The 57,671-nt window shown below is 35.2% G+C and carries 37 protein-coding genes; 6 read left to right on the plus strand and 31 right to left on the minus strand.

The window, feature by feature from the left end:
- Positions 1 to 376 precede the first annotated feature (376 nt).
- The 12 genes from FND99_RS15735 to FND99_RS15790 form a co-directional block, all read right to left on the minus strand.
- A complete protein-coding gene (locus FND99_RS15735; protein ID WP_144338895.1) occupies positions 377 to 1,705 on the minus strand; it encodes a rhamnogalacturonidase in 1,329 nt (442 codons plus the stop codon).
- Positions 1,706 to 1,881: 176 nt separating this feature from the next.
- Complete coding sequence (locus FND99_RS15740) at positions 1,882 to 3,294, minus strand: family 43 glycosylhydrolase (RefSeq protein WP_144338896.1); 1,413 nt, start codon at positions 3,292 to 3,294, stop codon at positions 1,882 to 1,884.
- 39 nt (positions 3,295 to 3,333) lie between these two features.
- Positions 3,334 to 4,668 carry a hypothetical protein gene (locus FND99_RS15745; RefSeq protein ID WP_144338897.1) on the minus strand — a complete coding sequence of 445 codons (1,335 nt, stop codon included), beginning with the start codon at positions 4,666 to 4,668 and terminating at the stop codon, positions 3,334 to 3,336.
- Positions 4,669 to 4,915: 247 nt separating this feature from the next.
- Entirely contained in the window at positions 4,916 to 6,265 is a 1,350-nt protein-coding gene (locus FND99_RS15750; protein WP_144338898.1) for a glycoside hydrolase family 88/105 protein, read from the minus strand.
- A gap of 31 nt (positions 6,266 to 6,296) precedes the next feature.
- Entirely contained in the window at positions 6,297 to 7,565 is a 1,269-nt protein-coding gene (locus FND99_RS15755) for a DUF4861 domain-containing protein (protein ID WP_144338899.1), read from the minus strand.
- A 233-nt stretch (positions 7,566 to 7,798) separates the two neighbouring features.
- On the minus strand, positions 7,799 to 8,128 hold the full coding sequence (rhaM, locus tag FND99_RS15760; protein WP_144338900.1) for an L-rhamnose mutarotase: 330 nt from the start codon (positions 8,126 to 8,128) through the stop codon (positions 7,799 to 7,801).
- A gap of 2 nt (positions 8,129 to 8,130) precedes the next feature.
- The gene (locus tag FND99_RS15765) at positions 8,131 to 9,150 is read right to left on the minus strand and encodes a family 43 glycosylhydrolase (protein ID WP_144338901.1); all 1,020 of its coding nucleotides are present in this window, start codon (positions 9,148 to 9,150) and stop codon (positions 8,131 to 8,133) included.
- Positions 9,151 to 9,353: 203 nt separating this feature from the next.
- Positions 9,354 to 10,883, minus strand: a complete 1,530-nt coding sequence (locus FND99_RS15770) for a sialate O-acetylesterase (protein WP_246074229.1) — start codon at positions 10,881 to 10,883, stop codon at positions 9,354 to 9,356.
- A gap of 323 nt (positions 10,884 to 11,206) precedes the next feature.
- The gene (locus tag FND99_RS15775) at positions 11,207 to 13,150 is read right to left on the minus strand and encodes a RagB/SusD family nutrient uptake outer membrane protein (RefSeq protein WP_144338903.1); all 1,944 of its coding nucleotides are present in this window, start codon (positions 13,148 to 13,150) and stop codon (positions 11,207 to 11,209) included.
- A gap of 19 nt (positions 13,151 to 13,169) precedes the next feature.
- Positions 13,170 to 16,307 carry a SusC/RagA family TonB-linked outer membrane protein gene (locus FND99_RS15780; protein WP_144338904.1) on the minus strand — a complete coding sequence of 1,046 codons (3,138 nt, stop codon included), beginning with the start codon at positions 16,305 to 16,307 and terminating at the stop codon, positions 13,170 to 13,172.
- A gap of 452 nt (positions 16,308 to 16,759) precedes the next feature.
- On the minus strand, positions 16,760 to 18,856 hold the full coding sequence (locus tag FND99_RS15785) for a RagB/SusD family nutrient uptake outer membrane protein (RefSeq protein ID WP_144338905.1): 2,097 nt from the start codon (positions 18,854 to 18,856) through the stop codon (positions 16,760 to 16,762).
- A gap of 41 nt (positions 18,857 to 18,897) precedes the next feature.
- On the minus strand, positions 18,898 to 22,053 hold the full coding sequence (locus FND99_RS15790) for a SusC/RagA family TonB-linked outer membrane protein (protein ID WP_144338906.1): 3,156 nt from the start codon (positions 22,051 to 22,053) through the stop codon (positions 18,898 to 18,900).
- 448 nt (positions 22,054 to 22,501) lie between these two features.
- On the opposite strand from FND99_RS15790, the gene FND99_RS15795 reads away from it, so the two are divergent.
- From FND99_RS15795 to FND99_RS15810, 4 genes are read left to right on the plus strand one after another with little or no spacing between them, the layout of a single operon-like run.
- Positions 22,502 to 25,300 carry a glycosyl hydrolase gene (locus FND99_RS15795; RefSeq protein ID WP_144338907.1) on the plus strand — a complete coding sequence of 933 codons (2,799 nt, stop codon included), beginning with the start codon at positions 22,502 to 22,504 and terminating at the stop codon, positions 25,298 to 25,300.
- Positions 25,301 to 25,322: 22 nt separating this feature from the next.
- Positions 25,323 to 26,447: a glycoside hydrolase family 88/105 protein gene (locus FND99_RS15800; protein WP_144338908.1), complete on the plus strand. Its 1,125-nt coding sequence runs from the start codon at positions 25,323 to 25,325 to the stop codon at positions 26,445 to 26,447.
- Complete coding sequence (locus FND99_RS15805; RefSeq protein ID WP_144338909.1) at positions 26,447 to 29,413, plus strand: glycoside hydrolase family 2 protein; 2,967 nt, start codon at positions 26,447 to 26,449, stop codon at positions 29,411 to 29,413. Before FND99_RS15800 ends, FND99_RS15805 begins: the two co-directional genes overlap by 1 nt.
- Entirely contained in the window at positions 29,397 to 31,202 is a 1,806-nt protein-coding gene (locus tag FND99_RS15810) for a prolyl oligopeptidase family serine peptidase (RefSeq protein ID WP_144338910.1), read from the plus strand. The genes FND99_RS15805 and FND99_RS15810 overlap by 17 nt, the downstream gene beginning before the upstream one ends.
- A 99-nt stretch (positions 31,203 to 31,301) precedes the next feature.
- Here FND99_RS15810 and FND99_RS15815 read toward each other — a convergent pair whose 3' ends face one another.
- From FND99_RS15815 to FND99_RS15860, 10 genes are all read right to left on the minus strand, one after another.
- The gene (locus FND99_RS15815; RefSeq protein WP_144338911.1) at positions 31,302 to 31,748 is read right to left on the minus strand and encodes a hypothetical protein; all 447 of its coding nucleotides are present in this window, start codon (positions 31,746 to 31,748) and stop codon (positions 31,302 to 31,304) included.
- Positions 31,749 to 31,958: 210 nt separating this feature from the next.
- Positions 31,959 to 32,537 (minus strand): hypothetical protein, encoded by a 579-nt coding sequence (locus FND99_RS15820; protein ID WP_144338912.1) that lies wholly within the window; start codon positions 32,535 to 32,537, stop codon positions 31,959 to 31,961.
- 119 nt (positions 32,538 to 32,656) lie between these two features.
- On the minus strand, positions 32,657 to 33,202 hold the full coding sequence (locus FND99_RS15825) for a YcxB family protein (protein WP_162615565.1): 546 nt from the start codon (positions 33,200 to 33,202) through the stop codon (positions 32,657 to 32,659).
- Positions 33,203 to 33,412: 210 nt separating this feature from the next.
- The gene (locus FND99_RS15830; protein WP_144338914.1) at positions 33,413 to 34,156 is read right to left on the minus strand and encodes a rhamnogalacturonan acetylesterase; all 744 of its coding nucleotides are present in this window, start codon (positions 34,154 to 34,156) and stop codon (positions 33,413 to 33,415) included.
- A 72-nt stretch (positions 34,157 to 34,228) separates the two neighbouring features.
- Entirely contained in the window at positions 34,229 to 35,581 is a 1,353-nt protein-coding gene (locus FND99_RS15835; protein WP_246074230.1) for a glycoside hydrolase family 28 protein, read from the minus strand.
- Positions 35,582 to 35,603: 22 nt separating this feature from the next.
- On the minus strand, positions 35,604 to 37,604 hold the full coding sequence (gene pelA / locus FND99_RS15840; protein WP_144338915.1) for a pectate lyase: 2,001 nt from the start codon (positions 37,602 to 37,604) through the stop codon (positions 35,604 to 35,606).
- Positions 37,605 to 37,611: 7 nt separating this feature from the next.
- Positions 37,612 to 39,213, minus strand: a complete 1,602-nt coding sequence (locus FND99_RS15845) for a glycoside hydrolase family 43 protein (RefSeq protein WP_144338916.1) — start codon at positions 39,211 to 39,213, stop codon at positions 37,612 to 37,614.
- 178 nt (positions 39,214 to 39,391) lie between these two features.
- The gene (locus FND99_RS15850) at positions 39,392 to 40,612 is read right to left on the minus strand and encodes a glycoside hydrolase family 88/105 protein (RefSeq protein ID WP_144338917.1); all 1,221 of its coding nucleotides are present in this window, start codon (positions 40,610 to 40,612) and stop codon (positions 39,392 to 39,394) included.
- 41 nt (positions 40,613 to 40,653) lie between these two features.
- Positions 40,654 to 41,589, minus strand: a complete 936-nt coding sequence (locus FND99_RS15855; RefSeq protein WP_144338918.1) for an alpha/beta hydrolase — start codon at positions 41,587 to 41,589, stop codon at positions 40,654 to 40,656.
- 211 nt (positions 41,590 to 41,800) lie between these two features.
- Positions 41,801 to 43,240, minus strand: coding sequence for a glycoside hydrolase family 28 protein (locus tag FND99_RS15860; protein ID WP_144338919.1), 1,440 nt, complete (start codon positions 43,238 to 43,240; stop codon positions 41,801 to 41,803).
- A gap of 288 nt (positions 43,241 to 43,528) precedes the next feature.
- Between FND99_RS15860 and FND99_RS15865 the strand changes: the two genes are divergently transcribed.
- Positions 43,529 to 44,557 (plus strand): LacI family DNA-binding transcriptional regulator, encoded by a 1,029-nt coding sequence (locus FND99_RS15865; RefSeq protein ID WP_144338920.1) that lies wholly within the window; start codon positions 43,529 to 43,531, stop codon positions 44,555 to 44,557.
- 224 nt (positions 44,558 to 44,781) lie between these two features.
- Here FND99_RS15865 and FND99_RS15870 read toward each other — a convergent pair whose 3' ends face one another.
- From FND99_RS15870 to FND99_RS15910, 9 genes are all read right to left on the minus strand, one after another.
- Positions 44,782 to 46,401 (minus strand): UxaA family hydrolase, encoded by a 1,620-nt coding sequence (locus FND99_RS15870; protein WP_144338921.1) that lies wholly within the window; start codon positions 46,399 to 46,401, stop codon positions 44,782 to 44,784.
- An 18-nt stretch (positions 46,402 to 46,419) separates the two neighbouring features.
- The gene (locus FND99_RS15875) at positions 46,420 to 47,868 is read right to left on the minus strand and encodes a tagaturonate reductase (protein ID WP_144338922.1); all 1,449 of its coding nucleotides are present in this window, start codon (positions 47,866 to 47,868) and stop codon (positions 46,420 to 46,422) included.
- Between the two features lie 215 nt (positions 47,869 to 48,083).
- Positions 48,084 to 48,755 carry a bifunctional 4-hydroxy-2-oxoglutarate aldolase/2-dehydro-3-deoxy-phosphogluconate aldolase gene (locus FND99_RS15880; RefSeq protein ID WP_144338923.1) on the minus strand — a complete coding sequence of 224 codons (672 nt, stop codon included), beginning with the start codon at positions 48,753 to 48,755 and terminating at the stop codon, positions 48,084 to 48,086.
- Between the two features lie 9 nt (positions 48,756 to 48,764).
- Complete coding sequence (locus FND99_RS15885; protein ID WP_144338924.1) at positions 48,765 to 49,787, minus strand: sugar kinase; 1,023 nt, start codon at positions 49,785 to 49,787, stop codon at positions 48,765 to 48,767.
- Positions 49,788 to 49,969: 182 nt separating this feature from the next.
- Entirely contained in the window at positions 49,970 to 51,373 is a 1,404-nt protein-coding gene (gene uxaC, locus FND99_RS15890) for a glucuronate isomerase (RefSeq protein WP_144338925.1), read from the minus strand.
- Between the two features lie 25 nt (positions 51,374 to 51,398).
- Positions 51,399 to 52,190 (minus strand): gluconate 5-dehydrogenase, encoded by a 792-nt coding sequence (locus FND99_RS15895; RefSeq protein ID WP_144338926.1) that lies wholly within the window; start codon positions 52,188 to 52,190, stop codon positions 51,399 to 51,401.
- A gap of 1 nt (position 52,191) precedes the next feature.
- Positions 52,192 to 53,031 carry a 5-dehydro-4-deoxy-D-glucuronate isomerase gene (kduI, locus tag FND99_RS15900; protein WP_144338927.1) on the minus strand — a complete coding sequence of 280 codons (840 nt, stop codon included), beginning with the start codon at positions 53,029 to 53,031 and terminating at the stop codon, positions 52,192 to 52,194.
- 98 nt (positions 53,032 to 53,129) lie between these two features.
- On the minus strand, positions 53,130 to 54,446 hold the full coding sequence (locus FND99_RS15905; protein ID WP_144338928.1) for an MFS transporter: 1,317 nt from the start codon (positions 54,444 to 54,446) through the stop codon (positions 53,130 to 53,132).
- Positions 54,447 to 54,491: 45 nt separating this feature from the next.
- The gene (locus tag FND99_RS15910) at positions 54,492 to 55,961 is read right to left on the minus strand and encodes an MFS transporter (RefSeq protein WP_144338929.1); all 1,470 of its coding nucleotides are present in this window, start codon (positions 55,959 to 55,961) and stop codon (positions 54,492 to 54,494) included.
- A 369-nt stretch (positions 55,962 to 56,330) separates the two neighbouring features.
- Here FND99_RS15910 and FND99_RS15915 point away from each other — a divergent pair, with 369 nt between their 5' ends.
- A complete protein-coding gene (locus FND99_RS15915) occupies positions 56,331 to 57,263 on the plus strand; it encodes an alpha/beta hydrolase (protein WP_144338930.1) in 933 nt (310 codons plus the stop codon).
- Positions 57,264 to 57,671: the final 408 nt, after the last annotated feature.

Here is a 57,671-nt window from a genome sequence, read left to right on the forward strand (position 1 = left end):
TTTACTTTTGCTTCCTTTCTCAATCATAAATCTACTCAAAATTTCAAAAAACAAATCTAAAGGAGGAACGAGGAATCGCACTCGGGAATCGGCAAAGATTGGCGATATTCTTCGCGGAGTTTCTTGCGGAGATTCCTCGTTCCTCGGAATGACAAACTTTATGGTTACTTAACGTTAGACGCACTGCTGTGCGCCTCTACAGAAAACCTTTGCACCTTTGCAACTCTGATCCTTTGAACCTCTTCTAAAACCTTCGGAGTAACAAACTTTATGGTTACTTTGTGTTAGACGCACTGCTGTGCGCCTCTACAAAAACCTGTGAACCTTTGCGCCTCTACAAAAACCTTTGAACCTTTGCCCCTATGAACCTCAGAACCTATTCCAAAACCTTCTTATTCACAAAAACATTTTTAAAAGTCACATTCTTAATCAAACTTTTATCAATGTCCGCTTTAGCAGATTCAATATTCAAGTTTTCGAAAGTGAAGTTTGACAAACGTACATTTGGGTCGTTTTCTACTTTATAAAACATTTCACATTTAAGATCAATATTTTTTAAAGTAACATTGTCACCATACGATAAAGGAACATCAGGGCGGCCTTTTAAATCAAAAAACTGTTTCCAAGCCAAAATAGCCAAACCATTTTTAGTTTGTCCTTTAATATCTTCAAGTCTGATATACTCGTAAAGTTGCGGTGTATCAGGTCTCATTTTAAGATGCAATAATATCGACGGACCATCAACTTCGCAATTGCGCATAATGATGTTTCGGTTATGAATCGCCTCGCTTCCGTTAGTTAAAGCCGAATGACAATATCCAAATTTACAGTCTTCGATAATAATATTGGAGTTTGGACCATTGTTTTTATCTTGGTCTGCATAAGGACCTTTACCTCCTTTTAGCGCTATGGCATCATCATTTACAGACATAGTAGATCCTTTTATGAGTACGTTGTTGCAAATATCAAGATCAATCGCATCGGTACTTGGAGCATCGCCTTTTTGGTGCGGAGAATAAATATAAGTGTCAATAATTTTTATGTTGTTGCATTTGTAAAAATGATTCGTCCAGAAGCCAGAATTAATCAATTTTACGTCCTGAAATTGAACATTATTTGAATTCCAAACAAAAACCAATCTTGGTCTTGAAACTTCAAGATTCGTGCATTTTGGGTTTTCTTTTCTACGCGCCCAGAAAGCATCCCAATATTTTCTTCCATTTCCGTTTATGGTTCCTTTTCCTGAAATCGAAAAATTATCAACACCATAAGCATTTACCAAAGCTGGAAAATAATCCAAATTCTGACCTTCCATTCTTGATGGCATAATTGGATAATTGGCAATATCATCAGAACCTTTTAAAACGCCACCTTCACTTACGTACAAAGCGGTTTTTGGCTTAAAGAATAAAGCACCGCTCAAGTAAACTCCTTTTGGAATCACGATTACCCCACCACCATTTGCCGCTGCTTTATCAATCACTTTTTGAATCGCAACTGTCTGCAATTTTGTACTGTCTTTGCTTACGCCAAAATCAGTTATCGTGTATTTTTTTCCTAAATCTTTTAACTGAAGTTTTTTAGAATCTTTAAACCAAGAAGTAATTTCAGTTCCGTCTGGAAATTTATCGTTGCTGTATTTTTGCGAAAATGAGCTTTGAGAAATTCCCAAAACGCATAAAGCTAAAGTGAAAAACTTTTTCATTGTAAGCTGTTTTAATTTTATTTTTTATAAGTGTCTGTTTAGCGAACTATTTTTTTTAAGCCACAGATTAAAAGAATTTTAAGGATTTTTTGAATCTAATTCCGTTTATTTCAATCTGTTTAATCCTTTTAATCTGTGGCAAAAATTTGATTAACTATGAACCACCAAGAAACATTTTATTTATTTATTTCAATATGTGCTACAGAAATAAAATATCCTGTACTTCCGTAATTTGATTTTCTTTTATCCGACCAATTTGGTCTTTCTCCAGTTCCGGAAACGGTTAAAACATAATTGCCTTTTTTCAAAATTGGAGATTTGTAAACTGCAGTTTCTGTCTCATTTTTGCTGTACAAATCGACAATTACTGAAGTTATAATTTTTCCTTTTTCATTGGTTAAAACAACTTTTGCATAACCATTTTCACTTCCCACAAAACTTGAAAAACCAATTTGCTGACCATTGAATTTTATTGAAAAAGAAGCATTTTTATCATCTGATTTGCTTTCTTTATCCGAATGACTCCAATTGCCCGAATATTTAATTTCTTTATTGCTGCTTTTCAGAATTTTATTGGTGTTTTTTGGAACAGATGCAATTCCAGTTTCCAAATCAATTTGCCAAGTTTCCTGATAAACTGGAATTGAAAGCGACTTTCCTGAAATTGTCAACGGTTGCCAAATATAAGTTGCCGATGAAGCCTGTTTTGGAAACGACCAGCGATCGCCCATAAACATATAGGCTGTTTCTTTTGAACCTTGAATTGGCAAAACAAATGTCGATTGCGAATTCCATGTCAGGGTTTCTTTTGGCGCAATTAAACCTTGAAATTCCCACGGGCCTTTAAGCGAATTTGAAGTATAATAATAATTGTCGTTTTTCTCCCAACTTGTCAAATGCGAACCGATAAAATAATACATATTATCTTTTTTAAGCATCGTTGGCGATTCAAAACCGGTTGTAATATTCTCATTTACTCTTTCGGTAACCGATTTATAATCATCGCTTAATTTATAAATTTCGCCGCCATGAACCAAAATATATCCAGAACCTTCAGAATCTTGAAAAGTTCCCATATCCCATTTTCTTATTGGTTTTCCGTCTAACAAAATCGGACCTTTAAATGCATAGGGACCTTCAATATTTTTTGAAACCGCGTAACCCACAAATTGATCTTTGTACGTTAAAGTATCAGCGTGCATGTACATTATAAACTCATCGGTTTTAGGGCATTTCATCACTTTCACTCTTTCACCAACACGATTTGGTCCCAATTTTCCCGATTCTTGAACCGGAAGCGCCATTTTTTCAAATTTCCAATTATAAAGATCTTTTGAAGAATAACAATTAAAACCTGCAAATGCGTTGCTGGTGTCACTATGTGCTTCTCCAAACAAATAAAAAGTATCTTTTTCTTTTATAATATTGGCTCCATGCGCGCTTACAATATTTCCGTTTTGGTCAAGCCAAGGAACACCAGAATAAATGGCATCCATTTTTCCCATTTCCTGCGCAAAAGAAGCCGTCACATTGCACAAAAAAACAATGCAGATCAGACTACAAAAGGCAAAATAATTCTTTTTAAACATTTTAAAATTCACAATTCACAATTAATAATTCACAATTAATCATTTGCGTTTCAACCACTCTTTCGGAACATTCACAATACAAATATTTAACGTTCTATTATCCTCAGAAAGCATCGCAGATTGAATTTCAATTTTCGTTCCGTCTCTATTGAAAGTTGGGTGAACGTGATCTGCTGCCGTTTCTTTATGTCCGGTTGTCAACATCATCATTTCATTCGTTTTTCGATCAATTAAATACAAGCTTCTTGAAAAGTCATCACCAACAGCCCATCTTCCATCTGAAGAACCGTGCACATGCCATAAACCGCTTCCGCTTTTTGTTTGGCCAGCAATAATCATTTCTCTGGTTCTTAGATTTACAATTGCTAAACCAGTTGGTTTTTCTCTCGTTCCAGAATTTCCCCAATTGCTTTCCTGACCTGGATTTTGAGGATTTCTAACTTCTGTACTTGTAGTAACTTCAACTGGAGCATCTTTTTGAATATCAATTTTTCGATGTCCCATAATCGCCATTGCTACTTCATCTTTAGAAATTACAACTTCATGCGTAACCCATTCATAATCCGATTCGGGATACAAAGGTCTCAAACCAGATCCGTCTGCCATAACCGTCCAAGTTCGCTGTGGTGATTTTCCGCCGGTTTCCCAACAAAAAACCAATTCACCCGGATTCCAAATATTGGATTGAATATGCCCCACTTGAAACGGCACCGAAACTACATGTTTTATTTCGCCAGTTTTGATATTCATACTGCTGATGCCGCCCGGTCCTGCTCCCATATTTCTCGGTCCAAAACTCTTTTCAATTTTGACATTTGGATCTAAATGTCTTGCTGCTTCTTCTTTTCCAATTCTGAAATAAACTCGATCTTCATTAGCATCCAAAGCCATATCTCCCGACGCTCCCATTTCCGGATTTGTTGTACCACAAATACGTTCATAAGCTGAAATTGGTTTCATTTTCCCTTTTTCACTATCTGCAAAAACAGCTTCCAGATTCACTTCCATAATCTGCATTTTCTCGCCTTCTCCTTTTCGCATAAAATACAATTTCATCGATTTTTGCGCCATGCATAACGTTCCGGTATAACCGCCTTCGGTAACTTGAACCATCACACCTGATTTTTCGTTGACCGCCATTGCTTCTCCGTTGGCTCTCTTAGTTCTAAAAATGAGCCATTCGCCATCTGCTGTCCATTGAGGATGTGTTGGATACGTTTTTGAATCTCCAGCAGATTTTGTGGTTAAAAAAATTAAATCGACACCTGTAACAGGATCTTTGATTATCTTTTTTTCTGATGGAAATCGGGTTCCTATCTGGGCAAAAGCAATTGTGCCGAGTAATAAGAAAAATATATTTATTGTTGATTTCATGTGTATTGGGGTGTTTTGTCGCTAAGGCGCTAAGACGCGAAGGTTAATTAAAAATTAATGATTAATCGGCTTGTTTGTCATTTCGAGGAACGAGAAATCTCCACAAGTAGCTCGACAAAGATTGACGACTTTTAGAAACGGAGTTTCTTGCGGAGATTTCTCGTTCCTCGAAATGACAAACAGAACGTTATAAGTCATTCATAACTAATAACTAATAACTCAAAACTCATAATTCCTAACTCCTAACTTACTTATGCAGATTATTTTTCCCTTCGATTTTCAATTGAATAGAACTGTCATTAATTTGAAACTGACTGTCTTTTAAAAGCATAATCACTTCGGCTCCAGCCAATAAAACTGGACCATAACCGTGAGCAGCAAAAACATTTACAGGACGATAATAATAAAATGCAGGATCAAAACCCATTCCGGTTCCTACGCAAGTTCCTTCAACTTGACCTTTATCATTTACTTTTGTTGCTACCGCATTCCACGCCAATAAAACTGCAGGAGCATAGGTCATTTTATCAACATAACCACGATTGATGGCTCTGGCGATAGAATACGCATAAATTGCTGTTGCCGAAGTCTCTAAATACGAATCGTTTCTATCTAGTAATTGGTGCCAAAAACCAGTTCCGTCTTGATATTGAACTAATCCGGCGATGTGTTTTTGCAGTTGAGTTAAAACTTGATTATACCCCGGATGATTTTTTGGAAGAACTTCTAATAATTCAACCATCGTCATCACCGCCCAACCGTTTGCTCTCGCCCAATGAAATTGAGGATGAACCGCCATCGACTCAACCCAGCCGTGCATGTAAATTCCTTTTTGGCTGTTGAACATTCTTTCAGAAAACTGATTTACTTGTTTTACAGCATCATCAAAATATTTTGTGTTTCCTGTATAACTTCCCATTTGCGCAAGCGCTGGCACGCTCATAAACATATCATCTAACCAAAGTGTGTTGTCCTGTGGTCTGTTTCTTGCCAGAGTTCCGTCTTTTAATCGGAATTGTTTGTTGCTGATAAAGTCGATGTAATTGTTTACCAACGGATCAACATTTGCTTTTAAACCCTCTTTTTTGGCTTTAATAAAAGCTGCACAAAGCGCACCAGCAAAATCTAGTGCTTCAGGATGAAGCGTTTTCAGCATGTCTTTGTCCTTGATGTTTTTTTCGTTGTAATTTTCGGCAATATCCGCAATTAACTGTATTCTTTTATTTGAATAATCGGCAAAATATTTTTCACCTGTTGCTTTCGATGCCAAAAGCATTCCAGCATAGGTAACGCCCCATTCATAACTGGTTAATCTGAAAGCGCCCGGTTCAAAAACAATATCCTGATTGCCTTTTTTATAATCGGTAACAACGGCTTTCGTATTTGCATCAATAATTTTTGAAGCCGAATTTTTGTCTAAAAAATTATAAACCCTGTCCAAAACCACTTTTATATCTTCCTTCTGCGGAATCACATATGGCGTTGGATAATCAGGTTGCATTAAATGCAATGGTGCTGTTGCGTCTGTTTTTTGTGCGTTCGCATTTGTAATTGATGCAAACACGAACATTGCTAAAATGGTTGATTTATAGTTCATAATGGTTAGTGTGTTAGTTTAATGTTTTGTTTTATTTGCTGATTTCAACCGTTATTTTGGCCGAAAGCTGTTTTGCCAAAGTGGTTACATAATTGCTGAAATAAGCTGAATCTTTAAAATTTTTATCGGCACTCAATTCCCAGCCTGCAATGGCGTAGTAACTGATTTTTTTATTGTTCTCGATTGTCAATTTCGCCAAATATGAATCTGTTAACTGACCTGTTTTTGGTGCTTCCATATATCCTTGATAAATTTTCTTGGGAACCAAAATCGCAGTTCCTAAAATCCATTCGCGGTTGTATGTCAAGTTATCATGTTGAATGAAGCAAACCCAATCGCCGGCCTCAACAACCTGCAGCGGATTTTTATTATTTATATTTGAAATTGCAGCCAAAAAAGTTTCTCCACCTTTCAGTCCGCTGATTGAAACCGTGTTTTCATAACCGTACATTCCTGGCCAGATTGAAGTCGTTTCCTGAACCTGATAATTATTTCCAGAAGCTTTCCAGTTTTGGTATTTATAACTTAAAACCGAATTAACTGGACCTTCGCTTACAATTTTGAAAGTTGTTTTTTCGACATTATTCAGCGTATCGTTTGTCAAAATTCCGAGACGGTTGATTTTGTCATTTATCAATAAAGCGTAACCGCCCAAACCAGCAGAATTTCCAACAGGGAAAATATCTCTTCCCCAATCGTACATTACATGATAATTGTCCTCAACGGCGCCTTTGCTGTTAATTCCAACATTTTCTGGCGTTATAGCTGGAATTCTTTTTCCGAAAACATCTTTAGAATTTCTTCCATCTAAATAATGTCTGAAACCAACTTTGTCATTTTCCCAAGATGGTCCGTCTGTCTGGTATTTTTGAAAACCTAGTTTTTTATGCACTTGATTTGCCATTAAAACTTCTTCAGTTGCTGGCTGAACCGGCAAATCTTTAGCTTCTCTTTTTCCGAATCTTGCGCTAGTTTTTATTGGAAATTTAGGATCTTTCAACGACCAAGTTAGTGTTGCAATTTTCTTTTCGCTTGGAGCAAAATCAGTTACTAAGAAAAGCTCGTCCCATTTTCCGTCACCATCCAAATCATTAAGCTGTGCCGGAATTGTATCATTTTTAGCAATCAAAATTGGGAAACTATTGGCAACATATTTTGACGCAATTTGGTTTCTTTTTATGCTGATTGCTTTTTGTGGCACTGCTATATCAGATGCATTTTTTAAAGTAACTTTTTGTGCATTGCAATTCACTAAAATTGCTGTTGCAAAAGCTATTGATAAATAATATTTTGTTTTCATTTTTTTTGTTTTGTTTCAGGTTTTCTTTGTTTAAAGTTTCAGGTTTTGCACTAGTGTGTATCTCCCAACACATAGAAACATAGATTAAAAAAACTTATAAAAGGCGTTTCACTTTACATTAACAAACATAGTCTATGTGTGAGAAACATGTTTCTTTTTGCGCTCTTTTTATATTCCATTTTACACATAAATCTATGTTTCTATGTGTTTAATGTTTTTTCAAGAATTATAATTTAATCCAAATGAAAAACTTCTTTTAAGGAAATCGAAACTGGCGAATTATCAGGATTTGTATCCATAATATCGCCCATATATGCCCACCATTTTTTTACGATAGGATGATTTGGCAAATAGTCGAAATTAAAATCAGCGCTGATTTTCTGCACTGCAAAAAGTATCAATGTTTCTTCATCTAAAAAAATGCTGTAATCCTGTATTCCCGTTTCTGAAAGCAAAGCCGATAATTCTGGCCAGATTTCATCATGTCTTTTTTTGTATTCTGCTTCAAAACCAGGTTTTAATTTCATTTTGAAAGCGTTTCGGATTGTGTTTTTATTTGCCATTTTTAATGCTTTAAATTTATTTGAACAGGCTGATCTCTATTACAGATAATTTCGCCATTTATATATTCCAATTCTGCTACTTGAATAGAACTTCTTTTTGTTTCATAACTTTCGACTCCTTTGTTTTCTGGTGTTCTGCCGGGATGTGTGAAATAAAAAATATACGCTTTTCCATTATTCACAACTACATCAGGATGTCCACCAATCACTTTATCATCTTCGCCGGTTCCAGGCGTTTGCAGAATATTTTTTTCTTGGCGTTTCCAATTTAAAAAATCTTCTGAAGAATAAATATTCAAACCTCTCCAAGAATCTGTCACCATCCAGTTTTTACCTTTCCAATTAAAGACTTTTGGTCCTTCTCCTCTATCTTTTATGATTTTCGTTCCGCTGTCCGTCCAAGTGTACAAATCCTTGCTGTCGGCATAATAAATTGATTTTCCATCATTTTCATTATTATAAAACATTCTCCAAGTTCCGTTTGGCAATTGAAAAACCGAAGCATCGATACAACGTTCTGCAGCCAGTTTTAATTCTGATTCAAAATTCCAATCCATTAAATTCGTGCTCGTCAAATGAATAATCGAACGCGGATGATACCAGTCATTGAAAATTCCAGGAACAATGGTCAAATACATATGATATTTATTCTTGTATTTAATGACATCTGGCGCCCAATACGTTACATCTTTTAATTTATAATTGATATTACATGTATCCTTATACGTCCATTTTGCTCCGTCTTCAGAAGTGGCTACACCAATTTTTGTTCCATGCACCCAAGTTATACCTTTTGCTGTAGAATCTTTAGCACGGCGATTAGTGTAAAACATAAACCATTTTTTCTCTTTTTCATTCCAAACAATAGTTGGATCAGCGGCTCCATCATAGATTGGATCGCGGAATAATGGTTTTGATGCAATATGTTTTTTATCTTTTTGAATGTCTTTTTGTGCTGTCATTGTTAGGCTGAACAATGAAGTTATTAGAATTGTAAAAAGATATTTTGGTTTAATTTTCATTTTGGTTTTGTTGTTTTTTTTGTCATTTCGACGAAGGAGAAATCGCACTCGGGATTCGACAAAGATTGGCGACATTCTATGCGGAGTTTCTAGTGTGATTTCTCCTCCGTCGAAATGACAAACTGTACTTATTACTTTGTGTTAGTTACTCGTGAAGATTCCTCTCCCGAAGCCTCGGGATCGAAATGACAAACTATATGTATTTAATTATTTTTCTTCTCATTTTCTATCCCCCAATCATCTGTCCTAAAAGGTGATGCAGGCAAATTTTCAGCATTGAATAAATTTGGTTCTGGAACTGCTTTCCATGCAAAACGAACGGCAATAGGTTCTTTTACATTTGGCGAAGAAACTACAATTGTTTTTTTATCGATTTTTGCCGTTGCCGGATAAAATACTTTGTCGTATCCTGCGATTTCAAATTCTTTTAAATCTTCATTGCTCTTTTTGAATCCGTTTGGAACATCGTCAAAAAATAATTGAATACGCTGCTTTTTGATTTCCATATGATTATACGTTGGTCCGGAATAAACTAATTTGCTTTCTCCATACGTTTTAGCTTTTGCAATTAAAGCCAAACGATAACCAACAGTCTGCTTGTCGATTGGATGAATATTTTCAGCATTTCCAATATCAGTTGTAACAACGATTCCGCTATTCGGAATTACTTTTGAAGAAATTAACTGCGCTTCTCTTATGTAAGCATTTTGCCCTTTGTGAGGCGCAATTTGAACAAAATAAAACGGAAAATCGCCTTGCTTCCATTCCTCTCTCCAACTTTTCACCATTGCAGGAAAAAGACTTCTGTACAAAAAGGCTTTTTCGGCATTGCTTTCTCCTTGGTACCAAATCACACCTTTCATGGTATAATTAGTTACAGGATGGAGCATTGCATTGTACAAAACATAAGACGTTTTATTTTCTTCTTTTTTAGGTTTTTTAAGCTGCGTTTTCGAAATATCGTTATTATTTGCAAGCCTTTCTTTTGCTAAATCAGCGTAATAATTTTCTAATTTTTCCTGAAATAATTTTTCGTTTTTAGCATCTTGTTCCAAAATCGGCAGAAAATCTGGATTGCTTTCAAGAACCGTTTGTGAAGTCCAAGCTTCGGCTTTCGTTCCGCCCCAAGAAGTTGAAATTAATCCGATTGGCACTTTCAGATTTTGGTACAAATCTCTTCCGAAAAAATAAGCAACCGCAGAAAATGTTTTTATAGATGAAGAAGAGCATTCCGCCCATTTTCCTGTTACATCATCTAAAGGTTTTTGAGAAGCTTTCGTTTGAACAGTAAATAATCTTATTAATGGAAAATTGGCATTCTGGATTTCTTCTTCATAATTTTTTACTCCCGTTTTCCAAGTTCCATCTTCTTTTCCAACAGGAAAATACATATTCGATTGACCAGAACAAATCCATACTTCGCCAATCAAAACATTTTTAAGAATGATTTTATTTGACGCTTCAATCGCAATATCATATTGTTTTTCGCTTCCGACTGGTGTATTCACGGCTGTTCTCCAAGTACCATCAGGATTTGCAGTAATTTCAACAGGATTATCTTGCCAACCTAATTGGATTTTTATTTTTTCGTTTGGAGAGGCCCATCCCCATAAATTCACTTTCGAATTTTGCTGTAAAACCATATTATCACCAACCAAAGCTGGCAATTTTACTTGAGCACTGGCCGTCAGTCCAAATCCTAAAACAATGAATAGTAACAACAATTTCTTCATATAAATCACTCAGAATATAATTTTAATACTAAAACTTTAAAGATAAAGCACTAAAACGATATCGGTATCCTGTGCTTCCCTGTTTTGCTGAAGATTTGCAAAAAACTAAAAAGGCAACAACGAGAAGTTGCTGCCTTTGTAAAATCAAAACCACTTAATTTTACCATTACCATGTTAACGAAAACCAATATCCTTAAAATGATAATCAAATTTAGCTATTAAACAACTGAAAACTATCCTGTTGTACCCTGCTATTTGATAAAAAAAACCGTCTCAAAAAATGAGACGGTTCCTAACATAAAAAAACCAAAAATAAGTGTTTTTTAGTACCCTGGATTCTGCATTGCTGCTTTTTGTTCTGCAGTCAAAGGTTTTCCGCTTGCGTAAACTCCATCAAGGAATGTTTGTGGAATTGGGCGCAAATTGTGATATTCTTGAATATTTGGTGCTGCTTCAATATTATAAGCTTTTGCTCTAGCAACCAATGTTTTAGTCCTACTTAAATCTTCCCAACGGTGAAACTCTCCGCATAATTCTCTGGTACGCTCATTAAGCACTAAACATAACATTCTATCGTAATCACTGCCATAGCCTAATTTTGAAATCACAGCCATATCTTCTGCAGGTAATGCATTTATATTACTGATTGTCAAGTTTGTTGCCGTTGTTGCAACTGCAATATTATTTGACTCATAATAAGAGTTTTCAGGAATATAAGAAATTGGAATTCCTGCTTGCCCTGTAGTTGTATAAGCCGCTGAACCATCTGCGTAAGCAGCACGATTTTCACCCGCTTTGTAAGCAGCACGAGCACGAACCGCATTAATATATGGCAATGCATCTGCATAAGTAGCACCACCCGCTTTTGCCAAACGAATTTTAGCTTCAGCTGCCATTAAGTACGTTTCTCCAGAACGTGCCAAAGTAACGTCACGAGATCCTTTAATGTTACTCAAATCGATTCTGTTTCCGTCCATATATTTGCTTAAAGATGGGAATCTAACATCGGCCATTAAACCTACTTTGTCCGCAGCATACGCTACATAAACACTCGGAATTGTTTTTCCTGTTTTTGGATAAATGATGACATCTGTGTTTTTAGTTTTTGCAAAACGTGTGTCTGCTGCCGTATTTACAACATACATAATTCCTAAATCGCCATTTTTGTAAACAGCTCCTGATGCATTGTTGACAATACTTTTTGTTTGGAAACTTTTCCAGAAACGTGAATCATTTACATGATCAAAAGCATCATAAACAAAATAAGTTGGTGCTAAACGGCTAAAAGGTCTTCCACCGGCAAGGTTACGCTTCATTTGGGGCAATTGGTCGTAAGTTGAAAGGAAATATAAATGCTGCTGATTTCCTCCCGTTGTCAATGTACTAGCATTGAACTGCGCAGATAAAATCAACTCTGGAAGTTTTTCATTAGCTCCGTCAGCAGTTGTGTATGACCATAAATTGTCATAATTCGCTGCTAATGGGTGGTGCGAAATTACTTCATCAGACAAAGTAACAACCTGTTGTAAATCGGCAGTTTTTGTCGTTCCGTTCCAGCTGTCGTTGATTTCGCTGGCACGAGTCAAATAAGCTTTTGCCAAATAATGCGCTGCAGCATCTTTAGTGATTTTTGCAGGAGCTCCAGCATTTCCTAATAAATTATAAGCCTGAGTAAAATCTGCAATTACTTGATTTAAAACTTCTTGAGGCGAAGCTCTTGTAAATTCTAATTCAACTGTAGAACTTGTTTTTAATTTCAATGGAACAGCGCCATACTGGCTTACCAATTGTAGGTAACTGAAAGCTCTTAAAAAGTAACCTTCACCTAAAGCCGTTTTTTTGATGGCGTCATTTGATGAAACAATATTTGTAGCCGATTCAATTAACTGATTGGCATTTCCAATTCCGATATACAAGTTATCCCAGTGTGTATTTGCTGCAACCGTATTCGCATTCGAAACGGTTACGAAAGCCTTAAAACCAGAAGAATACGAGTTCCAAATCCAGTTTGAAGGGTCACCTCCTGCGTGAAATTCATCCGTTCCAGATTCTGCTGAACAAAGCGGCACCTCTCCTTGAAATTCTGCCGCAAATACTTGATAATATGTTCCAACTGCCAAAGCCTGAATTCCGGCTTCTGTTTTATAATAATCTGAACTGTATGCTGTTGTCAACTCTTCGTCAAGAAAATCTTTGTTGCAAGAACTTCCTAGAGTCAATGCTGCAACAAGCATTAAGTTGATATATAGTTTTTTATAATTTTTCATAATGATATTTTTTAATTTTTTAGAATCCTACATTTAACCCTAAAGTTATTCCTCTATTTGAAGCCGTTGTCTGCGTATCCAAATCAGTCCATTTTACTTTTGTGAAAACCATACCTGGGTTGTTTACCTGACAGTACAATCTCAATTTAGAAAGTCCAAGGCTCTGTACTAATTCTTTATCGAAATGATATCCAAGAGAAATATTTCGCATTTTCAAAAATGAACCATTACGGTATCCTAAAATTGGATAATATGGATCTCCTGTTCCTGCAGAATAAATTGGTTTTTGATATTCGGCATTTATGTTATTGTCATTATAGTAGTTAATTGATCTTTGGCTTCCTTTTGCTCCTTCATTTTCACCTAAAGTATCATATAAATAACCCATTTTTCCGTAAACAAAGAATGTAAATTCGAAATTTTTATAATTGAAAGTATTCGTCATACCTACAATGTATTTTGGGTCTTTTGAACCAATAATCACACGGTCATTATTAGCATCAATTTTATAATCTCCGTTTTGGTCAACAGGTCTTGCATTACCAAAAGAGAAAATGTTTGAACCTGCAGCCGCATTGAATTTTGCCATTTCGGCAGCATCTTCAGGTTTCCAAATTCCGTTTGATTGGAAACCGTAAATTACGTTTTGAGAATTTCCAATGAATAAATTGTTGTTGATATCATCAAATTTACCATTTTGAAGCGAAACAATTTTATTTTGCTGATAAGAAGCACTAATATTCGTTGTCCACTCAAAATCTTTTGATGTAACGTTTACTGTATTCAAAGTCAACTCGACACCATGACCTTCTGTTTCACCAACGTTTTGATACGTATCTTTTACCCCAATAACTGTTGGTACACTGCTTTTTAACAATAAATCTGTAGTGTGGCTTGTGAAGTAATCCAACGCTCCAGAAACTCTATTGCTGAACAATGCGAAATCAAGACCATAGTTGAATTGCGCTGTTTTTTCCCATCCTAAATCAACATTTCCTAAAGACGTATTATTTACAACACCAGATCCGTTAGGATAAACGATACCAACTAATGGCGGTTGTGTTGCGTATGCAGGAACGGCAGCGTTTCCGGTAACACCATAACCAACTCTCATTTTTAATTGGTTGATCCAAGTAACATTTTCTAAGAATTTTTCTTTGTTTATTGCCCACGCCGCAGAAGCACTCGGGAAAAATGCCCATCTGTTCTCAGCAGCTAATTGTGAAGCTCCGTCATAACGTCCAGAAGCTGTAAGCAAATATTTGTCATTATATGAATAGTTCACACGTCCCATGTAAGATAACAAACCTGTATCTGTCAAACCAGAAGAATATCCAGCAAGCGTAACATTTGCAGGCGTTAAAGCATTCCATTTGTTTTCAGGATTTTTGATGTCATTTGCCGACATTGAACTGTTTTCATTATGGTATTCTGTTTGGCTCATTAACAATGTTCCTCCAACAGTGTGCTTTCCGAATGTTTTATTATACAAAAGCAAGTTATCTAATGTGTAAGAAATTGTTTTTTCGTTTGCAAGAGAAGCAAAGCTAGTTCCTGAACGAATAGCCGATTTTCCATCTAAATAAACGCCATCACGGAATGAAGTAAGATCTGGACCAAAGTTGATGCGGTATTTCAATCCATCAAGTTTTGAAGAAAGTGCACCTAAATCAAACTGCGCATATAAACTACCAAAAGCACGCAAAGTCACACGCTGATCTTGAGATAATTTGTATTCATCAACAGGAGTTCTAATCGTTGAATCTCCACCCGGGCTGTCAATTCTGTTTCCGTTGCTGTCATAAGGAACTGCGTAAGGAAGGTTTGTACGAGCCGTTGCATAAATTCCTGTTGAACTTGTAACCGCAGTTCTTCCCACGTTTGATTGTCCGTATTCATTAATACCATAACTCGTATTAAGACTTACGCCCATTGCAAACCATTTAGTTGGTGTAATATCAATATTAGCAGTACCGCTGTAACGCACGTAACTTTGTCCGAATAAAGTTCCTGTATTGTCTAAATATCCAAAAGACCCGTAACCTTTCATTTTTTCAGTTCCACCGCTAACGCCAATTGTATGCTGTTGCGTGATTCCTGTACGTGTTACAAATTTAGTCCAGTCTGTAGTTGCTACTTTAGAACCGTCCCAAGTTGTAGTCAGATTTCCGTTAGCATCTCTCCATCCTTTTTCGATATTTGCCCAAGCAGAAGGATCTGCAGAAGCCAAGAAAATCAACTTGTCATTGTCAATATTTGGCGCGTCTCCTTTAGGGAAAGCTGATGGGTTAGAGTAATATCTTCCCCAACGACGAAACTCGATATATTCTCCAGCTGTCATCATTGGTGCATTTTCATGAATGGTTTCCGTCATTAACGAAGTATCATAGTTCAGCGTAAATTTTCCATTTTTACCTTTTTTAGTTGTTACAATGATAACCCCGTTTGCTCCACGCGAACCATAAATTGCAGTTGCAGAAGCATCCTTTAAAACGTCGATTGTTTCAATATCAGTTGGATTCAAGAAATCAAGACCACCAGAATTAGGATCAACACTAATTTTTCCTGTAGTAGCATCTGTAACCAATCTTGAATTTAAAGGAATACCATCAACTACATAAAGCGGTGCATTTGAAGCCGAAATAGAACGAGCTCCACGAATTGTAATGCTTCCTACAGTTCCCGGACGTTCACTTGATCCAACATCAACACCGGCAGCCTTACCTTGCATCGCTTGTACAGCGTTTACAACTGGTCTAGATGCAATCTCATCAGCATTTACACTCACAATCGAACCGGTAAGATCCTTTTTCTTTTTTGTACCGTAACCTACTACGACTACCTCCTCAAGAGAATTGTCTTCTTCTTTCAACACCACATTGTAAACATTTCCAGCGCCAACAGTAATTTCTTGTTTTTTAAAACCGATAAAACTGTAGACAAGAATGTTTCCAGGAGCCGCATTGATAGAGTAACTACCGTCAAGGTCTGTACTAACTCCATTTTGGCTTCCTTTGATCAGTACGTTGACACCCGGAACTGGCAATCCTGTAGCGTCTTTGATAGTACCTTTGACTACTTTGCTCTGCGCGTAACCAGATGCATGCAATAATGCTAGCATGGCTATCAACAGCAGCACACTCAATTTGTTTTTCATAAAAGTTAAATTTGGTTAATTAATTAGTTACTCAAATTTATTTAGAAGTTAATTTCGTACTGTCCTGTAGTGTCCTGTAAAGCAATTTAGTACCATTCTAATTTACAGAGTTTTACAGCATTTATTTAAGTTTTTTTTAACCATAAAAATGCTTCAAACCCTTGATTTTCAAAGGAAAACTAAGGAAAAAACCTCTAAATGAGAATATCCAAATCAAACAATATTTTTTTTTTGGATACCATAATTTTATTCAAAAATTTTTATCGAATAAAAATTAATATCCGAAAATTATGATAATTTTCTCTAAAAAATGTAATCGATTGTATTTTTTTTTGAACAATATTTTTCCCTTAGTTTTTAAGTAACGATCTTTTACTATCAACTTAGGTCTAAAAGACAAAAAAAGCCGCCTCAAAAATGAGACGGCTTTCAAAAACAAAAATAAAAAGGTATTAGTAACCTGGATTCTGCCAAGCTGCTTTTTGTGCTGCAGATAAGTTTGAACCATCATCGTTCAATAATCCATCAATAAAGGTTTGAGGAATTGGACGTAGTTCGTGTTTTCCAGATTTGATATTTGGTGCTGCTTCCGCATTAAATGCTTTTGCACGCTTAATAAGAGTTCCAGTACGAGAAAGAGTTTCCCAACGTTGCCATTCTCCTAAAAGCTCACGAGTTGACTCGTTAAGGATAAAGTTGATAGCACGTTCTTTATCTGTTGCTGCTCCAATTTTAGCCATAACAGCTTCGTCTTCTGCAGGTAAATTATTAGGGAACGTTTTCAATGTCAAATCAGATGCTGCTGTTGTAACAGGCGTCGTTGGATTAGACAAATAATACGTATTCATATCTAAGTTTGAAGCCATAAAGTTTGTCGCTGATGAACCAGTATTCAACGGATTCACTTTAAACGCTTGCGAACCGTCATTATAGTAAGATCTGTTTTCTCCCGCTTTCCATTGTGCTCTTGCTCTTACCACGTTGATATCCTGCATTGCATTTCCATATTGACCAAGACGAGAATAACATTCTGCACGTACTAAATACGTTTCAGCAAGACGAGCCATGATAACATCACGGTGCGCATCACCTCTTTCAGCCGTACGAGAACCATCTTCCGTTTTGTTGATTCCTGCGAAGAAGTTACAAATTGGCTGATTTTTGAAATTTGGAGCAACATAAGTTCCGTTTTGGTACAATACAGAAGAGTTAGGAACATATTGTCCTTTTTTAGCAGTCAAAGTTCCGCTTGTCGGTGTTTGTCTTGTATTCCATTCTGGCAAACGTCCTGCTGCATCTGTCCAAGTTGGAGCCTGAACTGTTGCACCAAATTTAGCGCCATCATAAGTATTGTCATTTTTAGTATTCAAGATCATAACAATAGCCGGATCTCCAATTTTAACTCCAGATGGATTAGGCGTAATTACAGTATTTGCACCATAAACCGTTCTGAAAGTTTTCCACATACGAGCATCGTTTACGTGATCGAAAATTCCATATGTATATTCTGTTGGACGACAACGCTGAAAATCCATACTTCCAATCCAAACACCACGTTTAACCCATCCACCAGAAAAACTAGAAAACTGTGGTGCGAAGTAGCTGTAGGTACGGTTTCCGAAACGACCAACAGTTGCTGCATCACCATTATGACCAGCAGCCATCAAAATTTCATTCAGCTGCTCATTTGGACAGTCAATTCCTGTCCAGTTTGCGTATAAATCGCTATAGTTAGGCGTCAATGGTCCACGAGCAGTAATTGCATATGAACAAGCATCGATTGCTTCTTTAAGATCTGCATCTTTGTAAGCTGCGTTCCAAGAATCATTACGCTCTGAAGCACGGAATAATAAAGATTTTGCTAAAAAGTGAGCCGCTGTAGCTTTTGTCCAAGTAACTCCTTTTCCGTAAGTAAAAACTTCACCTTCAAAAAGACTGTACGCTTGACGGAAATCTGATATTACTTGCTCCCAACATTTCTCTTCTGTAGCACGCTCGTAGTTACGAACAACTCCTTCAATTGGTTTAGTTTGAAGAACAACTCCACCGTATTGTGCAACAAGTCTATAATAGTTGTATCCTCTTAAAAAGTAAGCATGCGCTAAACAACGATTTCTGATTTTTACATCTGAAATTACTTTATCCGCTTTAGCAATGATTGTATTACAAGATGCGATACCATAGTACATTTCGTCCCAAAGTGCATTCGGGTTCGTTGCATTTCCGTTTGCTGCTCCCGTTGCTGTTGAAGAACCTACTGGTCCAAAACGATTGTCGTAGGTATTCCACATTTCGTTAGTAAGATCATTTGCATTGGTAAACTCATCTGTACCATACAGCGTATTTCCGTAAGACCATTCGAAACCAAAATGCCAGCGAATATTTCCATAAAGCGATACTGTTAGAGCCTGAAGTCCTTCAGGTGTATCAAAATAAGCGGTCGAATATGCATTTGTTTGTTCTTCGTCCAGAAAGTCTTTCGAACACGAAGTAAAAGACAACCCCGCCATTAATAAAAGACCGATTCCTATATTTTTTATATTATTCATTTTTTTACTTTTATTGTTATACTTCAATTCGCCACAATTTATTAAAACCCAACTTCAACTCCCATCACAAAGCTGCGGTTGTAGTATGTTTTCTCTGTATCAAAGTCATACCATTTTAATGATTGGTAGATGCTTCCTGGGTTTACAGCTTGGATATAGAATTTCATGTTTGCCACTCCAACTTTATTTGCAACGTCTTTAGACAAATTATAACCCAAAGAAATATTACGAATTTTTACAAAAGATGCTTTTTGGAAACCAAGAAGCCCAGAAAATGGATCTGCAGAACCTGAAGTTGCTTGTCCTAAAATTGGTTTTTGGAATTCAGCACCTGGATTATCTGGAGTCCAGTAATCAGTTTCACGCTGGTTAGCATGAGCAGTTAAAGCCTCACCACCTAAAGAAGCAGTGTAACCTGCACGACCATAAAGGTTAATTCCTAAATCAAATCCTTTGTAAGTAAAATTATTATTCCATCCCATTGTATAATATGGATTGCTGTTTCCAACAACTACGCGGTCAGTACCATCCATTTTGTAATCACCATTTTGATCTTTTGGTCTTACGTTACCTGGTGTAAATTTGTAACCGTTAGCGTTCCATTTTGCCATTTCAGCAAGATCTTCTGGAGTATTTTGCCAAAGACCTTGATTGTCATATCCGTAACGAACTGCAATTGATTGACCAATGAACCATGAGTTGCTTACCATGTCTTGTGCACCATTTGCCAAACTTACGATTTCATCTTTCTGCCATGCTCCGTTTAAGTTAGTTTCCCAAGTAAATCCAGTAGCAGTTTGAATCGGAATGATGTTAAGCGTTACCTCCACACCATGATTTTTTGTTTCACCAATGTTAGAAACAATATATGGATAACCAGATACTGGCGGAATACTAACTTTTAATAATAAATCTTTTGTATCAGATTTATAAGTATCAATTGTACCACTGATTCTGTTGTTCAAGAAACTAAAATCAACACCTAAGTTGTATTGTGTCGTTTTTTCCCAACCTAAGTTTTTGTTAGGCATTCCTGTTTGAGTATCTGTGTAATATGGTTCATTTGTAGTAAAACCAATTGCATTGCTCTGACCATTGAAAGGAAGGAAAATTTGGCTGATGTTTCCTAAAGTTCCATAAGGATCAACTGAAGAGTTACCAGAAGTACCCATTCCTAAACGAAGTTTAAGATTTTTAATCCAATCAACATTTTTCAAGAATTCCTCGTTGTTAAGACGCCAAGCTAATGCTGCAGATGGGAAAAAGTCCCATTTGTGTCCTTCTGATAATTGCGTAACTCCGTCCCAACGTCCTGAAACTGTCAATAAGTAACGATTATCATAACCATAATTTGCACGTGCCATATAAGAACTGATTGCACGCTCTGTTAGACCTGAACTCATACGTGCATTGTTAGCCGCATTTGTTGCATCTACTGAACCCATTGCATTCCATAAGAAAGAAGGCTTAGGGATATTATTAGCACTCATTTCAGAAGTTTCAATATTCCAAGATGATGCTGTCTGCAATAAAGTCAAACCAACTTTATGCTTCGCTGCAAAAGTACGATCGTAGTTGATGATGTTGTCAACTGTCCAAGAAAAATCACGACGGTTTTTAAGACGTGCATAATTACTTCCCGCACTACCGTTTGCATTAATTTTTAATGATGATGTTCCATCAATATAAGCACCTTCTCTCCAACTACGGAAATCAGGACCGAAATTTAATTTATAAGTAAGACCTTCTAATGATTTTGACATTTTTCCAAAATCTAAATTAGCAGAAAAATTACCTAAGACACGCATTGTTTGCGATTGCTGCGTACTTTTTTCCCACTCATCCATGATCGTGTAAACTCCTGACTCACCACCCGGATTAATAATTGTATTTCCGTTTGCATCATAAGGAACTGCAATATTGTAAATTTGTTTAGCAGCATCATAAATTGCATTTGGCGAAGTTCCGCTTCTTGCACCTAAAGTTGACATACCAAAATCTTGCTCGCTCCAAGAAACATTGAAAGAAGCCGTCATTTTAAACCAATCCACAGGAGTGATATTTGACGTTAATTTTGCAGTATATCTTTTGTACCACTGCCCTTTTTGAGTACCTTGATTATCTAAATAACCAACAGAACCATAAGTATTTACTTTTTCAGAACCACCACTTGCACTAAGAACGTGCTCTGTGCTTACACCACCTTGAGTTACATAATCAGTCCAGTCTGTATTGGTTACTTTTGAAGCATCCCAAGTACCGCTTGACCAACCTTTCAATACGTTGTCTCTTGATGTTTGTCCATCTAACGCACTGTCAAAAATCAATTTATCATTTGCATAAGTTGGAGTCGCTGGATTAGCATATTTAGTTGGATCAAGGTTGTATGCTGCCCAACGTCTGTAAGTAATAAAATCAGATGCACTCATTGATGGCGATCTGTCCACAATTTGAGAAGTTGTAACTGTACCAGCATAGTTTAAAGTAAAACGGCCAGCTTTTCCTTGTTTAGTTGTAACGATGATAACTCCATTTGCACCACGAGATCCGTAAATCGCTGTTGCTGAAGCATCTTTAAGAATATCCATCGATTCAATATCTCTTGGATTTAAAGTTTCAATTGCAGATGCAGACATCAATGGCACACCATCTACAACATACAAAGGATCATTGCTTGCTGTTAAAGATCTATTACCACGAATACGAACTGTACCAAGGCTTCCTGGACGCTCGTTTGTTGTAATATCAACTCCGGCAATCTTACCTTGCAACGCTTCTGTTGCGCTCGAAACTGGTCTGTTCATCAATTGTTGCGCATTTATACTTGAAACTGATCCTGTAAGGTCAGATTTTTTAGCAGTACCGTAACCAACAACAACGATCTCATTAAGTTGAGAAACCTCGTCAACGAGTTTCACATCAATTTCTGATGCAGTACCAACTGTCTTTTCAACAGTTTTTGAACCAGTAGATGAGAAAACTAATACTTGTCCAGCATGTGCACTGATAGAATATTTACCATCAAAGTCAGTGCTTGTTCCCTGTTTTGTTCCTTTAATAAGTACATTTGCTCCTGGTATAGGCAGTCCTGCCGCATCAGTGATTGTACCTTTAACCACTTTGTTCTGCGCATAACCTGCTGTCTGCAACAGCGCAAACATGACCAAAATCAGCAAAAGACTAAATTTGTTTTTCATAAAAGTTAAATTTGGTTAATTAATTAGTTTATCCAAATTTATTTAGAACATAAGGGCACAGCATCCTGTAGTATCCTGTTAACATTCAGGATATTATATTGAAATTTATATTTTCTTTAACTCCAAAACAACTTCAACTATCTGATTTACAATGCAGAATAAGTGTAGATTCTACAAATAAATTATCAGAAATTTTAATTAATATTTTTTTTGCATTTGATAGTATTTATTTGTCAAAAATGCGAATTGAGAAAAAAATATGACAAATTTTTACTCTTTTGATTTTTAAGAAAATCAAATAAAACAGGACGCTACAGGATAGCAAATTGAGTTTCTACTTCTACTTTTACCTTATTACAACCATTAAAAAGTTGCTATTTTATACTTCTATACTTATATGAAGTAAGTAAATTAGTAACCGTTTTATAAAACTATTGAACCCTAACTAATGAAAATAACCAAATCAAACTTCCTTATTATATTATCCTTTTCTTGGATTCTAAATTCGGCAGCTCAGGAAACAAATTCGCCTTGGCCAAAATCTACAAATACAAATCAGCCGTGGGCGCGCTGGTGGTGGATGGGAAGTGCCGTTGATAAACCAAACTTAAAACGAAGCCTGACCGATTTTCACAACGCAGGAATTGGCGGTGTAGAAATCACTCCTATTTATGGAGTAAAAGGCGAAGAAAATAATTTCATCGATTACCTTTCTCCAAAATGGATGGAAATGTTGGATTATACTGTTCATGTTGCCGATAGTCTGCATATGCAAGTTGACATGGTTTTAGGAACGGGATGGCCATACGGTGGATCTCATGTTACGGTGCAAAATGCTGCTACAAAACTCATAATTGAAAAGTATGAACTGAAAAAAGACGAAACATTCGACCGAAATATTACTGTTGAAAATAAGAAAGAAAAAAATCCGGCCGACTTATTATATGTAGTTGCTTATGGAAAAGACGGTTCGTACATCAACTTAACAGATCAATTAAAAAAGAATCAGACAAAAATAAAAGACAAAGGAATTGACGGAAAATCGGTTGCAATTCCTGCTCAGACCGAGCCTAATAAATTAAAATGGAAAGCTAAAAAAACAGATTATACCTTATATGCTGTTTTCAGCGGAAAAACGGGACAACAAGTAAAAAGAGCGGCTCCAGGCGGAAACGGTTTTACTTTAGATCATTATTCTCAAGAAGCTCTTAACGCATATGTGGTTCCGTTTAACAACGCTTTTAAAGGACGCGAAGGAAAAATAAGAGCCGTTTTTAATGACAGTTATGAGGTTTATGGCACTGATTTTACGCCAAAATTTTTCGAAGAATTTCAAAAACTTCGTGGTTATGATCTCAAAAAAGAATTGCCTTTATTATTAAATGAAACGGATAGCGAAATTGGCAACAGAATTAGAAGCGATTACCGACAAACTATTGGTGATTTATTGCTGAATAAATTTGACAAACCTTGGACAGAATGGGCGCATTCGAAAAGTTTCAAAACAAAATTGCAAGCGCATGGATCTCCGGGAAATCTGATTGATTTATACGCTGCTGCAGATATTCCAGAATGTGAAACTTTTGGTTCGATGCCATTTGATATTCCGGGATTCAGACGAGAAAAAGAAGATATCCGCGAAGGCGATGCTGATCCAGTAATGCTTAAATTTTCATCATCGGCAGCACATATTTCTGGAAAAAATCTAGTTTCATCTGAGACTTTTACATGGCTTCGTGAACATTTCAAAGCAGCTTTATCGCAGTGTAAACCAGAAGCTGAGGATTTAATGCTAAGCGGCATCAACCACATTTTTCTTCATGGATCTACTTATTCGCCAGACAGAGCGGTATGGCCCGGATGGCAATTTTATGCAGCGGTAAATTTTAACGCAAATAATAGTATTTGGGAAGATGCTCCTTCTCTATTCTCTTATATTTCAAACTGTCAGTCTTTATTACAGCAAGGAAAATCAGATAATGAAATTCTACTTTACTGGCCAATTTTTGACACTTGGGACAAATACCAAAAAGGAACTTTATTTTTTGAATTCAAAATACATTCGCTTCAAGAATGGCTTCACCCAACTTCTTTCTATGCTTCGACCAAAAAGCTAATGAATAAAGGTTATGGCGTCGATTTTATCTCCGATAATTTTATTGCTGAAGCCAAAGTTTTAAACGGAAGAATCAGTCTTAATGGCACAACTTTCAAAGCATTGGTTATTCCTCCAACACAAAAAATGCCTCTTGCAACTTTGCAAAAATTGATTGAATTGAAAAAAGCTGGTGCAAATATCATTTTCGAAAGTCTGCCTCAATCTGTTCCTGGTTTTAATGATTTTAAAAGCCAAGAACAAGAACTTCAAAATCTATTAAGTGCAAACAGCGAGATTGTAAAACCATCTTCTGATGTTTTAAAAACTTTAGAAACTGCGCTAATATATCCTGAAACGCTTGTAAATACAGGCTTAAAATTTACAAGAAGAAATCTTGACGGCGAAAAAATCTATTATTTAGTTAATCATACTACGAAAACAATTGATGGTTTTATCCCAATTCAAGCTGGAAACAAAGAAGTTATAATTCTGAATCCGTTGACAAGAGAATTTGGAAATGCCATTGTACAAAAATCCGCCAATACAACATTGGTAAAAATTAAAATTGCTCCGGGCGAATCTTATTTTTTAAAGACCGAAAATACAGCTTCGCAGAAAAAATGGAATTATTATGAGCCAACTGCAGATGCTATTGCATTAAAAGGAAATTGGAAAATTAATTTCGACAAAGGCGGACCAGAATTGCCTCCAAGCGCGACTATTTCAAATTTAGAATCTTGGACAACATTAGGCCCACAAGCAGAAGCTTTTTCAGGATCAGCGACTTATACTTTAGAATTCAACAATCCGAATGCCAAGACAGAAAATTGGAGTTTAAATTTGGGCGATGTCCGCGAAAGCGCAAAAGTTTGGGTAAACGGCGAATTTATAGGAACAGCTTGGTCAGTTCCGTATCAATTAAACATCGGGAAATTAAAATCAGGAAAGAATATCTTAAAAATTCAGGTGACGAATCTTTCTGCAAACCGTATTCGCAACAAAGAAATAAAAGGCGAAGAATGGAAGATTTTCTATGAAATAAATATGGTGGACAAAGATTATAAAAAATTCGATGCAACAAAATGGGCTCCAATCCCATCAGGGCTTTTAGGACCAATCACAATCACACCATTAAAACAGCAAAACTAACTATTAACTAAGAATACAAAAAATGAAAAAATTATCCTTATTCTTCTCAATATGCTTTTTGTATACGTGTACAATAAGCGCCCAACAGCCATTTGATAAAAAGGCTGTTTTAAAACAAATGATTTTGGCTAATGACTATTTCATGCAAAAATGGCCAGAAACAGGCAAAACAATCATTACAAATAAAGAACGTCCAAGCAACATCTGGACGCGTGGTGTTTATTATGAAGGATTGATGGCGCTTCATGAAATTTTCCCAAAAGAAGCTTATTATGATTATGCTTATTCATGGTCCGAATTCCACAAATGGGGTTTCAACGGAGGGAACACAACCCGTAATGCCGATAATTACTGTGCTGCGCAAACCTATATTGATTTATATAAGTTGGAGCCAGATGCTAAGAAATTAAAAAACACAAAAGCAAATATCAATATGCTTTTAAATACGCCTCAATTAGACGATTGGTCGTGGATTGACGCGATTCAAATGGGAATGCCGGTTTTTGCAAAAATGGGCGTTTTAGAAAAAGACAATCGCTATTTTGAAAAAATGTACCAAATGTACATGTACTCACGAAACAATCATGGCGATCATGGATTATTTAATCCAAAAGATGGTTTATGGTGGCGTGATGCCGATTTCGATCCTCCGTACAAAGAACCAAATGGAAAAAATTGCTATTGGAGCCGTGGAAATGGCTGGGTGATTGCCGCTTTAGCGAAAGTGCTTACTATTATTCCTGAAAATGCGCCACACAGAGATCAATATGTAAAAGATTTAAAAGCGATGGCTGCGGCTTTAGTGCCAATTCAAAGAGCTGACGGTTTCTGGAATGTGAGTTTGCATGATCCAACAAATTTTGGAGAGAAAGAAACTTCTGGAACAGCTTTATTCGTGTACGGAATGGCACACGGAGTCAACAGCGGTATTTTGAAAAAAGAGACGTATTTACCTGTAATTCAAAAAGCTTGGGATGCAATGATAAAAGAAAGTCTGCATACTAATGGTGCATTAGGCTTTTTGCAATCAACAGGTAAAGAACCTAAAGACGGCCAGCCACTTTCGTACGATAAATTTCCTGACTTTGAAGATTACGGTTTAGGATGTTTTTTACTTGCTGGTTCGGAAATATATAAAATGAAATAATGAAAAAAACACTCTTATTTCTTGTTTTAATTCTTTTTAAAACCGCGATATTTTCTCAGGAATTTAAGAGAGAAAAATACAACTTCAATTCCGATTGGAAACTAAAAACCGGAGACTCTAAAAATGCAGAGTCTCTTGGTTTTAATGATAATTCCTGGAAAAAAATTACGCTTCCGCACGCCTACAATCAGGAAGAAGCTTTTGAAAAAGATATTGATCATCTTACCACCGGAATTGTCTGGTACAGAAAAAAATTCAAACTTCCAAAGGGAATCAAAGACCAAAAAATCTTCTTGGAATTTGAAGGAATTCGTCAAGCCGGAATCATTTATATCAATGGGCAAAAAGTGGGAATGCATGAAAATGGCGTGATGGCTTTTGGACTTGATATTTCAAATTTCGTTAAGCCTTTTCCGCAGGAAAATATAATTGCTTTACGAATTGACAATGACTGGAAATACAAAGAACAGGCAACTGGCGCTCCTTATCAATGGAATAACATCAACTTCAATGCAAATTATGGCGGAATTCCGAAGAATGTTTTTCTGCATATTACCAGCAAATTATACCAAACACTCCCACTCTATTCTACTTTAAAAACGACAGGAGTTTACATTTATCCTTCACAAATCGATATTCAATCTGAAAGCGCCATAATCAATGCAGAAATGGAAGTTCGCAACGAATTTCAAGCAGCAAAAAATGTTGAATACAATGTTGTTGTTGAAGATTTAGAAGGCAAAAAAGTAGCTTCTTTTTCTGGCGAAAAAACTACAATTTCTCCGAATGAAACTAAAATTTTAAAAACTAATTCTCTACTAAATAATCTTCATTTTTGGAGTTGGGGATACGGTTATTTATACACGGTAAAAACCATTTTAAAAATCGACGGAAAAATTGTTGATGAAGTTGCAACCAAAACCGGTTTTAGAAAAACAGCTTTCGCCGAAGGACAATTTTGGCTGAATGACAGAGTTTTGCAGGTAAAAGGTTACGCACAAAGAACTAGCAATGAATGGCCCGCAATTGGAATGTCTGTTCCTGCTTGGCAGAGCGATTTCAGCAATAAATTAATTGTTGAAGGAAACGGAAATTTAGTCCGCTGGATGCATGTTACGCCTTGGAAACAAGACATCGAATCTTGTGACCGCGTTGGATTATTGCAAGCCATGCCAGCCGGTGACGCCGAAAAAGATGCTCAAGGCGATACTTGGAAACAACGTGTAAACTTGATGCGTGATGCTATTATTTACAATCGAAATAATCCAAGTATTGTTTTCTACGAAAGTGGCAATGAATCGATCAGCGAGGCGCATATGCACGAAATGAAAAGTCTGAGAGATACTTATGATCCTTTTGGCGGACGCGCAATTGGCTCCCGCGAAATGCTGGATAGTCAAGAAGCCGAATATGGTGGTGAAATGCTTTACATCAACAAAAGTGCACGAAAACCATTATGGGCGACTGAATATTCCAGAGACGAAGGTATGCGTAAATATTGGGACGAATTTTCACCTCCTTTTCATAAAGAAGGAGATGGACCTTTGTATCGTGGCGCTTCAGCATCTGATTACAATCACAATCAAGACCGCCATGCTATTGAAGATGTTGTGCGCTGGTACGATTATTATAGAGAAAGACCCGGAACCGGAAAACGAGTAAATTCTGGCGGTGTAAATATTATTTTTTCCGATTCAAATACACATCATCGAGGTGAATCGAATTATAGAACAAGCGGTGAAGTTGATGCCATGCGAATTCCAAAAGATGGCTATTATGCACATCAAGTTATGTGGGATGGCTGGGTTGATGTTGAAAAACACCGAACACATATTTTAGGACATTGGAATTATGCAGAAACTGTCGTTAAGAATATTTACGTAGTTTCTACAGCACCAAAAGTAGAACTTTTTGTAAACGGAATTTCGCAAGGTTTTGGAAAAAGAAACAGTGAATTTTTATTTACTTTCGAAAATATTGCTTGGAAATCGGGAACAATAAAAGCTATTGGTTATGATGAAAATGGAACTATTTTAAGTCAAGATGAAAAAACAACCGCAGGCGAACCATCTCAAATCAAACTAAAATTAAATACACAGCCACAAGGAATGCAAGCCGATGGTGCTGATACTGCATTAATTGATGTTGAAGTACTTGATAAAGACGGAAATCTTTGCCCAATAAGCAATAATATGATTTCATTTTCAGTGAATGGTCCAGCAACTTGGCTTGGTGGTATTGCGCAAGGCCCAAAAAACTACATTCTTTCTAAAGAAATTCCGGTTGAAAATGGCGCCAATCGAATAATGATTCAGTCTTTGGCGAAAACCGGAAAAATAACCATTTCTGCAAAATCGGAAGGACTAAAGTCGGCTGAAATATCTTTTGAAACTAAAGCGGTAAATTCTGCTAACGGTCTTTCTTCAGCATTGCCAGGGAAAAATCTGCCATCGAATTTAGAACGTGGACCAACACCGAAAACGCCTTCATACACACAAAAAAGAATTCCGGTAAATATTTTAAATGCAGTTTCTCCTTCAAACAACAACGATACGTACAAAAGTTATGATGACAACGAATTAACCGAATGGCGAAATGATGGAAACATTGAGACAGGATCTATAACTTATACGCTTTCAAAACCATCAATTGTTAATGAAGCAGTTATAAAATTTACAGGTTGGAGAACTAAAATTTATCCGATCAGAATTTTAGCTGATGGAAAAGAAGTTTTTAAAGGAAATACAACGCAAAGTTTGGGTTATATTAAGATTCCACTGGAGCCCGTTTTAGCCGAAAAAATAACAATCGAATTGATTGGTTCCAACACCGAAAAAGACGGATTTTCAAAAATTGTTGAAGTAGATCCAACAAAAGAACTAGATTTATATAAAGATAAAACATCGGTTGATGCGACCGGTCAATTACGCATAGTTGAAATAGAATTTTATGAAAAAATCAAATAATTTAAATCGTCTTAAAGCTTCATTGCTTTTCATTTTTTTATCATTGACAATTCCGGCGCTTTCGCAGAAAAAAGAAATGCCACTTTGGGATAAAATTCCAGACGAAATAGTTTCAAAAGAATATTCTGAAGAAGTAGATCACAAAAATGAACTTTCAGAAGGTGTCCGAAAAGTAACTTTGCCAACACTTACAGCTTACTTCGCAGATCCCGAAAAATCTAATGGAACATCGGTTATAATTTGTCCTGGAGGCGGTTACGGAATGCTGGCAATCAATAAAGAAGGTTTCAAAGTTGCAGAATGGTTCAATAGTTTGGGAATAAATGCGTTTGTTTTGAAATACAGATTACCAAGCGACTTAATCATGAAAAACAAAACTGTTGCTCCACTTCAAGACGCTCAGGAAGCTGTAAGACTTGTGCGAAGAAATGCTGTAAAATGGAAATTGAATCCGAATAAAATTGGTATCATGGGCTTTTCAGCCGGAGGACATTTGGCTTCTACCCTGTCAACACATTACAATGACAAAGTGTACACGCCAGCTGATACAACAAGCGCCAAACCAAATTTTTCAATTTTGATTTATCCTGTAATTTCCATGCAGGAAGGCATCACGCATCAGGGTTCTAAAGATAATTTATTAGGAAAAAATGCTTCAATTGAAATATCCGAAAAATATTCGAACGAAAAACAAATAACCGCCACAACACCAAAAGCATTTTTAGTTCATGCCACAGATGACAAAGCCGTTCCGGTTGAAAACAGTATTAATTATTATTTGGCACTAAAAAAAGAAAAAATATCAGCCGAAATGCATTTATATGAAAATGGAGGTCACGGCTTTGGTTTAGGCGTAAAAGGAACAAACGCAAACTGGCCAAAAGATTGCGAAAAATGGCTAATTGCAAACAATTACACCTTAAAACCTGACGGTTATGTGTTTACTTATTTTAAAGGAAATGGCGAAGACGGATTACATCTTGCTTATAGTGAAGACGGCTATAAATGGAATGCTTTAAAAAATGACACTTCATTTTTAACTCCAGAAGTCGGAAAGGACAAATTAATGCGTGATCCTTGCGTCATTAAAGGCGGTGATGGCTTATACCATATGGTTTGGACAGTAAGTTGGACTGACAAAGGAATTGGTTATGCTTCGTCAAAAGATTTGATTCATTGGTCAAAACAAGAATTTATTCCGGTAATGGCGCATGAAGAAAAAGCTAGAAATACTTGGGCTCCAGAAATTACTTATGACGAAAAATCAAAAGAATATATGATTTACTGGGCTTCTACAATTGATGGCAAATTTCCAGAAACAAAATCGGAGGAAGAAAAAGGATACAATCACAGAATCTATTATACCACAACTAAAGATTTTAAAAAGTTTGCCAAAACCAAATTACTATATGAACCCGGTTTTAATGTAATTGATGCTTCGATTGTAAAACAAGAGCAGCAATATGTTATGTATTTGAAAGATGAAACACGTAATCCAGTTCAAAAAAACATCAAAATTGCTACTAGCAAAAATTTAACTGGACCATACAGTCCGGCGAGCAAAGCCATAACAGGTGATTATTGGGCTGAAGGTCCGACAGCTATACAAATTGACAATAATTGGGTTGTTTATTTTGACAAATACACTCAAAAAAAATATGGTGCAGTAAAAGAAACTTCTAAAGGTTGGGAAGATATTTCAGAGCAAGTCAATTTTCCTGTTGGAACGCGTCATGGCACTGTAATAAAAGTTTCTGCGGATGAAATTGCTGCTTTGAAAAAAGAATAAATTAGCATTAAAACAAAAAGCAGGATATTGAGCAACCGATATCCTGCTTTTAAAAAATAAACATACACAAATTCAAATATCAAACTATTTTCTTTTCAGCTACATTAAAAAAAACATTGCTTTATATAGATTTTGAAATCGAGTTTCAAAAATTGAGTCGCTTGAAAAAACTTCTTCTTGTTTTTTAGTTCCGATTAAATTCTTTTTAAAATGCGATTTTAATTCACTTATAATTTCAGATCTAGTTTTAGCATTATCTAGCACAATTAAATTACTCATATCATTTAAAAAAGATAAACTGCCGTATAATTGTTTATTAAATAGGCAGACTAACACATGCAACCCTTTCTTCTCTATTTTTAAAAATTCCAACAATTCAGTTTTATCATAGACAACAAATATTGAACGATTAAATTTTTTAGAATAATTCTCGTTAGTTAGAGAAAATAATTCTTCTGAAAAATCAAATTCATCTTTGAATCTTCGTTTAAACATTTTTAAAAAAACACCTTTATTATCTCGTACCAATACTTTTTCTTTTTCCATAATGCAATAAAAATTTTTCTTATTTGTAATTCCACGTCATCAAAAAGCCATCTACATTATTACTAATCAAACCTTTAAACAACTTGACAAAAATAAAAAGAGCAAGCAGCCAACATTTATAGAATAAGACAAAAAAGAGTTGAAATAAGTTTTTTTAATCTCAATAAATCTTAATACAAAAAATCAGGTCATAATATTCTATGGCTTCAATTACAAAATCTTCTTAAAAAGAATACTAATTGTTAGTGCACTCGATATAATAGTCATTTTATCTTCTACCGTACTGCAAATTTCCTCGACTATTATACTATATTTATTATAGGACAAAGAAATTGTTTCATCCAAGTTTTTTTCTTTTTGCTTTTTTTCACACAAAACATTTCGGGCAACCGCGATTATCGTAAAGCAAAAATCTTTCTTATTTCTATCAATTGCAGCGATAACTTCATCCGCAGCATTCATTATTTCCAGATTTCTTTTATAAAAAGATTTTTTTTGTCTAATACTCCCAATTTTTTTGCCATTTGTATCTTTTATTACAACTATGCCACAAAATAAAAAACATTCGCGTGATAAAGATGCATTTAAAACACCATTAGCATTTCTTATTTCAAATGAAAAAGGAAGGAATTTGAATCTTATTATTTTTTCTAGAAATGTCTTCCTTTCTGTTATAAAACCAATACATTCGCGTTTATCATTGTAAATCCTAAACTGGTTAAGGAAATGAGATTTTTTCCTTTTTCTATCAATCAAATATTTTTTTGTGTCAAAAAAAATTTTATTCATTAAATCATTATTATTCTGCCTTAAATGCAATACAAATGAGTTGTTGTTTGGTTTTCTAGGCAGGTTAAAAAAATACAGAAATAAGATTATAACATTTCACAATCGCACAGCTATCGATTTTAGCAGACTTTCGTAATATGAGTAACTTTTTGCTCCACAAAAGCTATAAGCTCATTCATATTCCGTCTTTTATCTCCTTTATTAGATATTGAAATTATATATCCATTTCTCTCTTTTACGTATAAAAAAAAGAAATCTTTAGTTAAAATTGCCTTTTCAATCTGGCTCCATTTATGTGTTATTTCGCCTACCGGAGACTGCACATAAATAAATGAATTGGTAAAATTGAACTTGTATTTTTTAATGAATAAATCGAATTTCTGCAGCTTCTTAATTAATTGAAAAATCAGGCCGCAGATAGTGCTTACAACTGAATATTGAAACAGCAAAAAAATAATTACAAGCACCAAATTTTTAATAATCCAAATGATGTAATCACCATCTTTTTCTAAACTAAAAAAGTTCAAAAAAATAGCCGCGATTAAAAATATACTTGCAAAAATGCGTATTCTTTCTTCCCATAAATTCTTAAAATACATTTTATTGAGCCTTCGAATTTCTGTAGCATTTAATTCAAATTCAAGAGAAAATTGTGTGTCGTTCATAGCAACTAAAATTGAAGGATTAATTTTGTTTTTATTCATCGTAAGAATGAATGAATAAAATTAACTCAACTTTGAGTACTCAATTAACCAATTAAGCTATTAAAAAGTCAGAATAAGACATTTTTAAACAGTAAGATGTATTTCCTTCAAAAAAAAAGAGAAACACAAGGTTTCTCTTATTAGTACATTCGATCGTTAAAATCTATTTTTCTATTTGATTTGTTTTTTTAATTTATCAATTGAAGGATCTTCTAAAAGCTTGATTTGATTAACTACGATCTGCGCTATTGCAGTTGCTCCTTTCAAGGAAAGATGTGTGTCATCGGCTTTGTCTTTATCATAATACGGATTTTCACCTGCCTTAAAATGCAAATGCAATTGTTTTGATTTTTCTGGACCATAAGACTGCTCCAGCAATTCAGTGTAATATTCTAAATCGATAAAAGGCACATTGTATTGCTGCGCCACCAATCTGGTTTCTAAAGGATAATCACCATGTGTAGGCACCAAAACACCTTTTTCGTTAAAATTACGTCTCGCAATAGAAGTCAGCAAAACTGGAATTGCTCCTTTTTCACGGCTTTCTTTTATGAATTTAATCAAATTATATCGATATGCAGTATGCGGATTTGTATAACGCGTAGAATCTTCAATTTTTTCGTCATTATGTCCAAATTCTATAAAGACATAATCGCCTTTTTTAAGTTTTTTATAAATTGAATCCCAACGTTTTTCATTGATAAAACTTTTAGTGCTTCGTCCATTTACAGCTTTGTTTACAACCGTAATGTTGTCATTAAAAAATGGTTGCAGCACTTGTGCCCACCCGTGTTCTGGATTTCGGTCTGGATCTTTTTTGTTCGCCATTGTTGAATCTCCAATTGTGTACAAAGTCGTTTTTTGTGCAAAACATGCCGTTGAGATAAATAAGGCAATTAGGATATATTTTTTCATTATTGAATTCTTAGTATTAGATTTTAAATTGTGATTTTATAGTTTTCCTTCAACTTCGATTAAGATGATAAATTATTTTGCTGAAGTTGGAATTGTTGCTCGCTTGCCAATAAAAACATCACTCATTGTTACATTTTCGGCATTTTCATTTGAAATAGCGTTTTTTGCTTCTTTGATTTCGATCTTATTCAAATGTACATTCCTGACTTTTTTAGTTGGAAATCCCTGAATAACAATTCCTGATTCTGAAGCTTTATTGCAGGTAATATTCGAAAAATAAATATTGGAAATATCGGATTGAAAACCACTACCCTCACCGTGATAATTTGCCGTAATATAAAGACAGTCCTCTACTTCATCTAATTGAATATTTCGAACAAAAACATTTTTGATAAAACCTCCTCGATCAGCATTAGTTTTCAAATAAATACCTCGTTTTAAATAGCCGACTGTTTTACAATTTTCAACAAAAACGTTTTGAACTCCAGCCGACATTTCGCTGCCTATAACAACACCATGAAGCCCTTTAAAATTGCAATTTCTGATGATTATATTTTCACTCGGCGTTGCGCTATTGGCACGTCCTTCATGATCTCTTCCCGCTTTTATAGCCACATTGTCATCGCCGTTATTAAAGGTCACATTTTCAATTAAAACATCTTTAGAATATTCTGGATCGACACCGTCATTATTATAGTTTAAAGATTTATAACTGATTCCGCGAATCGTAACACTTTGTGATTTAAGCAAATGAAGACACCAAAACGGAGAATTCTCGATTCTGATATTTTCTACCAAAATATCCTTGCAATTAAAAAACTGAATCATCTGCGGACGCAAAAAATAACCTTCTCCAAACTTTCTATCATTTAAAGGAACATTATTATGGTTCATTTCCCGACTTCTATTTTTCCCTGCTTCTTCTTTTTCCTTAAAACTTTTCCATGTTTTTCCGCCTTCACCATCAATAGTTCCTTCGCCAGTTATAGCAATATTCGAGCAACCATTTGCATAAATAAGCGGACTGTAATTATAAAGCATTGTGCCCTCCCAGCTTGTTAAAACCATCGGGAGATAATCTTTTGGGTTATCGCTGAATTTTATTTTCGCACCTTTTTCTATTTTAAGATTAACGTTGCTTACAAAGTGAATTGGGCCGTTGATTTTATAAATTCCTTTTGGTACTAAAATCGTTCCTCCGTTATTCTTTTTGCACAATGCCATTGCTTTATCAAACGCAGGTTTGCTGTCTGAAATCGAATCTCCTTTTGCGCCAAGTTTTATAACATTTATTTGATATGCAGGAATAACTGGCAACTGAATTCTTTTGACAATCGAATCCACTTTTGCCGATGGAAATACAGCATTTTGTGCAAACGAAAACGTCGAAATCAGCAAAAAAAATAGGTACTTAAAATTCATCATAATTACATTTTCAAATCAGAAATTATTTTGAATACCAGCCCGATAAATCGTCTTCCAAAATATTCTCCTGTGTATATTTTTCGGCTTCAGTTTTATTTAATTGATGCGACCAATAAACTCTTTTCGCAGGCTGAAAACCATCACCTGTACAATTATATTCGGCATAAAATGCATTTTTCTCTGCTTCAGGTTTTGACCAATTTTCCCAGCCTTCTGGTCTGATTTGTTTTCCTAATTCACAATTTAAGAAAACCGTTTTTGCATAAATACGCCAAGGTCTTCCTAAATAAACAGCATCTGCAGATGGCTCAGCTGTTAACTTGCAATTTTTGAAAACAAAACCAAAAGGAGTTCCCTCTGGTGTTGATGCCGCAGTGATATATGAGTTTTTAATGCTATGGATTTCGCAATTGTCAAATAATGCAGTCGCACTTCCAAAAATAAAATCAGTTGTACCTTCAATATAGCAATTTACAAAATACTGTTTTGCGTCTTTTCCTGATAAATACAACGTATCCTGATTTCCTAAAATAAGACAATTTGTAACCTTTGCACGATTCGCAACAATTGACAAAGCAATACCTTGACCATTATCGCCCGACGCATTTTTTATGGTTAAATTTGATGCCGAAAAATCATCTCCTTCAACTAAAACCGTGTACGTATAAAAAGTACTATTTCTGCCTAAATTGATTTTCGAAAAATTATCATCAAAAGTAATAATCGTTTTTTCTTTGCTTTCTCCTTGCAAAACTACATTTGTGTTCCATTCTGGAATGCGAACTTTTTCATTGTAAATTCCGTTTTTAATCGAAATCGTAATTTTCTCATAAGGAAAAGCCGGACAAGCATAAACTGCATCCTGAATTTTTGTAAAATCACCTGAGCCATCCTGAGCTACGGTAATCAACGTTACATTTTTTTTATCTGAAGAAGAGACTTTTGTCCCATTTTTAACCGCCCAAGCAGGATATTTTTTCAGAACTTCTTTTGGCGCATCCGAATACCAAGAATAACCGTTTCTTCTCTCAGAACCAATTTGATCCAACGATTTCTTCTTGATTCCGTCGCGATCACAAAAAAATGGTTCATTAGTTTCTAAATCCATAAAACGTGCCCAAATTGGTCCTCCGTTTGTTACTGGAATCATTTTTTTATCAATGATTTTTCCTTCGTCATTCAGAATTCTTTTTTCTTCTAAATTGGTGATTTTCGTTTTTTCAAACCATTCCACAGCACTTTTTACCGAAGTAACAATTTCACGCGAAGGTTTATCTATTGACATTAAAAGCAAAACGATTTTTGTGGATTCGTAACCGCTTAATGAAGCCAGCTCAAAAGCTCTAGCATTTGCCGGAGCTAAAGTAAATTCATCATGCTGCGCGCACCATGCTGTTAAAACTCCTTTTTGTTTGTATTGTGTTTTTAAAATGCAGTCAATTCCTTTATCAAAAGCTTTCTTTGCTTTTTGAACCACTTCTTTTGATGGTTTAATGCTGTAAAAATCAGTTTCTTCACTAATTTCTTTCATTATATTTAAGATGTTCACCATCGAATCATCATTATACGTAATGTGCGTATAATATCCTTTTTTAATCGGATAAAACTGAGGCCAGCCACCGTTATTGTATTGCGCTTCTAATAAATAATTCAAACCTTTTAAAAACGATTCTTTATATCTTTCATCTTTTACTTGTGCATACATTTTGGACATAAAAAGCATTTCTTGACACGTCGCACCATTATCAGTTGTAGTTTCTAAGGCTGTTTTTTTAAGTGCGATCAAATCTTTCTTTTGCTGATCGGTCAATTCGTCCTGCATTGCAATATTTTTTGGCCATCCACCAATATTTCTTTGATAAAGCAATACGTTTTCTGCTACTTTTTTAGCTTCTTCTGTTCCAAACCAAGCAGCATCGTGTTTCCGAATTACATCTGGCCAGGTTTTGTAATTACTTTGCGCATTCAAACCAAAACTTAATGCGAATAAAAGAAGTGCTATTGTTTTTCTAAATTGAATCATTTTTATCTTATTTAGTAATTCTAAACCAATCAACTGCAACATTTCCTGAGTCATTTGTAATTTTTTCGCTCAAGGCAAAAAGTCCGACTTTGGCGCCAATCCATTTTCCTTCTTTTGAAGTGAAATCATTACCAATTGGCTGATATTTTTTATCATCCAGACTATAATAAAAACTGCAGATTCCTCCTTTTTTTATCTTAACTCTTAGATAAATTGTATTGTTAGAAATTAAAATCGGATTGGTTTCACTTTCTTCTATTTTCTTATCAAAAGTTCCAGTTTTCTGATTCAAATACAGTTTTCCGTTATCATTTTTCAAATTCAAATAACTGTAATCCAATCCCATGATGATTAAACCGGTTGTTTCCCCATTTAGTCGAGTGTTGAAAGTCATTTTTGCAGTTGCAGTAAATTCTTCTGCAGGGAATTTTTGAAGAAGTAAATTCGGCGCTTCAAAAATTTTCTTACTGTCTTTAATTGTGGGAACGCAATACAAATTAAAATATCCCAAACTTGTTGGAAAACCCCAATTGTTTTGAGCATTTGCTTGCCATTGCCATTGCAATCCTAATTTTGGTAAATTAAATTCGTCTGATTCTGCCGGAGTTTCAATCGGATATTTTTTACCAACATTTGGCTTTTTAAACGTTGTTACAGGTTCGCCAATTCCGTTTTTATCAACATCTATTCCCATTACAGGCCAGTCGTTTTCCCATTTCATTGGCTGCAAATGAACGATTCTTCCGTAAGCGCCTTTGTCCTGAAAATGAATAAACCAATCTTCACCCGTTTGTGTCTGTACCCAAGCACCTTGATGCGGACCATTTATTGCAGATTTTCCTTGTTCTAAAACCTTTTTCTTTTCATATGGACCAAAAACATTCTTAGATCTTAAAACAGTTTGCCACCCCGTAGAAACTCCTCCCGCGGGAGCAAAAATGTAATAATAGCCATTTCTTTTATAGAATTTAGGACCTTCAATTGTTCCTTCGCCGTCATGACCGTCAATAACCATAACTTCATCATTGTTTGTAGCAGTTCCTTCGGGATTCATACTGCAGACAACCAATAAACTTTTAATTTTTGCACGGCTTCCTGCAAAAGCGTGAACCAAATAAACTTTGCCGTCATCATCCCACAAAGGACTCGGATCTATTAATCCGCTCCCAGCTTTAACCAAAACAGGCTCAGACCAAGGCCCCTCTGCTTTTTGAGCTTTTATCATATAGATACCGAAATCAGGATCTGGATAATAAATATAAAATTCATTGTTATGAAAATTTATGCTTGGCGCCCACACTCCGTTTCCGTGCTGTACTTTATCGAACGTTTCTGTTGGAGTTTGCTTAATTAGCGCGTGCCCAATAATTTTCCAATTCACCAAATCTTTCGAATGTAAAATTGGCAAACCCGGAATACAATTAAAAGACGATGCTGTCATGTAAAAATCATCACCAGCTCTTACAACATCAGGATCTGAATAATCAGCATGAATAATTGGGTTTTTATAAGTTCCGTCTCCATTGTCTGGTATCCAGACTTGTGCTGTATTCTTCTGTATTGAGAATATTGACAATAATAGAAAAAGACTGTTTTTTATTCTGTTCATTTTATATGCATTTTTTGTCATTTCGACGAAGGAGAAATCACAATAGAAACTCCGCCACTACTATTCGCCAATCTTTGTCGAATTGCTAGTGTGATTTCTCCTTCGTCGAAATGACATAACAAGTCACATTATTTATAATTAACAATTTATAATTAACAATTAATAATTATCAATAAAACTATCGGTTCAATTCTAAAGCAGCTAAAATAAAAGGTCCAGTTGCTTTTGGATCATTGTCTTTTTTTCTTTCTTTTACGTAATATTCATAAGAACCATCTCTATATGGTGTTCCGCCTAAACCTGCTACAGCACAAGCCTCAGTAAGCGTAATCGTTCCATCAGCATCTACTTTCATCAATTTTGTCGTTAATCCGTCGAAAGCTTTGTTGGCGATTTTTTTAAATTTTGCTGGCAAATATCCTTTGTTTGCGCCCTTTGCAAAAGCATAAGCAAACATTGACGATCCAGAAGCTTCTAAATAATTTCCTTCTTTGCCCATTTTATCTGTTACTTGGTACCATAAACCTGATTTGTCCTGAAATTTTGCAATACTTTCAGATGCCTTATTCAAGTAGCCAACTAATTCTTTTTGTTTTGGATGATCTTTTGGGAAATAATCCAAAACATCAACAAGCGCCATAACGTACCAACCTAAAGCTCTTGACCAAAAGTTTGGTGAATTTCCAGTTTCTGGGTTTGCCCAAGGCATTTTTTTGCTTGAATCCCATCCGTGATATAACAATCCAGTTTTTGGATCTGTTGCATGCAATTGAATTTCTTCGAATTGTTTTGCAACGTCATCTAAGCTTTTTCCGTTTTCAAAAGTAACCGTGTATTGTGCGTAAAATGGTTCTCCCATGTACAAACCGTCCAGCCACATTTGGTTTGGATAAATATTTTTATGCCAAAATCCGCCCTCCGGAGTTCTTGGTTGTTCTGATAATTGTTTGCGCAACAATTGCATCGCTTTAAGATATTTTTCCTCTTTTGTAGTTTGATAAATATTGAAAAGCAAACGACCAGAAACAATCATGTCAATGTTGTATTTGTCAAACTCGTACGACTTAATTGTTCCGTCATTTTGAACCAATGCATCAACATAACCTTTAACATAAACTGGGTATCTTGGATCTGGATTTTTTTTGTATAATTCTTCAAAACCATGCAAAACCAAACCGTGAACATAATCCCATTTTGGCGATTTTGAATCGTCTATCATATACGCTTCTGGATGGCGTTTCATCAAAGTCAAAGCCATTTTATCTGACCATTTTGATTTTTTTGAAATCATAATATCTTTTGCAACAGTTTCTTGCGAAATTGCTTTTGAGCTTGTAAAAAGCATAAAACAAGCCATTGCAGCCGATGCTAAATATTTAAGTTTTCTATTATTTTCCATGTTAAAATATGTTTTAATTTTTGCTTTCATTCGGAATATTATTATTTAAATATTTTGTCTAAAAATGGTATTGTGTAACTGTTCATCTCATCAAACCAAGGCTCAAAAAACCAAAATGAATGTGGAGAATCTTTTATTGTTTTTACTTCACTGTAAATTTTATACTGATTCAGAATTGCAATCATATCATTTCTTCCGGCATGAAATCGATCAAAACTACTGTTTATAAAAAGAACAGGAGGTGTATTTTTGTCTGTATGCGTCAAAGCCGAAGCGTTTTTCCAATTTTCAGGGTTATCTTCATAAGTTCCCTTCAACCAAAACGATGCCATTTCTCCTTCTTGCGATTCTGGATGCTTAAAAGCCAAAATCCCGTCAACATCAATTATCGCATTTACTTTTGACGAAGATTTGCTTTTAAAACTTGAATCTTCAAAGGCTGGATTATTATTTGTTGTACCAATCAAAGCTGCCATTTGACCACCTGAAGAGCATCCTAAAACAGCAATTTTATTCGGGTCGACGTGAAATTTTTTAGCATTATCTTTTATGAACTTGATTGCATTTTTAACATCAAAAACTGCGTCTGGATATTTGGCTTCTAATGATAATCGGTACTCAACCGGAAAACAAGAATATCCTTTTGATGCAATTTCCTGAGCCATCACTCTCATCTGATTTTTATTTCCAGATCGCCATCCCCCACCATGAATCATGATAACTGCCGGATTTGCTTTTTTTTGACTATAAAAATAAGCATCTAAATGCAATGCTCTGTTTTCAATTTGATTATAAACCAAATCTTGAATCTGATTTACGTTTTTATCCTTTTTTTCGTTTGCAATCGCGATAAAAGGATATTTTTTAATCAATTTAGCATAAGTACTTTTAACCGTATATGAAGTATCAATACTGTATTGGCTTTGCGCCGTTACAGCATTTAAAAGCAGTAATAAAAACACTATTTTATTTTTCATTTCTGAGCTTCTTATTTTTAGTTAAGAAAGGAGTCCGATGCTTGATCAAACTCCTTTTTTAACAACTTCAAAAAACAACTTTCTTAAAAATTATCAAATCATTACTAACCAAGATTTTCGAAAAATAAAAAAACAAAACTGCCTTTTATTTCATTTTGATAATTAGTGAAAGTTCACAAATTGGTTTGGTTATAAAAGTAAATTAAGTGGTTTAGTTTTTAATCGATTCCATTTTCTTCCCGTTGATGTACGTGTTGATGAAATTCACCCTTTTTACATTTTTTAGAGAATAAACCGAATCTACTTTTTCAATCACAACATTTTTAAATGTTATGTTTTCAACTGGCGATTCTGCATAGCCATCAGCTAAAATCCCAAATTTTCCGCCATTTTTGACCTTGACATTTTCAAGGCTGATATTTTTAATTGTCGGAATATAATTTCCAACTTGGCTACCATAAATATCATAAAACATTGTCGCTCTTAAAACACATTCTTTTACAGTTCCCACTTCAATATTTCTAACAAAAATATTTTCTGTCGTTCCGCCGCGTTTCGAATTTGTTTTGATTCTGATAGCGCGCTCCAATTCCGGACTGTCCATTACACAATTTTCAACATAAACATTGTTCACACCAGCAGTAATTTCGCTTCCCATTACAACACCGCCATGCCCATCAACCATTTTACAGTTTTGAACAATGATATTCTTGCTCGGAATTCCCACTCTTCGTCCATCTGCATCACGTCCCGATTTAATCGCAATACAATCATCGCCAGTATTAAAGGTGCAGTTTTTAATAATTACATTTTGAGAATATTCAGGATCACAGCCGTCGTTATTTGGTCCGTGGCTATTTACCGTTACACCGTCAATAATTATATTATTTGTCTTTAAAGGATGTAAAATCCAAAAAGGCGAATTGATAACTGTGATATCTTTAACCAAAACCGTATTACATTCAAAAAACTCAATAAAATTAGGACGCAGATAATGGCCTTCGCCAAAAACACGTTCAGCAACCGGAACATTCTTTTCTGCCATTTCAACCAAATTATCGCGATTTAAAGGATCATGTTGTGAAGGCTGACCTTTGTCCCAACCAAATCTTTTACTCCCGCACCATGGCCACCAAGTTGTATTGTTTGCTTGTCCGTTTAAAGTTCCTTTTCCTGTTATAGCAACATTCGTTTTATTTTTTGCAGAAATAAGTGGTGCATGATTCATTAATTCTGTTCCTTCCCATGAAGTATGAACAAGCGGATAATCTTTAGAATTAGTACTGAAAAGAATTTCGGCCTTATCCTCTAAATGCAAATTAACATTGCTCTCTAAATGAATTGGCCCAGTCAAATATTTACCATTCGGAACCAAAATTTTTCCTCCTCCATTTGCAGCACATTCTTTAATTGCTTTTTCAAATGCAAGCGTGTTCATTGTTTTTCCGTCTGCAACAGCACCAAAATCATTAATATTATAGGTCTTGTTTATGAAGTGCGTTTCCGGTATACTTTTTATAATCATTTCCATGTTTTTCCATGGATCTGTCTCAGAAACGTTCGAAACTTGTTTTCCACACGAAAAGAGCATCAAAGAAAATACTCCAATAATCGAAACTGATTTTAATGCTATAGACTTATTTGTAATCATTTACGCAGTAATTAATTGTTTAGGCAAATAAATCGCCATGTATTATGTAATCGATTACACGAAAGTATAAAAATTGTTTCGACAGAACAAATTTATTTAGAAATAATTTATATATTTAATTTTTATTTGCAATTATATTTACGGTTATGCTAAAAAAACGCATAATTTTTTGCCATTGTCGAGTTGCAAACGTTTTAGTTATTAATTATGTAATCGATAACAAAAAATATTGAGATATATAAAAAAAATGTATTTTTGTCTTAAAATTAATTCTGAAAACCTTTTTGAATGAGCGAAAAAATAACTATTTATGATATTGCCAAGAAATTGAATATCACTGCTGCCACTGTTTCCAGAGCTTTAAACAACAACCCAAAAATAAAAGAAAGCACAAGGGAACTAGTTATTAAAACCGCTGCATCCATGAACTATAAGCAAAACAAACTTGCTTTAGCCTTAAAGAGTGGAAGAAGCAATAATATTGGTGTTATTGTTCCTCGTATCGACAGCAACTTTTTCGCATCTGTTATCAGGGGAATTGAAGAGGAACTTCATCCGCATGGTTATCAGGTAATTATTTGCCAGACACACGAGAGCCCGAAAAGAGAAAATGAAAACCTTTACACCTTGATTGATGCTCAGGTTGACGGGATTATGATGTCGGTTACTGATGTTACCGACGAAAATGACGGCGCTTTTCATTATGTTTTGGAAAAAAACGTACCCTTGATATTTTTTGACCGTAGCAAACATATTGACGGAGTAAGTTCTGTAACAGTTAATGACTTCAAAGGCGGTTATGTAGCAACCAAGCATTTAATAAATGAAGGATGCCGTGAAATCGCGCATTTTTCAGGAGATCAATCGCTTGAAATTTTCAAAAACAGATTTTTAGGATATAAACAAGCATTATTAGACAACGGCCTGACTTTCAAGGAAGAATATGTTATTCGCACCAAAAGTAGCGTTGAAGCCGGAAAAGAAGCAATTGATGTTTTATTAGCACTAGATACACCTCCAGATGCTTTATTTTCTGCCAGTGATTTTGCCGCTTTAGGAGCGATTCAAGAACTGAAAGAAAGAAATATCAGCATTCCTAACGAGTTTTGTGTTGCAGGTTTCAGTAATGAGCCTTTTACTAAATTCATGGAATTATCTATTACTTCTGTTGATCAGTCACCACTTGAAATGGGAAAAATGTCGGCTCGAGTTTTCTTGGAACAAGTCGATAAAACCGATACCATCAAAATTGAAAAAAAGGTGGTTCTTGCTCCAGAATTACACATTCGCAAGTCTTCTTCGAGAACAAACTTTTAATTTTTTTTTACCATATAAGTTATATAAGTTCAAGAGACATAAGTTACAAAAAAAAAGCAACTCTTATAGGAGTTGCTTTTTTTTTTGTCATTTCGATTGAAAGGAGACCCGAGCAAAAAAAGACGCACTGCTGTGCGTCTCTACATATAAAACTTTGAATCTTTTAATCTTTGATTCTTTTAATCTTTTAATCTTTTAATCTCTCTTCCTTTAAGCCTAAAAAACTACAAAGAAACTCCTCTTTTCCAAGGAATAAATACATCTTGTTTCAACTGGTCTGCTTTTGTTTCCACGTTTCCACTCGCCAATTCTATAATGTAATCTACTATTTCTGCTCCAACCTCGGTAATGGTTTTTTCACCAGTAATTACCGTTCCGGCATTTACATCTATAATATCAGACATTCTATTAATTAATGCCGTGTTCGAAGAAATTTTTACAACGGGTGCAATCGGATTCCCCATCGGGTTTCCTAGACCTGTGGTAAATAAAACAACTGTTGCGCCTGATCCAACCAATCCTGTGGTACATTCTGCGTCATTTCCTGGCGTATTTAAAAGATTTAATCCTGGTTTTGAAATATATTCTCCGTAATCTAAAACATCTACAACAGGTGAAGTTCCACCTTTTTTAGCTGCGCCAGCAGATTTCATTGCATCTGTAATTAATCCGTCTTTGATATTTCCGGGAGATGGATTCATATCAAACCCTGAACCTGCATCTACAACTGATTTTTCAAAAGCTTTCATTAAAGTTAAAAACTTATCTGCTTTTTCTTCGTCCACGCATCGGTTCATCAATTCTTGCTCAACGCCACATAATTCTGGAAACTCTGCCAAAATTGTTTTCCCTCCCAAAGCTGCAAAAATATCTGAAACAACTCCTAATGCTGGATTTGCAGAAATTCCTGAGAATCCGTCGGATCCTCCGCATTCCAAACCAATACTTAGTTTTGAAAGAGGAGCAGGTTTGCGTTCAATTTTGTTGGCTCTTTTAATGGCTTCATAAGAATCTTTAATCACCATTTGAAACATTTGATCAGTAGTTCCAATTTGTTGTTGCTCATAGATCAAAATTTCTTTATCACTATTCGGACTCATTTCTTTTAATGCCTTTTTAAAAATATCAACCTGCAAATTTTGGCAACCTAAACTTAAAACAGTTGCACCTGCAACATTTGGATTGTTCACATATCCTGCAAGCAGTTTTGCCAACAATTCTGAATCTTGTCGAATCCCGCCACAACCACCTTGATGATTGATGAATTTCACTTCTATATTATCTAAAAGATTTTCATTTCTATTTCTCTCAGCAACTTCTTCTACGCTTTTTTCTTCAATTAAAGAGCGCAATAAATTTTTATAAGAAACTTCTTTTTTGGGCATTAATTCGTTTTCAAAAATATCTTTCAACTTTTCGATATTTTTGTTTTCGCAAAAAACCAATGGAAAAAACAACCAAACGTTTTTGGTTCCAACTTGTCCATCTGTACGGTGGTATCCGTTGAAAGTTTTGTCTTTCCAACGATCTACATTTGGTGGAGTCCAACCTAAATTTCCGTTTTTACCAAAAACTTTTTCACTTTCATGTTTTACATTTTCGGTGGTAATTACTTCTCCTTTTTTTATAGGTTTAGCAGCTTTTCCAACCAAAACGCCGTACATTATAACATCATCACCAATTGCAAAATCTTTCTCAGTGATTTTATGTTTTGCTTTAACATCAGTTGTTGGTGAGACAGTGGTTCCTTCAAACATAATTTGTTCGTTTTGTACCAAATCGGTCAAAGCGACAATTGCATTATCTGCTGGGTTGACTTTTATTAATTTTTTTTGAGTTGCCATAACTATCGTATGTAATTCTTAATTTAATTGTTTTTGAAAATTGATGAAGCCTTGCTCCACGCCATTTGCATCAATTTCTTCTAAAGCTTTTGCAATTGCATCTGTTAATGAAGGAATCTCAGTCAAATCTTCATCCCAGAAATTTTTGTTTTGCAAAGTAAGTCTCGCTATTTTATTGTAATCATCTGATGTCCAAAGTCCGTTGAAGAACGTAACAATATCCTCACTGTCTTGAACTGGAAGATTTTCACCTTTCCATGTTCCTTTGTAAAAACGAATTAAGGCTGCGAAAGCAAAAGTTAAATGAGCTGGAAGTTTTTTATAAACATCAACATATCCTGTCAAACTAGGCAATACACGAACTTTAAATTTAGAAATTGAATTCAATGCGATTGAAGACAATAAATGCTTGATGAAAGGATTTCTGAAACGGTCTAAAATTTCTTCAGAGAAACTTGCCAATTCCGCTTTGTCCATATTCAAAGTTTCGTTGATTTCATCAAAAACTGCTTTATTTACAAATTCACCTGTAAAGGCATTATCAACAGTTTCTTTTACAGTTTCGTTTCCGTAAAGTAATGAAAACGGTACCATTGCAGTATGCGCTCCATTTAAAATTCGAACTTTACGAGTACGGTACGGTTGCATGTCTGCAACAATTTTTACATCTAAATCTGTTTTTTCAAACGGAAGTTTTGCTTTTAATTTATCATCACCTTCAATTACCCATAAAAAGAAACTTTCGGCACTTACAATCAAGTCATCTTTATATGAAAGCTGGCTATTGTATTCCTCGATTTGATCTTTTGGATAACCCGGAACAATTCTGTCCACTAAAGTATTGTGGAAAGAACAATCTTCTGTCAACCATGATTTGAATGCTGCTTCCAGATTCCAATCATCGCAATATTTCAACACAATTTCCTTTAAAGTATCTGAATTATAATTAATTAACTCACAAGGAATAATTGTTAAAGCTTTTGATTTATCACCATTAAAGTGCTTAAATCTTTCATGTAAAAGTACGGTTAATTTTGCAGGAAAAGAAACCGGAGGTTGCATTGAAGGACGATCAGATGCGATGTATTCAATTCCCGCTTCTGTTGTATTAGAAATAATAAATTCTAAAGTTTCTTCTTTGGCCAAAGCCAAAAATTCCTGAAAAGAAGCATAAGGATCAACCGCTTTTACAATATTTGTAATTAATTCTTTCTCCTGAATTTCCTCACCTTTTTTAACACCTTTCATGAATAAGGTATACAGACCATCCTGTTCATTGATCATATTCACCAATCCTCTATCAATAGGCTGTACAACTGCAATTCCAGCATTAAAATCTGCTTTTTTATTTAATTCCTGAAAAGCATATTCTACAAAAGCTCTCAAGAAATTCCCTTCTCCAAACTGCACTATTTTTATTGGAAGTTTTTGTGAAAACTCCGTATTCGATCTGTTAATTTTTTCCATTATTAATTCATTTGAGCGTTATAAATAACCACTTTAAAATACCTTATTTAATTTTTTGGGGTTGATATTGTAAAAGAAACATTACACCTGAAAGAGTAAAATAAATCTTGCTGTGAGGAGTGACAAGATTTATTTTGCAAGCGTAATGTTCAATTACAACATCTAAAACTCTAAAAAAAACCGCATGCCAAATAAGGAACTGGTATGATTATTCCTTATTTATTTTTAATATTTTTGATGATCTCCAAAACTTCGCTTACTTTAGACTGTAATCCTGCAAAGTCTTGTTTATCAAGTATATCTTTTGAAATCAATTGCGAACCAAGACCTACACAAGTAGCTCCTGCATTTAACCAAGAACTCAAACTTTCAACCGTTGGGAAAACACCGCCTGTAGGCATAATGTTCGTCCATGGGCAAGGTCCTTTTATCGCTTTTATAAATTCTGGTCCATAAATATCAGCTGGGAACAATTTTACAATTTCGCAACCTAATTCTTCCGCTCTGGCAATTTCCGTAAGTGTTCCGCAGCCTGGCGACCACAAAACTTTACGACGATTGCAGGCAATTGCAATATCTTCTCTAAAAACCGGAGTTACAATAAAATTTGCACCCAAGCTCATGTAAAGTGAAGCCGAAGCCGCATCAGTTATAGAACCAACTCCAAGCATCATTCCTGGCAATTCTGCCAAAGCATATTTGTTCAATTCACCAAAAACTTCATGCGCAAAATCACCTCTGCTTGTAAATTCCATTAAACGTGAACCACCATCATAACAAGCTTTCAGTACTTTTTTGCTTAATTCAATATCAGAGTGAAAAAACAACGGAACCATTCCGTTTTCTTTCATCTGCTGTGCTACTTCAATTCTTGAGTATTTTGCCATTTTTATTTTTTATCTTGATACTAATGCCGAACCATCGCCATCAATCATATTTTCAACTTCTTTCAATGTCACCAAGTTATAATCACCGGCAATTGTATGCTTTAAGCAGCAAGCTGCTACGGCAAAATCCAATGCTCTCTGATTATTATTTTGATATTCCAGCAAACCATAAATCAATCCCCCCATGAATGCATCTCCACTTCCTACACGGTCAACAACAGGAGTAACTTCTTTAACAGCTGCGCTATGAATTGCTTTTCCGTCGTATAAAATTCCTCCAATTCTTTGGTGTGAAGCACTTACAGAATAACGAAGCGTCGTTGCGGCAATTTTAAGATTCGGAATCAATTCAAACAATTTATCATATACAGCTGGAAGCGTTTTTTCGTCCTGATAATTCGGATTTACTTTAGGCACTCCCAACATAAAATAAGCTGTGTCAATATCTCCTAAAATAACATTGCTGTATTTCAGCATTTCTGGCATTACCTCGCTTGGCGTTTTTCCATACTGCCACAATTTTGATCTATAATTTAAGTCACAAGAAATGGTAATTCCTTTTTTATGAGCCACTTTAATCGCTTCTAAACAAGCTTCAGCGGCACTTTCAGAAATCGCTGGCGTAATCCCGCTCCAATGAAACCATTCAGCACCTTCCAGAACTTTGTCCCAGTCAACCTGCCCCTTTTGAATGGTCGACATTGCGCTGTGGGCACGATCGTAAACTACATTGCTTCCGCGTGTTCCTGCACCTGTTTCAAGAAAATAGATCCCTAAACGTTCTCCTCCATAAACAATGTTTTTAGACTCGACATTCATTTTTCTGATTTCCTTTAATGCAGAAAAACCAATTTCATTTTCAGGCAATCTGGTAACAAATTCAGCATTCACACCGTAATTAGCTAAAGAAACAGCCACATTAAATTCTCCGCCTCCGTACGTAGCACCAAATGCTGTTGATTGCGAAAAACGTAAATGCCTTTCTGTCGATAAACGCAACATGATTTCTCCAAATGCAACTACTCTACTCATTATTTATATTTTTTATTATTTACCATTAAGATATTAAGAAAATTAAGTTTTGCGTTTTTAAATTCTATACTTAAAAAAATTAAGTTTATTAAGCATTTATACTTCATCATCTTTTATTCTTAAAAATTAATTTTAAGCTCAAAACTTAATTTCCTTAATACCTTAATGGTTCAAAAAACTTTTTAAAATTTAAAATATTCTTTAGCGTTGTTGTATGAAATATCAGCAACTAATTTTCCAATCCATTCCATGTCATTTGGAAGTTCGCCGCGTTTGATTTCATCTCCAAGAAGATTACATAAAATACGTCTGAAATATTCGTGTCTTGGGAACGACAAGAAACTTCTAGAATCTGTCAACATTCCAACAAAACAGCTGATTAATCCCATGTTTGAAAGCGCATTCAATTGCTTTGTCATTCCGTCTTTCTGATCTAAAAACCACCATCCAGAACCAAATTGTACTTTTCCGCGAACGCTTCCGTCGTTGAAATTTCCAATCATAGTTGCCATCACTTCATTATCAGCAGGATTTAAATTGTAGATAATCGTTTTTGACAATTTATCTTTACTGTCTAAAGCATTTAAAAAGCTTGACAATTTTTGCGCCTGCGGATAATCTCCAATAGAATCCCAACCTGTATCAGGACCTAAAATTCTGTGCATGCGCGCATTGTTGTTTCTTAAAGCGCCTAAGTGAAATTGCTGAACCCATCCAAATTCATGGTACATTTCAGACAAGAATAATAAAACAGCGCTTTGGAATTTCAATGCTTCTTCTGAAGACAATACACCGTTTTCTCTTTTCTTTTTGAAAATTGCACTTACCTCATTTTCAGTGAAATTTTCAAAATAAATTTGGTCTAAACCATGATCACTTAATTTACATCCATTAGCGTTAAAGAATTCAATTCTTTTTCTCAATGCAGCTTGCAAATCAGCATAGGTATTGATTTCTATACCCGATACTTCTCCCAAAGTATCAACATAGGCATTATATCCGTCGTTTGAAATTAAAATCGCTTTATCAGGTCTGAAAGCAGTACTCATTTTTGTTCCAATTGGATTTTGAGCTAGTTTTTGATGAAACTCTAAACTATCAATTGGATCTTCTGTAGTACAAACTAATTCAGCATTTACTTTCTTAAGAAGATTTTGCGTGCTATAAGCTGGCGAATTTATTTTCTCAGTAGTTTCGATATAAATTTTCTCAGCCGATTTTTCATTCAAAAGATCATAAATATCAAAATAACGAGCCAATTCTAAGTGCGTCCAGTGATACAAAGGATTACGCATTGTATACGGAACCGTTTTTCCCCAGTTTAAGAATTTATCTTTATCAAATCCGTTTCCTGTTACAAATTGCTCGTTGATTCCTAATGTACGCATTGCGCGCCATTTGTAGTGATCACCATTAATCCAAACTTGCGTAATGTTGTCAAAGATTTTGTCTTCGGCAATAAACTGCGGATTTAAGTGATTATGGTAATCTATAATTGGCTGGTTTTTAGAATAATTATGATATAATTCTTCAGCAAATTTATTTTCTAGTAAAAAATTATCGTTTATGAATGTATTCGCGCTCATGTCTTCTTTAAATAAAAATTGAGAATTATTCTTCGTTTGATGGTTTCCCGATTGTTGCTAAAATACCGCCATCAACATATAAAATATGACCGTTTACAAAGTCACTGGCTTTTGAAGATAAAAATATCGCAGCTCCAGCCAAATCACCCGGATCACCCCATTTTGCTGCAGGAGTTCTGCTGATGATGAAATCATTAAACGGATGTCCGTCAACTCTGATAGGTTTTGTTTGTTCTGTAGCAAAATATCCAGGCCCAATTCCGTTGATTTGAACATTGTATTTTGCCCATTCTGTTGCCATGTTTTTAGTCAGCATTTTCAAGCCTCCTTTTGCAGCAGCGTAAGCCGAAACTGTATTTCTACCCAACTCACTCATCATTGAGCAAATGTTGATGATTTTTCCTTGTCTTCTTTCGATCATGCCTTTTGCAACATGTTTCGAAACAATAAACGGACTCACTAAATCAATATCAATTACTTCTCTAAAATCAGCAACTTCCATTTCTAGAAGCGGAATTCTTTTAATGATCCCAGCGTTATTGATTAAAATAGCAATTGGACCAACTTCTTTTTCAATTTTTTGAACTGCTTCTGCAACCTCTTTTTCTTCGGTTACATTAAATTTATATCCAACAGCATTTATTCCTTCACTTTTTAATTCATTAACAGCGTTGTCAATTTTTTCTTGAGAAGAATTTCCGTTTACAACAATCGTTGCTCCCGCTTGTCCTAATCCTTTTGCCATTGCCATTCCCAGACCGTGTGTACTTCCTGTGATTAAAGCAACTTTTCCTTTTATATCAAATAAATTTGTCATCTTATCTTAAATCTGTGATTTTACAAACATCCATATCTCCATAATCTAAATTCTCACCTGCCATTCCCCAGATAAAAGTATAATTACTAGTTCCTGAACCTGAGTGAATTGACCAAGGCGGAGAAATAACTGCCTGATGATTGTTCATCCAGATATGTCTAGTTTCCTGCGGTTGTCCCATAAAGTGACAAACCGCTTGGTTTTCTGGAATATCCAAATAAAAATACACTTCCATTCTACGATCGTGTACGTGCGCCGGCATTGTGTTCCAAACACTTCCAGGGTTTAATTCTGTCATTCCCATTTGCAATTGGCAAGTTGTAACTACGCTTCCAATAATCATTTGATTTACTGTACGGTGATTTGCTGTTTCCATTGCGCCTAAGTTTAATTTATTTGCTTCAGCCAAACTTACTTTTACCGTCGGGTAAGTTGTATGCGCTGGCGCTGAATTAAGATAAAACTTAGCTGGATTTTTAGTATCAGTACTTTTGAAAACTACTTCTTTATTACCGCTTCCAATATATAAAGCATCTTTAAAACCTAATTCATATGTAGTTCCTTCAACAACAACAGAACCGCTTCCTCCAACATTGATAATTCCTAATTCTCTTCTTTCTAAAAAATAAGGCGCTTTTAACGGATCAATTGTTTCTAAAGCTAAATCTTCTTTTACAGGAACTGCTGATCCAGCAATATATCGGTCATAATGAGAGTAAACCAACACCACTTCATCTTCCTGCATTAAGTCGTCAATTAAGAATTCTTCTCTTAATTGTTGCGTGTCATATTTTTTTACAGCTTCAGGGCTTGATGCGTATCTTGAACTATATTTTGTCATAATTTCTAAATTAATGTAATCGATTGCACAAATTTAATTTTTTATATTGAAATACCATAATTGAAACCAAAAAATATTTCAGTTAAAGCAAAATTTCGTTATAATTCTACTTTTTTCATCTTCGGCACTAATATATGCATGATCAACCAAGCCAATAAATAAGAGCCTCCGCAAATGCAGAACATAATAAAGTATCCCGTTTCTATTTTACCGATTTTAGTATAATAAACGAACATGTTTTTTTGAACCAGTAAGGTAAGCAAAATACCGCCAAGTGCTCCGAACATTCCTCCCATTCCGGTAACAGATGCTGTGGCTTTTTTAGGAAACATATCTGAAACCGTTGTAAATATATTGGCACTCCAAGCTTGATGCGCCGAAACTGCTAAACCAATAACTAAAATGGCCCACCACATATTTATTGCTCCAAGGTATTGTGAAAATAAAACCGGCAAAACTGCAAACGCATAGAGCAACATACTTGTTTTACGAGCTTTATAAGCCGGCCAATAATTATTGATTAATTTTAACGGAAGCCAACCTCCGCCAATACTTCCAACACTTCCAATCATATATACAAGCGCACAAGGCCAGATAATTTCGGTTGCTGTAAGTTTATATTGTTTCATCAAAAAGTCAGGAAGCCAGAATAAGTAGAACCACCAAACTGGATCAGTAAGTAATTTGCCGATAGCAAAAGCCCAAGTTTGGCGAAATGAAAGCAGCTTAATCCATGAAACTTTTTCTGTTGCATCTTCTTCAACAACTGCAACTTGGTCTGAAGTAATGTATTCTAACTCAGCTTGTGATAAACGTTTTTGTTTTTGAGGCACTTCGTACAGTAAAAACCATAACAAAAGCCAAATAAACCCAACAATTCCAGTTAAAATAAAAGCCCATTGCCAACCATATTTTTCTGCAATATGAGGTACCGTAAGCGGTACAATAATCGCTCCGATATTACTTCCAGAATTAAAAATCCCTGTCGCCAAAGCTCTTTCTTTCTGCGGAAACCATTCAGCCGTAGCTTTAATTGCTGCTGGGAAATTTCCAGCTTCGGTAACACCAAGAAAAACACGCGCAATTAAAAAACCTCCTGTTCCTGTTGCAAACGCATGACCAATTGCTGCCAAACTCCATAAACCTGTCGCAATCGCATAACCAAGTTTTGTTCCTAGTTTGTCGATAATTCCACCTGCAACAAGCATTCCCATCGCATATGCAATTTTAAATGCCAACTCAATATTTGAATAATCAATAACCTCTTGCTCAGGCGTCCAATGAAAAGCTTCTGCCAAAAAAGGTCGAAGGTAACTTATTACATTTCGATCTAAATAATTGACAGTCGTCGCAAAAAAAACTAAACTGCAAATCGTCCAGCGGTATTTTCCTATTGCTGCATTAGCTTGGTTCATGATTTAGTTTTTGGTTTAAGGTTGGTTAGTCAGTATAAAATCTTTTTAAAGATCTGTAATTGGGCTGTATTTCGGAACCAATGATTTCATAACCAGCCAGCCTGTTAAATAACAAACTGCACAGATTGAAAATATGATGAAATATCCAGCTTCAATTCCTTTGAATCCCATAAAAAGCATATTAGTATCTTTAGCATAATCAAACAAAACTCCTGATCCTTTATTGATCAAAGTCGATCCTAAACCACCTGCTAAACCACCAATTCCAGTAATGGTTGCGATCGCTTTTTTAGGAAACATATCTCCTACGGTTGTAAAAATATTAGCCGACCAAGATTGATGCGCCGCACCCGCAATACCGATGATAATTACCGGAATCCAATAACTAATATATCCTAACGGCTGTGCTATCAAGGCTAATAATGGAAAAAATGCAAAAATCAACATTGCTCTCATCCTTCCTTCATACGGATTCATTCCTTTTTTATCCACAAAATAAGTAGGAAGCCATCCTCCAATGATTGATAATAATGTGATCATATAAAGAACAAATAATGGCAATGCAGCTTCTGTAGAATCCATTCCGTAAACCGAACTTAAATAGGCTGGCGTCCAGAATAAAAAGAACCACCAAACACCATCTGTCATGAATTTACCAAACGCAAATGCCCACGTTTGTTTGTATTTAAAACATTCTGCCAGAGATACTTTAGAAGAAGTTTCTGGAACAAAACCTTCTACTTGACTGTCGGCAAAATCATCTTGCTGAATATAAGCCAATTCCTCTACAGAAACTTTTCTATGTCTTTCCGGTTTATCATACATAAAAAGCCAAAATCCCATCCAGATAAAACCTAATGCACCAATGATGATGAAAGACATTTCCCAACCAAAAGATTTAGCAATAAACGGAATTGTAACCGGCGCTGCTAAAGCTCCCACTGTTGCTCCAGCGTTAAAAATACTAGTTGCAAAAGCTCGGTCTTTCTTTGGGAAATATTCTGCTGTTGTCTTGATTGCAGCCGGAAAGTTTCCTGCTTCACCAACCGCCAAAACAAAACGCGCAAAAATAAATAAATCGACACTCACGCTGATTACCAACGAAGTATCACTTATTGATGAAATCACTTCTTTTGAACCTCCAAAACCTAATAACCAATTTCCAGTAAGAATTCCTGAAGTTGCTATACCGCAAAATGCATGAAGACAAGCTCCTATTGACCAGATTCCGATTGCCCAAAGAAATCCTTTTTTTGTATCCATCCAGTCAACAAAACGTCCTGCAACTAGAAGCGAAATCGCATAAAAAATTGAAAATAATGCCGTAATATTTCCGTAGTCATTATTCGTCCAGTGAAATTCTGGCGCAATAAAATCGCTCCAAGTCAGCGATAGCACTTGACGGTCTAGATAATTGATTGTAGTTGCAAAAAATAGCAATCCACAAATGCTCCAACGGTATTTCCCTAGTGATTTGTTATTTTGGCTAATAGTTACTGATTCTTTTTGGCTCATGGTTACTGTAAAAATTATGTTTTCTAGTTAGTTAGCTTTACCTCTCAATTCGAATTTAAAAGCACTAAAAAACAATGATTTAATACAAATAAAACAAATTAATGTAATCGATTGCACAAATATAGTTTTTAATCTTTATAATCCAAATAAATTATATAAAAAATTATTTTATCACGTTAAATAAACATATCAATTAAAAAAAATAGCACAATATTACACATTAAACAATATATTTGTTAAATAGCAATGTGCTAAATTCATCCGTTTAAAGTGCTAAAATTGTCCCTTAATCAAGAAACTTTAAACTCTGGCTCATCAAAATTATTTTCCTTAAAAATACAACCAAATCAAATACATAAATCAAAAAAAATGAAAGCCTTTTTTAACATTCAATCACTTATCATTCTCGTTTTGTTCACATTAGCTAATAATCAACTTCAAGCACAAAGTCAAACTATTCCGTTATGGGACAAAATTCCAGATGAAATCATTGCAGCAGATTACCAAGAAAAACCAATTGCAAAAGACGGAATTCTTCAAAGTACAGGTTTTGTTACAATTCCTACTTTAAGCATTTTTACACCAAAAGATGCCAAGCCAAATGGAACAGCTGTAATTATTTTTCCTGGCGGAGGCTATTCGCATTTATCAATGGATAAAGAAGGAACAAAAGTCGCTAACTGGCTGAATAGCTTAGGAACTACGGCTTTTGTTTTAAAGTACCGTCTTCCAAGCGATTTGATTATGAAAAACAAAAATATTGGACCTTTGCAGGATGCTCAAGAGGCCCTTCGTTATGTACGCGAAAATGCTTCAAAATGGAATATCGACAGCTCAAAAATTGGTACAATCGGATTTTCAGCTGGCGGTCATTTGGCTTCCACTTTGGCGACGCATTATGATGACAAAACATATGAATCGGCTTATAAAGCAAGTGCTCGCCCCGATTTTTCGCTTTTAATTTATCCTGTGATTTCTATGGAAAACGGCATTACGCACAAGGGATCTCAAACGAGTTTATTAGGGAACAATCCATCGCAGGCTTTGATTGATTCTTTTTCGAATGATAAAAAAGTGACAGCTCAGACTCCTCCAACTTTTTTAGTGCATGCCACAGACGATAACGCCGTTTTGCCAGAAAACAGTATCAATTATTATCTGGCACTCAAAAAAAATTCAGTTACATGCGAGTTACATTTGTATGAAAATGGCGGACACGGATTTGGTTTAGGCGCAAAAGACACAAGTAAAAATTGGACAAAAGATTGCGAAGAATGGCTTAAAAGTCATGGCTACTTTTAAAACTTTTAAAACGAACAAAAAAAAGGGTTTTTAGATTAGTTAACGTACAACCAAATCTAAAAACCCGTAAAAATTTTGACTTATTGTATTTATCTTGCAAATTTATACAATGTACCCACGATCAAATGAATAGTCAAACTTCTAAAACTTGTTTCTCCAAAAACTAGTAATAATTCATAGAAATATTTTAAGAATGATTAAAAAGGCAAAAACATCTTAATTTTCGATTTCTATGAAGCAAATTTACCCAGCCAACACAGGAAAACATTACGGTTTTCCTCATTATAACAAAAAATTTCAATAAATTAATAAATCTGTATTTTAGCTTTTTATATAACATATTGAAAATGAATACATAAGGCATAAAAGCAGAAAAACGAAAAAATTAAAAAAACTTAAATTTAACTT

Origin of the sequence: Flavobacterium daemonense, from assembly GCF_007341385.1 — a bacterium.
In the GTDB taxonomy this organism is placed as follows: Bacteria; Bacteroidota; Bacteroidia; order Flavobacteriales; family Flavobacteriaceae; genus Flavobacterium; species Flavobacterium daemonense.

Coding starts and splice junctions, on each gene's coding strand:
- FND99_RS15735 (WP_144338895.1), bottom strand. CDS start 1,705: ATGAAAAAGTTTTTCACTTTAGCTTTATGCGTTTTGGGAATTTCTCAA.
- FND99_RS15740 (WP_144338896.1), bottom strand. CDS start 3,294: ATGTTTAAAAAGAATTATTTTGCCTTTTGTAGTCTGATCTGCATTGTT.
- FND99_RS15745 (WP_144338897.1), bottom strand. CDS start 4,668: ATGAAATCAACAATAAATATATTTTTCTTATTACTCGGCACAATTGCT.
- FND99_RS15750 (WP_144338898.1), bottom strand. CDS start 6,265: ATGAACTATAAATCAACCATTTTAGCAATGTTCGTGTTTGCATCAATT.
- FND99_RS15755 (WP_144338899.1), bottom strand. CDS start 7,565: ATGAAAACAAAATATTATTTATCAATAGCTTTTGCAACAGCAATTTTA.
- rhaM (WP_144338900.1), bottom strand. CDS start 8,128: ATGGCAAATAAAAACACAATCCGAAACGCTTTCAAAATGAAATTAAAA.
- FND99_RS15765 (WP_144338901.1), bottom strand. CDS start 9,150: ATGAAAATTAAACCAAAATATCTTTTTACAATTCTAATAACTTCATTG.
- FND99_RS15770 (WP_246074229.1), bottom strand. CDS start 10,883: ATGAAGAAATTGTTGTTACTATTCATTGTTTTAGGATTTGGACTGACG.
- FND99_RS15775 (WP_144338903.1), bottom strand. CDS start 13,150: ATGAAAAATTATAAAAAACTATATATCAACTTAATGCTTGTTGCAGCA.
- FND99_RS15780 (WP_144338904.1), bottom strand. CDS start 16,307: ATGAAAAACAAATTGAGTGTGCTGCTGTTGATAGCCATGCTAGCATTA.
- FND99_RS15785 (WP_144338905.1), bottom strand. CDS start 18,856: ATGAATAATATAAAAAATATAGGAATCGGTCTTTTATTAATGGCGGGG.
- FND99_RS15790 (WP_144338906.1), bottom strand. CDS start 22,053: ATGAAAAACAAATTTAGTCTTTTGCTGATTTTGGTCATGTTTGCGCTG.
- FND99_RS15795 (WP_144338907.1), top strand. CDS start 22,502: ATGAAAATAACCAAATCAAACTTCCTTATTATATTATCCTTTTCTTGG.
- FND99_RS15800 (WP_144338908.1), top strand. CDS start 25,323: ATGAAAAAATTATCCTTATTCTTCTCAATATGCTTTTTGTATACGTGT.
- FND99_RS15805 (WP_144338909.1), top strand. CDS start 26,447: ATGAAAAAAACACTCTTATTTCTTGTTTTAATTCTTTTTAAAACCGCG.
- FND99_RS15810 (WP_144338910.1), top strand. CDS start 29,397: ATGAAAAAATCAAATAATTTAAATCGTCTTAAAGCTTCATTGCTTTTC.
- FND99_RS15815 (WP_144338911.1), bottom strand. CDS start 31,748: ATGGAAAAAGAAAAAGTATTGGTACGAGATAATAAAGGTGTTTTTTTA.
- FND99_RS15820 (WP_144338912.1), bottom strand. CDS start 32,537: ATGAATAAAATTTTTTTTGACACAAAAAAATATTTGATTGATAGAAAA.
- FND99_RS15825 (WP_162615565.1), bottom strand. CDS start 33,202: ATGAACGACACACAATTTTCTCTTGAATTTGAATTAAATGCTACAGAA.
- FND99_RS15830 (WP_144338914.1), bottom strand. CDS start 34,156: ATGAAAAAATATATCCTAATTGCCTTATTTATCTCAACGGCATGTTTT.
- FND99_RS15835 (WP_246074230.1), bottom strand. CDS start 35,581: ATGATGAATTTTAAGTACCTATTTTTTTTGCTGATTTCGACGTTTTCG.
- pelA (WP_144338915.1), bottom strand. CDS start 37,604: ATGATTCAATTTAGAAAAACAATAGCACTTCTTTTATTCGCATTAAGT.
- FND99_RS15845 (WP_144338916.1), bottom strand. CDS start 39,213: ATGAACAGAATAAAAAACAGTCTTTTTCTATTATTGTCAATATTCTCA.
- FND99_RS15850 (WP_144338917.1), bottom strand. CDS start 40,612: ATGGAAAATAATAGAAAACTTAAATATTTAGCATCGGCTGCAATGGCT.
- FND99_RS15855 (WP_144338918.1), bottom strand. CDS start 41,589: ATGAAAAATAAAATAGTGTTTTTATTACTGCTTTTAAATGCTGTAACG.
- FND99_RS15860 (WP_144338919.1), bottom strand. CDS start 43,240: ATGATTACAAATAAGTCTATAGCATTAAAATCAGTTTCGATTATTGGA.
- FND99_RS15865 (WP_144338920.1), top strand. CDS start 43,529: ATGAGCGAAAAAATAACTATTTATGATATTGCCAAGAAATTGAATATC.
- FND99_RS15870 (WP_144338921.1), bottom strand. CDS start 46,401: ATGGCAACTCAAAAAAAATTAATAAAAGTCAACCCAGCAGATAATGCA.
- FND99_RS15875 (WP_144338922.1), bottom strand. CDS start 47,868: ATGGAAAAAATTAACAGATCGAATACGGAGTTTTCACAAAAACTTCCA.
- FND99_RS15880 (WP_144338923.1), bottom strand. CDS start 48,755: ATGGCAAAATACTCAAGAATTGAAGTAGCACAGCAGATGAAAGAAAAC.
- FND99_RS15885 (WP_144338924.1), bottom strand. CDS start 49,787: ATGAGTAGAGTAGTTGCATTTGGAGAAATCATGTTGCGTTTATCGACA.
- uxaC (WP_144338925.1), bottom strand. CDS start 51,373: ATGAGCGCGAATACATTCATAAACGATAATTTTTTACTAGAAAATAAA.
- FND99_RS15895 (WP_144338926.1), bottom strand. CDS start 52,190: ATGACAAATTTATTTGATATAAAAGGAAAAGTTGCTTTAATCACAGGA.
- kduI (WP_144338927.1), bottom strand. CDS start 53,031: ATGACAAAATATAGTTCAAGATACGCATCAAGCCCTGAAGCTGTAAAA.
- FND99_RS15905 (WP_144338928.1), bottom strand. CDS start 54,446: ATGAACCAAGCTAATGCAGCAATAGGAAAATACCGCTGGACGATTTGC.
- FND99_RS15910 (WP_144338929.1), bottom strand. CDS start 55,961: ATGAGCCAAAAAGAATCAGTAACTATTAGCCAAAATAACAAATCACTA.
- FND99_RS15915 (WP_144338930.1), top strand. CDS start 56,331: ATGAAAGCCTTTTTTAACATTCAATCACTTATCATTCTCGTTTTGTTC.